The sequence below is a fragment of the Rossellomorea oryzaecorticis genome (assembly GCF_038405515.1).
GTDB classification, from domain to species: Bacteria; Bacillota; Bacilli; order Bacillales; family Bacillaceae_B; genus Rossellomorea; species Rossellomorea oryzaecorticis_A.
Genome location: NZ_JBBYAF010000013.1, coordinates 57,672 through 100,459 on the forward strand (window position 1 = coordinate 57,672; position 42,788 = coordinate 100,459).

The 42,788-nt window shown below is 43.7% G+C and carries 39 protein-coding genes (1 of these 39 only partly in view); 38 read left to right on the forward strand and 1 reads right to left on the reverse strand.

Features of this window, described 5'->3' with window-relative positions:
* The 11 genes from AAEO50_RS08640 to pyrE all read left to right on the forward strand — a co-directional run.
* Window positions 1-493 carry the 3' portion of an RluA family pseudouridine synthase gene (locus AAEO50_RS08640; RefSeq protein WP_341982535.1) on the forward strand. It extends 419 nt beyond the left edge of the window, so the window shows 493 of its 912 coding nt (coding positions 420-912); its start codon lies beyond the left edge, outside the window; the stop codon is at window positions 491-493.
* Between the two features lie 211 nt (window positions 494-704).
* Window positions 705-1,250: a bifunctional pyr operon transcriptional regulator/uracil phosphoribosyltransferase PyrR gene (gene pyrR / locus AAEO50_RS08645; RefSeq protein WP_341982540.1), complete on the forward strand. Its 546-nt coding sequence runs from the start codon at window positions 705-707 to the stop codon at window positions 1,248-1,250.
* A gap of 145 nt (window positions 1,251-1,395) precedes the next feature.
* A complete protein-coding gene (locus AAEO50_RS08650; RefSeq protein ID WP_341982542.1) occupies window positions 1,396-2,727 on the forward strand; it encodes a uracil-xanthine permease family protein in 1,332 nt (443 codons plus the stop codon).
* A 148-nt stretch (window positions 2,728-2,875) separates the two neighbouring features.
* Window positions 2,876-3,754 carry an aspartate carbamoyltransferase catalytic subunit gene (locus tag AAEO50_RS08655; RefSeq protein ID WP_341982544.1) on the forward strand — a complete coding sequence of 293 codons (879 nt, stop codon included), beginning with the start codon at window positions 2,876-2,878 and terminating at the stop codon, window positions 3,752-3,754.
* Between the two features lie 14 nt (window positions 3,755-3,768).
* Window positions 3,769-5,055 carry a dihydroorotase gene (locus AAEO50_RS08660; protein WP_341982546.1) on the forward strand — a complete coding sequence of 429 codons (1,287 nt, stop codon included), beginning with the start codon at window positions 3,769-3,771 and terminating at the stop codon, window positions 5,053-5,055.
* Window positions 5,052-6,143 (forward strand): carbamoyl phosphate synthase small subunit, encoded by a 1,092-nt coding sequence (locus tag AAEO50_RS08665; RefSeq protein ID WP_341982548.1) that lies wholly within the window; start codon window positions 5,052-5,054, stop codon window positions 6,141-6,143. Before AAEO50_RS08660 ends, AAEO50_RS08665 begins: the two co-directional genes overlap by 4 nt.
* Window positions 6,136-9,348, forward strand: a complete 3,213-nt coding sequence (gene carB / locus AAEO50_RS08670) for a carbamoyl-phosphate synthase large subunit (RefSeq protein ID WP_341982550.1) — start codon at window positions 6,136-6,138, stop codon at window positions 9,346-9,348. The genes AAEO50_RS08665 and carB overlap by 8 nt, the downstream gene beginning before the upstream one ends.
* Window positions 9,345-10,121, forward strand: a complete 777-nt coding sequence (locus AAEO50_RS08675) for a dihydroorotate dehydrogenase electron transfer subunit (protein ID WP_341982552.1) — start codon at window positions 9,345-9,347, stop codon at window positions 10,119-10,121. The genes carB and AAEO50_RS08675 overlap by 4 nt, the downstream gene beginning before the upstream one ends.
* Complete coding sequence (locus AAEO50_RS08680; protein WP_341982554.1) at window positions 10,118-11,059, forward strand: dihydroorotate dehydrogenase; 942 nt, start codon at window positions 10,118-10,120, stop codon at window positions 11,057-11,059. Before AAEO50_RS08675 ends, AAEO50_RS08680 begins: the two co-directional genes overlap by 4 nt.
* Window positions 11,031-11,741, forward strand: coding sequence for an orotidine-5'-phosphate decarboxylase (gene pyrF / locus AAEO50_RS08685; protein WP_341982556.1), 711 nt, complete (start codon window positions 11,031-11,033; stop codon window positions 11,739-11,741). The genes AAEO50_RS08680 and pyrF overlap by 29 nt, the downstream gene beginning before the upstream one ends.
* Entirely contained in the window at window positions 11,738-12,361 is a 624-nt protein-coding gene (gene pyrE, locus AAEO50_RS08690) for an orotate phosphoribosyltransferase (RefSeq protein WP_341982558.1), read from the forward strand. Before pyrF ends, pyrE begins: the two co-directional genes overlap by 4 nt.
* A 131-nt stretch (window positions 12,362-12,492) precedes the next feature.
* Here pyrE and AAEO50_RS08695 read toward each other — a convergent pair whose 3' ends face one another.
* Window positions 12,493-14,196 carry an Rqc2 family fibronectin-binding protein gene (locus tag AAEO50_RS08695; protein ID WP_341982560.1) on the reverse strand — a complete coding sequence of 568 codons (1,704 nt, stop codon included), beginning with the start codon at window positions 14,194-14,196 and terminating at the stop codon, window positions 12,493-12,495.
* A 388-nt stretch (window positions 14,197-14,584) separates the two neighbouring features.
* On the opposite strand from AAEO50_RS08695, the gene AAEO50_RS08700 reads away from it, so the two are divergent.
* From AAEO50_RS08700 to acpP, 27 genes are all read left to right on the forward strand, one after another.
* A complete protein-coding gene (locus tag AAEO50_RS08700; protein ID WP_341982562.1) occupies window positions 14,585-17,263 on the forward strand; it encodes a cation-translocating P-type ATPase in 2,679 nt (892 codons plus the stop codon).
* A gap of 183 nt (window positions 17,264-17,446) precedes the next feature.
* On the forward strand, window positions 17,447-18,322 hold the full coding sequence (locus AAEO50_RS08705; RefSeq protein WP_341982608.1) for a YicC/YloC family endoribonuclease: 876 nt from the start codon (window positions 17,447-17,449) through the stop codon (window positions 18,320-18,322).
* A gap of 56 nt (window positions 18,323-18,378) precedes the next feature.
* Entirely contained in the window at window positions 18,379-18,651 is a 273-nt protein-coding gene (gene remA, locus AAEO50_RS08710; protein ID WP_172248446.1) for an extracellular matrix/biofilm regulator RemA, read from the forward strand.
* Window positions 18,652-19,266 (forward strand): guanylate kinase, encoded by a 615-nt coding sequence (gmk, locus tag AAEO50_RS08715; RefSeq protein ID WP_341982566.1) that lies wholly within the window; start codon window positions 18,652-18,654, stop codon window positions 19,264-19,266.
* Window positions 19,267-19,488, forward strand: a complete 222-nt coding sequence (gene rpoZ, locus AAEO50_RS08720; protein ID WP_341982568.1) for a DNA-directed RNA polymerase subunit omega — start codon at window positions 19,267-19,269, stop codon at window positions 19,486-19,488.
* Window positions 19,489-19,627: 139 nt separating this feature from the next.
* Window positions 19,628-20,851: a bifunctional phosphopantothenoylcysteine decarboxylase/phosphopantothenate--cysteine ligase CoaBC gene (gene coaBC, locus AAEO50_RS08725; protein ID WP_341982569.1), complete on the forward strand. Its 1,224-nt coding sequence runs from the start codon at window positions 19,628-19,630 to the stop codon at window positions 20,849-20,851.
* On the forward strand, window positions 20,835-23,261 hold the full coding sequence (priA, locus tag AAEO50_RS08730; RefSeq protein WP_341982571.1) for a primosomal protein N': 2,427 nt from the start codon (window positions 20,835-20,837) through the stop codon (window positions 23,259-23,261). Before coaBC ends, priA begins: the two co-directional genes overlap by 17 nt.
* Window positions 23,262-23,287: 26 nt before the next feature.
* The gene (def, locus tag AAEO50_RS08735; RefSeq protein ID WP_341982573.1) at window positions 23,288-23,773 is read left to right on the forward strand and encodes a peptide deformylase; all 486 of its coding nucleotides are present in this window, start codon (window positions 23,288-23,290) and stop codon (window positions 23,771-23,773) included.
* Entirely contained in the window at window positions 23,770-24,711 is a 942-nt protein-coding gene (fmt, locus tag AAEO50_RS08740) for a methionyl-tRNA formyltransferase (protein ID WP_341982575.1), read from the forward strand. Before def ends, fmt begins: the two co-directional genes overlap by 4 nt.
* Before the next feature lies 1 nt (window position 24,712).
* The gene (gene rsmB / locus AAEO50_RS08745) at window positions 24,713-26,053 is read left to right on the forward strand and encodes a 16S rRNA (cytosine(967)-C(5))-methyltransferase RsmB (RefSeq protein ID WP_341982577.1); all 1,341 of its coding nucleotides are present in this window, start codon (window positions 24,713-24,715) and stop codon (window positions 26,051-26,053) included.
* Between the two features lie 244 nt (window positions 26,054-26,297).
* Window positions 26,298-27,047 (forward strand): Stp1/IreP family PP2C-type Ser/Thr phosphatase, encoded by a 750-nt coding sequence (locus AAEO50_RS08750; protein WP_341982579.1) that lies wholly within the window; start codon window positions 26,298-26,300, stop codon window positions 27,045-27,047.
* A gap of 6 nt (window positions 27,048-27,053) precedes the next feature.
* Window positions 27,054-29,057 (forward strand): Stk1 family PASTA domain-containing Ser/Thr kinase, encoded by a 2,004-nt coding sequence (pknB, locus tag AAEO50_RS08755; RefSeq protein ID WP_341982581.1) that lies wholly within the window; start codon window positions 27,054-27,056, stop codon window positions 29,055-29,057.
* A gap of 134 nt (window positions 29,058-29,191) precedes the next feature.
* Complete coding sequence (gene rsgA / locus AAEO50_RS08760) at window positions 29,192-30,073, forward strand: ribosome small subunit-dependent GTPase A (RefSeq protein ID WP_341982583.1); 882 nt, start codon at window positions 29,192-29,194, stop codon at window positions 30,071-30,073.
* A gap of 3 nt (window positions 30,074-30,076) precedes the next feature.
* The gene (gene rpe / locus AAEO50_RS08765; protein WP_341982585.1) at window positions 30,077-30,730 is read left to right on the forward strand and encodes a ribulose-phosphate 3-epimerase; all 654 of its coding nucleotides are present in this window, start codon (window positions 30,077-30,079) and stop codon (window positions 30,728-30,730) included.
* 60 nt (window positions 30,731-30,790) lie between these two features.
* Window positions 30,791-31,447, forward strand: a complete 657-nt coding sequence (locus tag AAEO50_RS08770) for a thiamine diphosphokinase (RefSeq protein ID WP_341982587.1) — start codon at window positions 30,791-30,793, stop codon at window positions 31,445-31,447.
* A 101-nt stretch (window positions 31,448-31,548) separates the two neighbouring features.
* A complete protein-coding gene (gene spoVM / locus AAEO50_RS08775; protein WP_032088878.1) occupies window positions 31,549-31,629 on the forward strand; it encodes a stage V sporulation protein SpoVM in 81 nt (26 codons plus the stop codon).
* 1,073 nt (window positions 31,630-32,702) lie between these two features.
* Window positions 32,703-32,891, forward strand: coding sequence for a 50S ribosomal protein L28 (gene rpmB, locus AAEO50_RS08780; RefSeq protein WP_341982589.1), 189 nt, complete (start codon window positions 32,703-32,705; stop codon window positions 32,889-32,891).
* A 194-nt stretch (window positions 32,892-33,085) separates the two neighbouring features.
* Window positions 33,086-33,448 (forward strand): Asp23/Gls24 family envelope stress response protein, encoded by a 363-nt coding sequence (locus tag AAEO50_RS08785; RefSeq protein ID WP_341982591.1) that lies wholly within the window; start codon window positions 33,086-33,088, stop codon window positions 33,446-33,448.
* Window positions 33,449-33,463: 15 nt separating this feature from the next.
* The gene (locus AAEO50_RS08790; protein WP_341982593.1) at window positions 33,464-35,128 is read left to right on the forward strand and encodes a DAK2 domain-containing protein; all 1,665 of its coding nucleotides are present in this window, start codon (window positions 33,464-33,466) and stop codon (window positions 35,126-35,128) included.
* A gap of 95 nt (window positions 35,129-35,223) precedes the next feature.
* On the forward strand, window positions 35,224-35,886 hold the full coding sequence (gene sdaAB, locus AAEO50_RS08795; RefSeq protein WP_341982595.1) for an L-serine ammonia-lyase, iron-sulfur-dependent subunit beta: 663 nt from the start codon (window positions 35,224-35,226) through the stop codon (window positions 35,884-35,886).
* Between the two features lie 50 nt (window positions 35,887-35,936).
* Complete coding sequence (sdaAA, locus tag AAEO50_RS08800; RefSeq protein WP_341982597.1) at window positions 35,937-36,830, forward strand: L-serine ammonia-lyase, iron-sulfur-dependent, subunit alpha; 894 nt, start codon at window positions 35,937-35,939, stop codon at window positions 36,828-36,830.
* Window positions 36,823-38,868, forward strand: a complete 2,046-nt coding sequence (gene recG, locus AAEO50_RS08805) for an ATP-dependent DNA helicase RecG (RefSeq protein ID WP_425383174.1) — start codon at window positions 36,823-36,825, stop codon at window positions 38,866-38,868. Before sdaAA ends, recG begins: the two co-directional genes overlap by 8 nt.
* A 93-nt stretch (window positions 38,869-38,961) precedes the next feature.
* A complete protein-coding gene (gene fapR, locus AAEO50_RS08810) occupies window positions 38,962-39,543 on the forward strand; it encodes a transcription factor FapR (RefSeq protein WP_341982621.1) in 582 nt (193 codons plus the stop codon).
* The gene (gene plsX, locus AAEO50_RS08815) at window positions 39,544-40,539 is read left to right on the forward strand and encodes a phosphate acyltransferase PlsX (RefSeq protein WP_341982599.1); all 996 of its coding nucleotides are present in this window, start codon (window positions 39,544-39,546) and stop codon (window positions 40,537-40,539) included. It abuts the gene before it with no gap.
* The gene (fabD, locus tag AAEO50_RS08820; protein WP_341982601.1) at window positions 40,532-41,476 is read left to right on the forward strand and encodes an ACP S-malonyltransferase; all 945 of its coding nucleotides are present in this window, start codon (window positions 40,532-40,534) and stop codon (window positions 41,474-41,476) included. The genes plsX and fabD overlap by 8 nt, the downstream gene beginning before the upstream one ends.
* Window positions 41,477-42,220, forward strand: coding sequence for a 3-oxoacyl-[acyl-carrier-protein] reductase (fabG, locus tag AAEO50_RS08825; RefSeq protein ID WP_341982603.1), 744 nt, complete (start codon window positions 41,477-41,479; stop codon window positions 42,218-42,220).
* Between the two features lie 106 nt (window positions 42,221-42,326).
* On the forward strand, window positions 42,327-42,560 hold the full coding sequence (acpP, locus tag AAEO50_RS08830; RefSeq protein ID WP_032088865.1) for an acyl carrier protein: 234 nt from the start codon (window positions 42,327-42,329) through the stop codon (window positions 42,558-42,560).
* Window positions 42,561-42,788: the final 228 nt, after the last annotated feature.

Below are 42,788 nucleotides of genomic sequence, written 5' to 3' on the forward strand. Positions count from 1 at the left end.
TACTTCAGGTTTATTGATGGTTGCAAAAAATGATCTGGCACATGAACATTTGGTCAATCAGCTTGTTGAAAAAACTGTTACCAGAAAATACACGGCTGTCGTTCACGGGTTGATCCCCCATGAATACGGCACGATCGATGCACCGATCGGACGTGACCCTAAAGACCGTCAAAGCATGACCGTTGTTGATAATGGGAAAAATGCAGTTACGCATTTTAAAGTACTTGAACGATTCAAGGATTTTACTTTAGTACAGTGCGAATTGGAAACAGGACGTACCCATCAAATACGTGTTCATATGAAGTATATCGGGTATCCGCTTGCAGGTGACCCTAAATACGGTCCCCGTAAAACATTGAGCCTCAATGGACAGGCCCTCCATGCAGGTGTATTGGGCTTCAATCACCCAAGAACGAATGAATATATGGAATTTCAGGCCGAGCTGCCAAAGGAATTCAAAGAGCTGTTAGCACAGTTGAAAAATAAGCATTGACAAACCATAGAACAACCTGTACCATTTAGTTAATTGAATAATACCTTTAATACGGTCCCGTGAGGCTGAGAAGGAGCAATGTACGACCATTCGCTTGGCGTGCAATGATTATTAACGATAAGTGTGCCCTCTCATCTCAGCGGTGAGAGGGATTTTTTATTGCTTGCGAAAGTATGACATAAATTCGAACGAATGTGAAAGAGGTGCAGAAATGACGAAGAAAGCTACGGTATTAGACCAGCCAGCCATCCGAAGAGCCCTGACGCGGATTGCTCACGAAATCATCGAGCGTAATAAAGGTATTCAAGATTGTGTCCTTGTCGGTATCAAAACGAGGGGAATCCATATTGCCAATCGATTGGCCGAACGCATTCATGATATCGAAGGAGAAAAAGTTCCTGTAGGTGAAATTGATATTACGCTGTACAGGGATGATCTCAGCAAAAAGACATCTGATAATGAGCCGGAAGTCAAAGGATCTGATTTGCCGGTTGATATTACAAATAAAAAAGTCATTCTGGTTGATGACGTATTATTTACAGGAAGAACAGTACGTGCAGGGTTGGATGCACTGATGGATATCGGGCGCCCAAGTCAAATTCAATTGGCAGTCCTGGTAGACAGGGGGCATCGTGAACTGCCGGTCCGGGCTGACTATGTCGGAAAGAACATCCCGACATCAAGCTCAGAGAAAATCATGGTCTCACTTACAGAAGTAGATGGTGAAGAACAGGTAACGATACACGAAAAAGAATAATAGAGATTCCTTTTAAGATTAGTCCCGTGAGGCTGGCAAAGGATGGGTGGCATAAACGTATGCCTTCGTATACCCTCTTTGTATCCTCATGGGCAAAGAGGGTATTTTTTTGTGAAAACCATGTGGTTTGAAGGAGGAAAAAGAGATGAATGAAAATCAAAACATCGTGTTGGATGTAGAAGAAAGACCGAATATTGGAAAATGGATCACATTGAGTATACAGCATCTTTTTGCGATGTTTGGAGCGACGGTACTGGTTCCGTTCCTGGTGGGATTGAGTCCCGGTGTCGCACTGATCTCAAGTGGATTGGGAACATTGGCATACCTGCTCATAACGAAAGGCAGAATCCCTGCATATCTAGGTTCATCTTTCGCTTTCATCGCTCCGATTCTGGCAGCGAAAAGTTTTGGAGGACCGGAAGCTGCAATGATGGGAAGCTTCCTTGCTGGACTTGTATACGGTATAGTTGCACTGCTTATTTCGAAGCTGGGATTAAAATGGTTAGGACGGATCCTGCCTCCGATCGTTGTCGGGCCTGTCATCATGGTGATCGGTCTGGGATTAGCGGGAACAGCAGTAAACATGGCGATGTATGAGAATCCAGGTGCGGAAAACCTGGTCTATAGTAACACTCACTTCTTGGTGGCACTGGCTACACTAGCGATTACCGTCATCTGTTCGATCTATTTCAAAGGCTTTCTCGGAATGGTGCCGATTCTTGCCGGAATAGTAGGCGGCTATATCATTGCGAGCTTTGCAGGACTTGTTGATTTCCAGAAAGTCCTTGATGCACCAGTCTTTCAGATGCCTGATTTCTTCATCCCCTTTGTAAACTATACACCGGCCTTCTCTTGGGAAATTGTCTCGATCATGGTGCCGGTTGCTCTTGTGACACTGGCAGAACACACGGGAGACCAGATGGTGTTAAGTAAAGTGGTTGGCCGTAATTTCATTGAAAAACCAGGTCTACACCGTTCAATTCTGGGAGACGGGGTTGCGACTGTGATTGCCTCTTTTCTCGGAGGACCTCCGAATACCACATACGGAGAAAATATCGGGGTATTGGCGATTACGCGGGTTTTCAGCGTATTCGTTATCGCTGGAGCGGCTGTACTTGCGATCGCTTTCGGTTTCATCGGGAAAATCACGGCTTTGATCAGCTCGATTCCCTCAGCGGTTATGGGGGGCGTCTCTATCCTCCTGTTTGGAATCATCGCTTCAAGCGGACTTCGCATGCTGATTGATAACAAAGTGGATCTTGGAAACAAGCGAAATCTGATCATCTCTTCAGTAATTCTTGTTATCGGTGTTGGCGGGGCATTCGTGAAAGTAAGCGATGAGGTGTCATTATCAGGAATGGCACTGGCTGCGATTGTAGGAGTAGTGCTCAACCTGGTCCTGCCCGGAAGAGAAGAAAGTGAAGGAAGCAATACACTATTTGAAGAAAATAATTCTCATGAAAATGAAGTTGCATAGTAACACCTTTTAAGTTAGTCCAGAGAGTCTACAAGGGTGAAATTGAACGGGGCAGTGGAGCACTAAACTCCAATGTCTGTAAAGTATGTTCAAAACCACCCTGTCGGACTTTAGGCAGGGTGGTTTTTATATAGGAGGGACTTCATACGTGAAGAACTTATTGACAATGAATGAATTAACGAGAGAAGAAATCATGGAAATCCTTGACCAGGCTGAACGATTTAAATCAGGAGAAGTGTGGGACAAAGGGGCAGATAAATATGTAGCGAACCTTTTCTTTGAAGCAAGTACACGGACCAAGTGCAGTTTTGAAATGGCAGAAAGGAAATTAGGTCTTCAGGTCATACCTTTTGAAGCAAATACTTCAAGTATCCAAAAAGGGGAAACGCTTTATGACACCGTAAGGACCCTTGAAGCGATCGGGGTTGAGACAGTCGTCATCCGACATACACTTGAGCGCTACTTTGATGATCTGAAAGGATTAAAAATAAGGGTGATCAATGGGGGCGACGGATGCGGGAATCATCCCACTCAATGTTTACTGGACCTATTGACTATACGTCAGGAATTTGGAGGGTTTGAAAATCTTCAAGTTGCGATTATCGGAGATATTGCTCACAGCAGGGTAGCACGATCAAATGCCGAAGCGCTGATGAAATTGGGGGCTGAAGTCGTTTTCTCGGGACCCCGTGAATGGTTCCCTCCCGACTATCAGAATAAGTATAAGACGGTTGATGAAAGTGTGGCGGAATCAGACGCGGTGATGCTTCTTAGGATTCAGCACGAACGGCACGGAAGTACTTCAAATCTGACGAAAGAAGAGTATCATGAAAATTTCGGACTGACTGAAAGCAGAAAAGAAAGAATGAAAGATAACAGTATCATCCTTCATCCAGCCCCTGTAAATCGCGGGGTGGAAATTGCAGATTCATTGGTGGAATGCGATAAATCGAGGATATTCAAGCAGATGGAAAATGGAGTTTATGTAAGGATGGCGGTTTTAAAAAGGGCACATGAAAACAACTAATAGGGGGAATTCAGATGAACTGGTTGATCAGAGACGCAAGTATCATAAATGAAAACGGTGAACTTGAGACAATTGACGTTAAGATTCAAGGAAATAAAATCACCGCAATGGGTGCAAAGCTTGATAACACCGATCATCGGGAATTCCAGGCGGAAGGACGATTGATTTCCCCGGGGTTTGTCGATCTGCATGTGCATTTGAGAGAACCTGGCGGAGAACATAAAGAAACGATTGAAACCGGAACGAAAGCGGCGGCAAGAGGCGGTTTCACGACAATTGCTGCGATGCCGAATACCAGACCGGTACCTGATTCTGCAGAAACACTGCAATCTTTGAATAATAGGATTGCTGAAACGGCCAGTATTAGGGTCTTACCATATGCAGCGATTACCGAAAGGCAAACTGGAAAACAGCTGAATGATTTATCTTCCTTAAAGGAAAATGGAGCATTCGCATTTACCGATGATGGAGTAGGTGTTCAATCCGCTGGCATGATGCTTGAAGCGATGAGGAAGGCAGCGGCGATCGGTGCATCCATTGTGGCTCACTGTGAAGAGAACACATTGATAAACAAGGGCTCGGTCCATGAAGGATCATTTTCGAAAAAGCACGGGATTGCAGGAATCCCCTCTGTTTGTGAAGCTGTACATATAGCAAGGGATGTGCTATTGGCTGAAGCGGCAGGCGTTCATTACCACGTATGTCATATATCGACGAAGGAATCAGTAAGAGTGGTCAGGGACGCAAAAAAGGCAGGAATCAATGTTACCGCTGAAGTAACACCTCATCATCTTATACTGTGTGAAGATGATATACCTGGACTTGATTCAAACTTCAAGATGAACCCGCCGCTCAGAGGTAAACAAGACAGAGAGGCATTGATAGAAGGATTGCTCGATGGAACGATTGATTTCATCGCAACAGACCATGCGCCTCATTCGGAAGCTGAAAAGTCTGAAGGAATGCAGTTAGCACCATTTGGGATTGTCGGGCTTGAAACGGCATTCCCGCTTCTCTATACACACTTTGTTGAAAAAGGGACTTTTACCTTGAAACAGTTAATCGACTGGATGACGAGTAAACCGGGTGAAGCATTTAACCTTCCATATGGACGATTGGAAGTAGGGGGATATGCAGATTTAACCCTGATTGATTTGACAAAGAAACAAGCGATTGAACCAATAGGATTTTTATCAAAAGGGAAGAACACCCCATTTAGAGGCTGGGAGTGCAAAGGCTGGCCGACAGCTACATTTTATCAAGGAACCCTTGTATGGAATGAAGGAGGAAATGAAGGATGAAAAGACAACTAATATTGGATGATGGGACAGTATTCATAGGTGAAGGTTTTGGTGCTAATGAGGAAACTGTCGGGGAAGTTGTATTTAACACAAGTATGACAGGCTATCAGGAAATTCTTTCGGATCCTTCCTATTGCGGTCAGCTGGTTACATTAACGTATCCTTTGGTAGGAAACTATGGCATAAACCGCGACGATTTCGAATCGATCACTCCGGCAATTAAAGCCTTCATCGTAAGGGAGGTCGCTGACTTCGCTTCCAACTGGAGAAACGAATCGACATTGGATGAATTATTGAAAGTCAAAGGGATTCCAGGGATTTCAGGAATCGATACAAGAAAATTAACACGCATCATAAGACAGCATGGAGCAATGAAAGGAATCATTTGTTCAGCCGAAATGGATTCGGCAGCTATGCTTGAAACGCTGCATGAAACATCATTAAGAAGAGATCAAGTCGATCAGGTCTCCACGAAAACAGCTTATGCCAGTCCTGGTAGAGGATTTAGAGTGGTCCTTATGGATTTTGGAATGAAACACGGCATACTAAGGGAGCTGAATAAACGAAATTGCGATGTCATCGTGGTTCCTTACGATACATCAGCAGAAGAAATCCGCAGGCTTCAGCCAGATGGCATCATGCTGTCGAATGGGCCTGGAGACCCAAAAGACGTACCTCAGGCTATAGAAACCATCAGGACATTGATTGGGGAAATCCCGCTATTCGGAATCTGTCTTGGACATCAATTATTCGCACTGGCATGCGGAGGGGATTCTTTCAAGATGAAGTTTGGCCACCGCGGAGGAAATCATCCCGTGAAAGACATGCAAACAGGGAAAGTGGCATTGACATCTCAAAATCACGGCTATGCAGTAGACGAGAGTTCCCTTGCCGGAACAAGGCTCAAAGTAACTCACATTGCAATTAATGACGATACAGTGGAAGGTTTGAAGCATCTTGACTATCCCGCTTTTACTGTTCAATACCATCCTGAAGCATCACCCGGGCCGGAGGATTCAAATTATTTATTCGATGATTTCCTGAAATTAATGGAAGATGAGAAAAGAAAGGAGCTTCAACATGCCTAAACGTACAGACATAAAAAGCATCTTAGTAATTGGAAGCGGACCGATCATCATTGGACAAGCAGCGGAATTTGATTATGCAGGGACCCAAGCCTGTATCGCTCTTAAAGAAGAGGGCTACCGCGTCATTCTGGTCAATTCCAATCCAGCAACAATCATGACAGACGCTGAAATGGCTGACAAAGTCTACATTGAACCGCTGACTCTCGAGTTTGTGAGCAGAATCATCCGTAAAGAGCGGCCGGATGCCCTTCTGCCGACATTGGGCGGACAAACCGGCTTGAATATGGCTGTTGAGCTTTCAAATTCAGGAGTATTGGAAGAATGCGGCGTAGAAATTCTCGGAACAAAACTATCTGCCATCGAAAAAGCGGAAGATCGTGATTTGTTTAGAAATCTGATGAATGAACTGAATGAGCCGGTACCAGAAAGCGAGATTATCCGCAATGTGGAAGAAGCTTTTCATTTCGTCGATGGGGTAGGATTCCCGGTCATTGTAAGACCAGCTTATACGCTTGGGGGGACAGGCGGAGGAATCTGTCACAATGAAGAAGAGCTGATTGAAATTGTAACCTCAGGATTGAAATACAGCCCGGTCACTCAATGTCTTCTTGAGAAGAGCATCGCAGGATTCAAGGAAATCGAGTACGAAGTCATGAGAGATGCAGCGGATAACGCGATCGTGGTGTGTAACATGGAAAACATCGATCCCGTTGGAATCCATACAGGCGATTCGATCGTAGTCGCTCCGAGCCAGACCTTAAGCGACAGAGAGTATCAAATGCTCCGAAACACAAGTTTAAAGATCATCCGTGAGCTGGGAATAGAAGGAGGATGTAACGTTCAGCTTGCGTTGGATCCCGACAGCTTCCAGTACTACATCATCGAAGTGAATCCGAGGGTCAGCCGCTCTTCCGCCCTTGCTTCTAAAGCAACGGGATATCCGATTGCCAAGCTTGCGGCGAAGATTGCTGTAGGATTGACCTTAGATGAAATGATGAATCCGGTAACCGGAAAAACGTACGCTGCTTTTGAACCAGCTCTTGATTATGTGGTAACGAAGATTCCGCGCTGGCCATTTGACAAGTTTGAAGCTGCCAAAAGAAACCTCGGCACTCAAATGAAAGCAACCGGTGAAGTGATGGCAATAGGCCGAACATTTGAGGAATCACTGCTAAAGGCAATCCGTTCTTTAGAAAGCAATACCTATCACATGGAATTAAGTGATGCCGAACAGATGACCGACCAGTGGATTGAGAAAAGAATACGAAAAGCAGGAGATGAGCGTCTCTTCTATGTCGGTGAAGCATTGAGAAGAGGTGTGACGATTGAAACGATTCATGATTGGAGTAAAATCGACCTCTTCTTCCTGTATAAAATGAATAGAATTATAGAGTTTGAAAATGAATTAAGGGATGATTCTTTCAATGTCGACTTGGGTCAAAAAGCTAAGCGTATGGGCTTCTCGGATATCACTCTTGCAAGGCTGTGGGGAAGTACAGAATTCGAAGTCTATCAGTGGAGAAAAGAAAATCGTCTGATCCCTGTGTATAAGATGGTCGATACATGTGCTGCCGAATTTGAGTCTGAAACACCATATTTTTATGGAACATACGAGGATGAGAACGAATCTAAAGTCACTGAGAGAGAAAGTGTCATCGTACTGGGTTCCGGCCCTATCCGGATCGGTCAGGGAGTGGAGTTTGATTACGCGACCGTTCATTCCGTCTGGGCAATCAAAGAAGCAGGATATGAAGCGATCATCGTGAATAACAACCCTGAAACTGTCTCAACGGACTTCAGTATATCAGACAAATTATACTTCGAACCACTTACTGTGGAAGATGTAATGCACATCATCGATTTGGAAAAACCAAAGGGAGTTGTCGTACAGTTCGGGGGACAGACGGCAATCAACCTGGCGGAAGAACTGGTGAAAAGGGGTGTCTCGATCCTTGGTACTTCGCTTGAAGATCTGGATCGTGCAGAAAATCGTGACAAATTTGAACATACTCTCAACGAATTGGGAATCCCTCAGCCAAAGGGGAAAACAGCGGTATCCGTTGAAGGGGCTCTCGAAATAGCGGAATCAATCGGTTATCCTGTCCTTGTAAGGCCGTCTTATGTACTTGGCGGAAGGGCGATGGAAATCGTTTATAGAAAAGAAGAACTTCTTCACTATATGGAGAACGCAGTGAAAGTCAATCCACAGCATCCTGTGCTGATCGATCGATATTTAATCGGGAAGGAAATTGAAGTGGATGCAATATCTGACGGTGTCGATGTCGTTGTGCCGGGGATAATGGAGCATATCGAACGGGCCGGTGTCCATTCCGGTGATTCCATTGCAGTGTATCCTCCTCAACAGCTGACAGAAGAACAGAAAGAAACCTTAGTGGATTACACGACCCGCCTGGCAAAAGGATTGAATATTATCGGACTGCTGAACATTCAATATGTCATCTCTAAAGGAGAGATCTATGTCCTGGAGGTGAATCCGCGTTCAAGCCGGACGGTTCCATTCATCAGTAAAATCACGAATGTTCCGATGGCGAATATGGCAACGAAATCGATCCTGGGTATTTCTCTTAAGGAACAAGGGTACGAATCGGGGTTAATACCCGAAAAGCAGGGAGTATATGTAAAGGTTCCGGTCTTCTCCTTCGCGAAGCTTAGAAGAGTCGACATCACTTTGGGACCAGAAATGAAATCCACAGGTGAGGTCATGGGGAAAGACCTTACGTTGGAGAAAGCCCTTTACAAAGGAATGGTTGCTGCCGGCATGGAAATGAAGGAACACGGTTCAGTCCTTATGACGGTTGCGGATAAGGATAAAGATGAAGCGGTATTACTGGCGAAGCGGTTCGTGAACATAGGCTATCAAATTCTCGCTACTAAAGGAACCGCAGAGCAATTAATGAGAGAAGGAATCGCAGTGCGGGAGGTAGATAAGATTGGTTCAGAAGGACCGACACTCCTTGATATCATTCAAAGCGGAGAGACTCAGCTTGTCATCAACACCTTGACAAAAGGAAAACAGCCTGCACGTGACGGTTTCAGGATCCGAAGAGAATCAGTCGAAAACGGAGTGCCGTGTCTCACATCGCTGGATACAGCCGAGGCGTTATTACGGGTGATTGAATCAATGACATTCTCTGCAGAGGCTCTTCCTGCTCAACCTGCGAAAAGAAAGGCGGTTCGGCAATGATCGTAAACGAAAGGATGAAGGTCATTTCACATGAACGAATCGCAAAGAATATCTTTGAATTGGTCCTGCAAGGGGAGTTAGTAAATGAAATCAAGGCTCCCGGACAATTTGTACATGTGAAAGTCGGCACCGGGATTGACCCTTTGTTAAGGCGGCCTATTTCCATCGCGGACCACGATCATGAAGAACAAACAATGACGTTGATTTACCGTGCTGAAGGGAAAGGTACGAAACTTCTTTCAACTGTTAATAACAAGGAAAGGGTTGACATACTCGGACCTCTCGGGAACGGATTTACTGTTGAGGATGGAAAAAATAAGACCGCTTTACTGGTAGGCGGGGGAATTGGTGTTCCTCCCCTCTACGGTCTTTCCAAACGTTTGATCGAACACGGCTGGACGGTGAAACACATTCTGGGTTTCCAAGATGGATCTGTAAGTTTTTATGAAGAACACTTTACAGAACTCGGTGGAACGTATCTGGCCACAGTGGATGGATCAAAGGGTACACACGGGTTTGTCACTGATGTCATCCAAAACGAAACGCTGCAGTTTGATGAGTATTTTTCATGCGGACCAACACCTATGCTGAAAGCATTACAGTCCAAATTAGATGAAAAAAAGGGCTTCATTTCCTTAGAGGAGCGTATGGGGTGCGGGATAGGTGCTTGCTTTGCCTGTGTATGTCACATGCAGGATGACCCTCAAGGAACAAGCTATGTAAAGATTTGCAGTGATGGACCGGTATTTCCGGCAGGGGTGGTGCAATTATGAAAAAATTACAAATTGAATTACCAGGATTATCATTGAAAAACCCAGTCATGCCAGCTTCAGGCTGTTTCGGTTTTGGGCGGGAGTACAGTCAATTCTATGATTTAAGTGAACTTGGTGCGATCATGATCAAAGCCACAACGGAAGAAGCCCGCTTTGGAAATCCGACGCCGCGGGTGGCAGAGACAAATGGCGGGATGTTGAATGCCATAGGTCTGCAAAATCCCGGACTCAAAGGGGTTATGGAAAAAGAACTGCCTTGGCTTTCCCGGTTCGATGTGCCGATCATTGCTAATGTGGCAGGATCCCAGGTGGAGGATTATGTGGAAGTGGCAAAAGAAATTTCTACCGCTTCTAATGTAAAAGCGCTGGAACTGAATATCTCCTGTCCAAATGTAAAAACGGGGGGAATCGCTTTCGGGACCATTCCGGAAGTCGCACAGGAATTAACGAAAAAAGTCAAAGAAGTTTCAGAGGTTCCGCTTTACGTGAAACTTTCTCCTAATGTATCCAATATTGTTGAAATGGCGAAGGCGGTTGAGGCAGGCGGCGCAGACGGCTTAACAATGATCAATACTCTTCTTGGAATGAGACTGGATATGAAAACAGGCAAGCCGGTGCTGGCCAATAAAACAGGCGGATTATCGGGACCCGCTATCAAACCGGTTGCCATCCGGATGATCTATGAAGTGAGCCAGGCGGTTGACCTCCCGATTATCGGAATGGGCGGTATTCAAACCGCTGAAGATGTCATTGAATATTTTCACGCAGGGGCGAGTGCAGTTGCTGTAGGCACAGCAAACTTCGTCGATCCTTTTGTATGTCAGCGAATCATTAACGAACTGCCCGTATTACTCGATGAACTTGGAGTAGACCATATCTCTAATCTTACTGGAAGGAGCTGGGGGAAGAGTGACACAAAAACCATTTATAGCACTTGATTTTCCCACGTGGGAAGATACCTCTTCCTTTCTGGAATTATTCAATGAAAGTTTGAACGTAAAAGTTGGTATGGAATTATATCTTCAAAATGGACCTGTCGTCATTGAAAAACTTTTGAAAAAAAATCACCGTATATTCCTGGATTTGAAACTCCATGATATCCCAAACACGGTTTACGGGGCAATGAAGGGACTTGCTCAATATGACCTCGAACTGCTCAATGTTCATGCCGCAGGTGGAAGGGTCATGATGGAAAAAGCTTTAGAAGGTCTTCAGGCGGGTTCTTCAGCAAACCTGAATCGTTCAAAATTGATTGCTGTCACTCAATTAACATCCACTACGGAAAAACAAATGCAGGAAGAGCAGCTGATCGCTAAATCAATTAATGATTCAGTCTTGCACTATGCCAAACTCACAAAAGAGGCTGGCCTCCACGGTGTGGTATGCTCACCTCACGAGGCTCCGCTGATCAGGGGACAATTCGGTGAAGATTTTATGAGAGTCACTCCTGGGATCAGACTATCGAATGATGAAAAAGGGGATCAGCAAAGAATAACAACCCCTGAAAAAGCAAAAGAGCTTGGATCCTCCGTAATCGTTGTAGGAAGAAGCATCACGAAATCAAAAGATCCGGTTCTTGCTTATGAGCAAGTCGTAAAGGAATGGGAGGGCCTGAAATGAAACAAGAATTTGCTGAAAAACTATTAGACATCGAAGCCGTCTTTTTAAATCCTGCAGAGCCTTTTACATGGTCCTCAGGAATGAAGTCGCCGATTTATTGTGATAACAGATTAACAATGTCTTATCCATCAGTGCGAAATGACATTGCGAACGGACTCTCAGGGATGATAAAAAAACACTTTCCAGAAGTAGAAGTGATTGCCGGTACAGCAACAGCAGGGATTCCGCATGCAGCCTGGGTAAGTGAAAAATTAAACCTTCCTATGTGTTATGTCCGTTCAAAAGCCAAAGCCCATGGGAAAGGCAATCAAATAGAAGGCAAAGTCGCAGCAGGACAAAAAGTAGTAGTGGTGGAAGACCTCATTTCAACAGGAGGCAGCTGTATCACTGCAGTCGAAGCCCTGCGGGAAGCAGGTTGTGAGGTACTGGGAGTCGCAGCGATCTTCACATATGAGTTGGAAAGAGGGAAGGCGATGCTGGAAGAGCATAAAATAAATGCATGTTCATTATCTGATTACTCCAGTTTACTGCAGGCAGCGCTTGATCACTCGATTATTAATGAAGATGAATTAGAGCAATTGAAGAAATGGAGAGAAAACCCCGAAGAATGGGGTTATTAACAAGAAGCAGCTGAAAAGAGCTGCTTCCTTGTTTTAGAGATTTATCGATTGATATCGGTTATTTTCAACGTTTACAAAAAGAGAGAAGCATACTTACCTAAGATTGAGGCATGTGTGCTTCAGCAATCGTTTCAATTTTTAAGCGAGCGAACCAGATCAAGGTCTGGGGTTACGTATACAGTCTGCTGCCCTTCATATATAACAAATCCCGGTTTTGCCCCCTTTGGCTTCTTAACCTGTTTGACGGGCGTGAAATCGACAGGGACTGAACTGGATTCTCTTGCTTTACTGAAATAGGCGGCGATGTTGGCTGCTTCTTTAATCGTTTGGTCAGATGGATCCTGGCTTTTAATCACTACATGAGAACCAGGTATATCTTTAGTGTGAAGCCATATTTCATCTTTGCCAGCTGCCTTACTTGTTAAATAATCATTTTGTTTATTGTTTTTGCCTACTAATATTTGTGTGCCATCACTTGAAGTGTAGCTTTCAAGTACAGGCTTTACATTCGATTTCTTCTTTTTTGTCTGCTTTCGGGCTCTGAGATAGCCTTCTTCCTCTAATTCTTCGCGTATTTCTTCAACGTCTTTAGTGGATGCCGATTCAAGCTGCTGGAGTAATTGCTCCAAATAGACGATTTCCTCTTCTGCTTTTTCAATTTGCTCATTTACAATTTCAATCGCATTTTTTGCTTTTTGATAGCGCGAGAAGTATCGTTGCGCATTTTCGGATGGGGACTTTTGCGGGTTAAGCGGGATCGTGATGCTTTCCCCGTTTTCATCATAATAGTTCACCACACTGATCTCTTTCATTCCTCTTTCAACAGCATACAAATTAGAAGTAAGAAGTTCACCCAGTAATTGAAAACGGTCAGCCTGCTGAGCATCTTCAAGGGTTTGTTTTAATTTGTCTATTTTGTTTACATTTTTATCCCGTTCATTCCGGATGAAGCGCTCCAGATCATTTCCCTGCTGCTTTACCCGGTCCCTTGCCGCTTTTTGATAAAAGAAGCGGTCCAGTAGTTCGCTCAAGGAAGAGAATGAAAGTTTTTCACCTTCTATATGCTCAAGTTCCAACCAGTAGAAAACTTCTTTTTCTCCAATGGTGAGGGTGGGCGATAGTTGATTCTCCTTAACAAGCCCGATGAGCCCCAGGAAGGAATCGGCAATTGCTGTTTGCTTTCCCAGCCCGGCTCGATGGAGGACTTCTTTGGCAAATAAGGGAGAAACGCCGGAGAATGACTGTACAATTTGTTTATCCAGTCTGCCGGAATTAAAATCCAGTGCCCTCAGGACATCTTCATCCGATGCTTCCAATGGATTTCTCTTATCCTGCTGTGGAGGCATGACATACTCATGACCGGGCAATACGGTACGATGGGTATTCATGCTCGGAGAAAGATGCTTGATGCTGTCCAGGATCATGTTTCTTTCTTTATCCACTAAAATGATATTGCTGTGCCTCCCCATCACTTCGATAATCAGCTGCTTATAAGATACATCACCTATTTCATTCCGGCCTTTTACCTCGAACACAATCATCCGGTCAAGATCCGATTGTCTGATATCTTCTATTATGTATCCTTCCAGATGCTTGCGGAGGAGCATGCAGAACATCGGAGGGACTGGAGGGTTCTCGTAATCTTCCTTCGTCAACTGCACTCTTGAATAACTCGGATGAGCGGATAACAGCAGCTTATGGTTCTTTCCGTTCGCCCGGATGACCATGATGATTTCATTCTTGTATGGCTGGTGGATCTTATTGATCCTTCCGTTCACTACCTCATTCTTCAATTCCTTCGTCATAGCTCTAGTAAATAATCCATCAAATGACATATCCAACATCCTCTTCAAAATTACGTATTTTTATAAAAAATATATTTGATGATTTTATATTCTTTAATAAGACCTGACCAATTTTATGCTTCATCTACTCTCCAGCTGTTGGTTGGAGTGCAAGACGTAGACTCCTGCGGGAAGAGTAGCATATGTGAGACCCCGCAGGCGAAGCCGAGGAGGCTCACGGGCTACCCACGGAAAGCGAAGTCTTGCACGGAAACCAACAGCGGCTTTCCAAAGGACATTTTAAGAATATCCAATGGTATTAATTCAGCCAAGCTTAAAATTCATATTTAAATCATATCATTTTTTAGGACGAGTCTGAATAAGAATGCTAAGAGAAGAACAACTTTTCGTTATTGTAGGAGGAGAGTGAATTGGTTGAATGAAATATCATGAGATGAGACAGGAAGATATAGAAAAGTCATTAAATACCGACTATACCAATGGTCTATCCGCAGAAGATGTCTCTAAGAGAAGGAAACAATTTGGATATAACCAGCTGGAAGAAGCAGAGAAACAATCAAACTTATTATTGTTCTTCAGCCAATTTAAAGATTTCATGGTGCTTGTACTGCTTTCAGCTACCCTCATTTCAGGATTGCTGGGAGAGTATATTGATGCAATTGCCATCATCGCGATTGTGCTCATCAACGGATTTCTCGGTTTCTTCCAGGAGAGGAAAGCGGAAAAGTCCCTTCAGGCCCTTAAAGAACTTTCAGCTCCCCAAGTTTCAGTGCTCCGGGATGGAAAATGGGTTAAGATTCTTTCTAAAGAAGTGATCGTAGGAGATATCATGCGGTTTGGAAGCGGAGATCGAATTGGAGCGGATATCCGGTTAATCGAAGCGAATAATTTAGAAATCGAAGAATCCGCGTTGACCGGTGAATCAGTTCCCGTGGCGAAGTCTACCACCCCTGTCGTTGGAGACCATATCAGTCTGGGGGATCTGGAGAACATGGCTTTCATGGGGACGATGGTCACGAGGGGGAACGGAGTCGGCGTCGTAACCGCCATCGGTATGAAGACGGCCATGGGGCAGATTGCCGACATGCTCCAAAAAGCAGAAACGATGACAACACCGCTTCAAAGAAGACTTGAAGAGTTAGGAAAGATCCTCATCACTGTGGCTTTAATCTTGACAGCATTGGTAGTGGGGGTAGGAGTGCTTCAGGGCCATGATATCTATACCATGTTCCTTGCGGGTGTGTCGCTGGCTGTAGCCGCCATTCCAGAAGGGCTTCCAGCCATAGTGACAGTCGCACTTTCACTAGGCGTCCAAAGAATGATCAAAAAGAAAGCTATCGTGAGAAAGCTTCCTGCTGTAGAAACACTTGGGTGTGCTTCCGTCATATGCTCGGATAAGACCGGCACTCTCACTCAAAATAAGATGACCGTCACCCATTTATGGAGCGGTGGCAGGGATTGGTCTGTTACCGGAACGGGATATGAACCCGACGGACAATTTTACAGCGGGGAAGAAAGGGTCTCTCCACACAGTCAAAAGGCACTCAATCAATTACTGACATTCGGCATGCTGTGTAACCATGCTGAACTTGTCACCCGGGAAAACAGCTTTGTGGTAGATGGTGACCCAACTGAAGGTGCTCTTCTGGTGGCAGGTTTAAAAGCCGGCCTGAACAGAGAAGCATTAATGCAGAAATTTCAAATTGTAAAAGAGTTTCCCTTCGATTCTACGAGAAAGATGATGAGTGTCATCGTGGTGGATCAAAACGGTAAACAATTTTCCGTGACGAAAGGTGCCCCGGATGTACTGGCTGCCAACAGTGAATCCATACTTTGGGATGATAAGCTGCAATTTAAAACAAGTGAATTTTCTCATAGCATAGAGAATGCGATCAGGGAAATGTCATCAAATGCACTGCGCAATATCGCAATCGCCTACAAACCCTTAAATGGGGTCAAAGCTGAATCATTGAGTGAAAAAGATGTGGAAGAAGGAATCACTTTCATCGGGCTTCAAGGAATGATCGATCCGCCAAGGCCTGAAGTAAAACAAGCTGTCAGGGAATGTAAGGCAGCGGGCATCAAAACGGTCATGATCACTGGGGATCATGTTTTGACCGCAAAAGCCATTGCCTCTCAATTAGGCATTTTGAAAAGGAATGACAAAGTTCTTGATGGAAAAGCGTTAAATGAAATGGATGTCGAAGAACTGCAGGAAGTGGTAGAGGATGTGTCGGTGTTTGCACGTGTATCCCCGGAACATAAATTGAAAATCGTGAAAGCTTTACAAAACAGGGGTCATGTCGTGGCAATGACAGGTGATGGAGTAAATGATGCACCTGCAATCAAAACTGCGGACATCGGTGTGGCGATGGGGATCACCGGAACCGATGTCGCCAAGGAATCTTCTTCCCTCGTCCTTCTTGATGACAATTTTGCAACCATTAAATCCGCCATACAGGAAGGCCGTAATATTTACGAAAACATCCGAAAATTCATCAGGTACCTGCTTGCATCCAATGTCGGTGAGATCCTGGTCATGTTATTTGCGATGCTGCTGGCATTACCGCTGCCACTTGTTCCCATTCAGATCCTTTGGGTCAATCTGGTCACAGACGGGCTTCCTGCAATGGCACTGGGACTTGATAAGCCTGAAGATGATGTAATGAAAAGAAAGCCGAGAAATATGAACGAAGGTGTGTTTGCAAGAGGGTTGGGATGGAAAGTCGTTTCAAGGGGATTCCTGATCGGGATCGTCACCTTGCTCGCATTCATCCTTGCATACAAAGCACACCCGGATCATCTTGCTTATGCGCAGACAGTTGCCTTTGCTACGTTGGTCATGGCTCAATTGATTCATGTATTTGACTGCCGAAGTGAAGTGTCTGTATTCTCAAGAAATCCATTTGGGAATATATATTTGGTCTGGGCGGTCATTTCATCACTTGTTCTGATGCTCCTGGTCATTTACATTCCTTCCTTGCAGCCGATCTTCCACACGGTTTCAATCGAATTGAAGGATTGGATGTTGATCATCGGACTTAGCTCTGTGCCGACCTTTTTACTGGCAGGCTCATTTTTTGCAAGAAAAAAATAGTTAATTGTGGTATAATCCAAAAGGTAATAGAGTTTTGTGCTCTATTACCTTTTTTACATATATTCCGACTGTTCATCTTCTGAGATATTCCGATGATGTTCACCTTTCTGATAGAGGGAGCTTTTATACATTATTGAACAACATTACATACACTAATATACATACAGATTGGAAGTGATCGTAATGGTTGTCAGCATGACCGGCTTTGGAAGAAGTAAACTGGATTCTGATTTACATACGATAACAGTCGAAATGAAATCCGTGAATCATAGATTTCATGAATGTTATATCAGACTGCCGCGGCAGTTGATGAAACTTGAAGATAAAATTAAAAAGCAGGTCTCTGAACTTATTAAAAGAGGGAAAGTGGATATTTTCATCACCATTACCGGAGATGGCCTGGTTCATCGAAACCTGCATATTGACTGGAAGCTCATTCGAGATTATTATCAGTTAGTACATGAAGTTAAAGAAAACTTTTCACTGAGCGGAGAAGTCGAATTAAATCAACTATTATCAAGAGAAGAGTTCATCACGATTGAAGAAACGGAAGAAGAGAATGAAGAGCTCGAACAATTGGTATTGCAGGCTGTGATCCTGGCTTCCCGGGAATTGAAAGAAATGAGGATGAAGGAAGGGAATGCCCTTAAAGAGGACTTCCTCGCACATCTCACTCATTTCGAAGAAAAAGTTGCTGAGTTAAACAGTTGTGCCCCTCGCGTTGTCACTCAATACAGGGAAAAATTGAGAAAGAAAATGATGGAGTATAGCGACGGGACAGTCGATGAGACACGCTTATTGAATGAAGTGGCCATCATGGCTGATAAATCCGATATAACGGAAGAGTTAACCCGATTGAGCAGTCATGTTCATTATTTTCACTCAACATTGAGTATGAGTGAACCCATTGGCCGAAAGCTTGATTTTATGATTCAGGAGATGAACCGGGAAGTAAATACAATCGGTTCGAAAGCGAATGATTCAAACATCACGGCTTTGGTGGTAGAGTTGAAGTCTACGCTTGAAAAGCTGAGGGAACAAGTACAAAATGTCGAATAAGAAGTTTAGTTTATTCAGAATACGGAGAAACTAAGCTATTGATTAGGAGGAGCGTCATGTCTATTAAGCTCATCAATATAGGTTTTGGAAACATTGTATCAGCGAACCGGATCATTTCAATTGTCAGTCCCGAATCTGCGCCGATTAAACGTTTGATTCAAGATGCAAGGGACCGCGGGACTTTAGTGGATGCTACATACGGAAGAAGAACACGTGCAGTCATCATTACGGATAGTGATCATGTGATCTTATCAGCTGTTCAACCAGAAACCGTTGCTCATCGATTAACGGATAAAGAGGATTTGCAAGAAGAAGGGCAGGGTAAATAAATGGATGAAAAAGGGTTGCTGATCGTACTTTCCGGACCTTCCGGAGTAGGGAAAGGAACAGTGCGTAAAGCGATTTTTTCACAAGAAGATACAAGATTTGAATATTCCATTTCAATGACCACCCGCAAACCGCGGGAGGGGGAAGTAGATGGAGTTGATTATTTCTTTAAATCAAGAGAAGAATTTGAGGCATTGATCGAACAGGGGAAACTGCTGGAATATGCCGAATTTGTAGGGAACTATTACGGAACACCGGTTGACTATGTCCGTGAAACGATTAACAACGGGAAAGATGTCTTCTTGGAAATTGAAGTTCAAGGCGCTCAGCAGGTACGCGATAAATTCCCGGAAGGATTATTTATCTTCCTGGCACCTCCCAGCCTATCCGAACTACAGAACCGTCTTATCACAAGGGGAACCGAGACGGATGAAGTCATCCAGGGAAGACTGAACACTGCAAGAAAAGAAATTGAAATGATGAATCTTTACGATTATATTGTGGAGAATGACAAAATTGAAAATGCTGTAGATAAAATCAACTCGATTGTGCAGGCTGAACATTGCAAAAGAGAAAGAGTTCAACAACGATATATTAAAATGCTGGAGGTTGAATAGATGTTATACCCATCCATTGACTCATTGATGAAAAAGATTGATTCTAAATATTCTTTAGTAAGTGTCGCTGCAAAGCGTGCAAGAAATCTTCAGGATACTGGTGATTTCCGTTTGAATAAATATTCTTCACAAAAATTTGTAGGGAAAGCGCTTGAAGAAATTCATGCCGGTCAATTATCCATGAAAGAAAGAGACGAAAAAGCTGTATACTCAGACGAGTAAAAAAAGCATTTCAACTTTATGAAGAAACAGAGGGTTGACTCAGGAGATTATTATTAATCTTTTCGGGACAGCCCTATTTTCTTTTTAGGTTAAAATCCTTCATAATATAAGGAAGTATAAAGGTACTGGGGGAAGATCGATGAATCAGGGGAAAAAAATTCTATTATGTGTTGCAGGTGGAATTGCTGTATATAAAGCTGCTGCTCTCACGAGTAAGCTTGTTCAAAGCGGAGCAGAAGTAAAAGTCATCATGACAGAGTCTGCACAGAAATTTGTAGCACCGCTGACGTTTCAAGCCCTTTCGAGACAGGATGTATATTGGGATACGTTTGACGAAAAGGATTCTGCAAAAATAGCACATATTGATTTAGCTGATTGGCCGGACCTTATTCTGGTTGCGCCGGCAACAGCAAATATTATCGGAAAGCTTGCCAATGGAATTGCCGATGATATGATTTCGACCACATTACTGGCAGCGAAAGCCCCTGTATGGGTTGCTCCTGCAATGAATGTACATATGTATGACCATCCTGCTGTCCAAAGGAACATTCAGACCTTATTTGAAGACGGCTGCCGATTCATCGAACCGAGTGAAGGATACTTAGCCTGTGGGTATGTTGGGAAAGGCAGGTTGGAGGAACCTGAAAAAATCGTAGAAATCATTCAGGACTACTTTAATGATTCAATGAATGATAAAACACTTCTTAAAGGTAAACGAATCGTCATTACAGCAGGACCGACCAGAGAAATGGTTGACCCGGTCCGTTTCTTTACAAACCGTTCGACAGGGAAAATGGGTTATGCGTTAGCAGAAGCGGCTCTGCAGCTTGGTGCAGAGGTGACGTTGATCTCGGGCCCTACAAACTTAATCCCGCCGGCAGGAGCACATATGGTTGAAGTGAATTCTGCTGAAGAAATGTATAATGCCGTTCACTCTTTATTCAAGCAAGCAGATATTGTCGTGAAAAGCGCCGCTGTTGCAGATTATCGCCCGAGGGAGATCCTTGATCAGAAATTAAAGAAAAAAGACGGTAATCTGGTACTTGAATTTGAACGGACAAAGGATATCCTGAAAAGTCTTGGTGAAATGAAAGACAGACAATTCTTAATCGGATTTGCAGCAGAAACAACGAATGTCGAAGAGTACGCCAAAGCGAAGCTTCACAAGAAAAATGCGGATATGATTGTAGCGAATAATGTAAAGGAAACGGGTTCGGGCTTTGGAACGGATACAAACAAAGTATCGATCATTACAAGAGATGCTATACGCCATTTACCAATGCTTTCTAAACAGGAAGCCGCAAAGGAAATATTTAAAGAAGCAATAAAGCAAATGGGGACTAGACATGAAGAACGTAGCTAGTGTAATCGTTGATGTTCCTGCGATGCAGACCGACCGCACGTACGATTATCTAGTTCCAGATGAATGGATGGGCAGTATTTCACCCGGAATGAGAGTCGTAGTCCCTTTTGGTCCAAGAAAAATACAGGGCTTTGTGATGGAACTAAAAGAAAAAGGTGAAGTCTCAAAGCTGAAGGAGATTTCTGAACCTATGGATTTAGTCCCGGTTCTGAATGAAGAACTCTTATCTTTGGGAAGCTGGCTGACAGACAAAACCTTATGCTTTAAAATATCAGCATTCCAAGCCATGCTGCCGGCAGCCATGAAAGCGAAATATGAGAAGTTTTTTCGCCTGGAAGGAACTGTAGAAATTGAAGGATTACCCGACCCATTAAGACCCTTTTTCAATAAAGGCAGCGAGGTTTCCTGGAAAGCAGTTGAGGAAGCCGGCTTTCTCCCAATCATTCAAAAGCAGGTAAAAAAAGGGTACGTTGATGTCATTTATAAAGTTAAAGCAAAAGGGAAGAAAAAGACGGTCAAGAAAATCCTCCCAAATTTCTCTGAGAATCAGCTTGAAGAGATAATCGGGAATCTCCCGCCTCAAGCGAAAAAACAAAAAGAAGTCATCAACTATATTAGTAGTGAAGTACAAGCGGGAAACGGGCTGCTACTAAATGAAATCCTTGAAGGAGCCGGAACGACAGCATCTACGATCAAATCATTAGTTAATAAAGGGTTGCTGATTGAAAAATATATAGAGGTATACCGCGATCCTTTTGAAAACAGGGCGTTTGAAAAGACTTCGCCGCTGCCGTTGACCCAGCAGCAGTCAGAAGTAATAGGGCCGATTCTTGAAAAAATAGATCAATCCCTTCACCAGACGTTTCTTCTATATGGTGTTACAGGAAGCGGAAAAACAGAAATTTATCTTCAATCCATCCAGCGGGTATTGGAGGAAGGTAAAGAAGCAATCGTGCTGGTGCCGGAGATTTCCCTCACCCCGCAAATGGTCCATCGTTTCAAAGGCAGGTTTGGAGACGACGTTGCCGTGCTGCACAGCGGTTTATCGGTTGGGGAAAAGTATGATGAATGGAGAAAGATCCAGCGGAAAGAAGTAAAAGTGGTCGTGGGGGCAAGGTCTGCTATTTTTGCTCCATTTGAAAATATCGGGATCATCATCATCGACGAAGAACACGAGACAAGCTATAAGCAAGAGGAAAATCCACGCTATCATGCAAGGGATGTAGCTGTTCGCAGGGCAGAAACCCACAATTGCCCCGTCATACTGGGGAGTGCAACTCCATCTTTGGAATCGTTCGCGCGTGCATCAAAAGGAGTCTTTGAGCTGCTTACATTAAGTAAGCGGATGAATGATGGAGACCTGCCTTCGGTATCCATAGTCGATATGAGGGAAGAATTAAGAAGCGGAAATCGTTCAATGTTCTCACAGGAACTGTTTGAAAAGATTCAAAACCGACTGGAGAAAGGCGAACAGACAGTTCTATTCTTAAACAGGAGAGGGCATTCCTCTTTTATCATGTGCCGGGATTGCGGTTTCGTCGTACAATGCCCCCATTGTGATATATCATTGACGTACCACCGCTTTTCGAATGGAATGAAGTGCCATTATTGCGGTTACGAAGAAAGTGTACCCGATACTTGTCCTGAATGTACCAGTGAGCATATACGCTATTTTGGAACCGGTACCCAGAAGGTGGAAGAGGAACTGAATAAGCTTTTGCCGGGTGCAAGAATCATCCGGATGGATGTCGATACCACCAGCAGAAAGGGATCCCATGAAAAGTTGCTGACAGCATTCGGGGGAGGAAAAGCCGATATCCTGCTGGGGACGCAAATGATTGCTAAAGGACTCGATTTTCCCAATATCACGCTGGTCGGTGTATTAAGTGCCGATACCATGCTGCATTTGCCGGATTTCCGGGCAGCGGAAAAGACCTTTCAGCTATTGACCCAGGTAAGCGGACGAGCCGGCAGGCATAAACTGCCGGGTGAAGTGGTCATTCAAACATATACACCAGAGCATTACTCAATAGAATTAGCGTCAGAGCATGATTATGACAGATTCTATTTGCAGGAAATGATGATGAGGAAAATGGGGTCATATCCACCTTATTATTTCATTACCTTGATAACGCTGAGTCATGAGGATCTGTTGAAAGTCGTCGAAATCGCGGAGAAACTATCAGGGTTTGTACGTTCACGGCTGTCGGGTTCAACTATTATTCTTGGACCGGCTGCTTCACCTATTCCCCGGATAAAAAATAGATATCGTTACCAATGTTTGATAAAATACAAGCGGGAACCAAATCTTACAGCAACACTTAAAACGGTGCTGGATCAATTTCAACAACAATATGCATCTCAGGGATTATCAATCTCGATTGATGTGAATCCTTATATGATGATGTAAAGTGATATAGAAAGTCGAGGATATAAATGGCCATTCTTCCAATTGTAATGCATCCTGATTCCATTTTGGAAAAAGAATGTGAACAGGTAACTGCATTTGATAAAAAATTAAAAAAACTATTGAACAACATGTATGACACGATGATAGAAGCCGATGGGGTAGGTTTGGCAGCCCCGCAGGTGGGTGTGGATTTGCAAGTAGCGATTGTCGACATAGGTGATGAAACCGGCACGATTGAATTGATTAACCCTGAAATCATCGAGACTTCTGGAACACAGACAGATCTTGAAGGATGCCTTAGTTTTCCCGGCTTATATGGAGAGGTCACCAGACCATCTTCGATAAAAGTGCGGACTTACAACAGAAAAGGCAAAACCAAAGAATTTCAAGCCAAGGATTTCTTGGCGCGTGCGATACAGCATGAAATAGATCACCTGCATGGAATTCTTTTTACATCGAAAATAGATAAATATATAACTGAAGAAGAACTAGAAGGGTATGAAGTGGAATGACAAAAATCGTTTTTATGGGAACACCAGATTTTTCAGTACCGGTTTTACAATCTTTGCTGCAAGCAGACTATGATGTGATTGCAGTGGTCACACAGCCGGACCGTCCTGTAGGGCGTAAACGTGTACTGACACCGCCTCCTGTTAAAGCAGAGGCGATGAATCACGGAATTCCAGTGTATCAGCCTGAAAAAATAAGAAACCAACAGGAATTGGATGAAATCCTTGCCCTGAACCCTGACCTTATCGTAACAGCTGCGTTTGGTCAGATCCTGCCGAAGGAATTACTGGAAGCACCAACCCACGGTTGTATAAATGTTCATGCCTCCCTCCTTCCAGAGCTTAGAGGGGGAGCCCCAATTCACTACTCTATTATTCAAGGGAAGAAAAAAACAGGGGTAACCATCATGTACATGGTTGAAAAGCTTGATGCAGGTGATATGATCAGCCAGGTTGAAGTGGAAATCGAAGAACAAGACCATGTGGGAACATTGCACGACAAACTGAGTGCTGCGGGATCGAAGCTGTTGATAGAAACATTGCCGGACTTGTTGAAAGGTAAATTGACTCCTGCAAAACAAGACGACTCAAAAGCGACGTTCGCCAGAAATATCAAGAGAGAACAAGAAAAGATCGACTGGACGAAGTCAGGTGAAGAAATTTATAACCATATCAGGGGTATGCACCCTTGGCCCGTTGCCTATACCACATTGGACGGAGCAGTCATGAAGATATGGTGGGGAGAAAAAGTCAACCGTCATTCATCAAAACCGGGTGAAATCATCGAAGTTCAAAAGGATGGGTTCGTCGTAGCGACCGGAAACGAAACGGCAATTAAAATAAGAGACTTGCAGCCTTCAGGTAAGAAACGCATGAGCGCCGTAGATTATCTGCGTGGAGCTGGTGCGCATCTAGAAGAAGGAATAAAGTTAGGAGAATAATATGGGTAAAAATCAGAAAAGCGTGAGGGAAGCAGCACTGGATGTCATTGCTGCAGTTGAGAAGAATCAATCGTATAGTAATCTATTGTTGAATTCGGTGATTGAAAAAAATGAGCTTCCCTCAAAGGATATAGGTCTCCTGACGGAACTCACCTATGGAACCATACAGAGGAAGCTGACATTGGACTATTATCTTGCCCCATTCATAAAGGGAAAGCTGGATGAATGGGTGCGCCATTTATTGAGATTGTCTCTTTACCAGATCGTTTATCTGGACCGGATCCCTGACAGGGCCGTATTGCATGAGGCGGTGGAAATAGCCAAAAAAAGAGGGCATAAAGGAATCTCAGGCTTGGTGAATGGTGTGCTTCGCTCCATTCAGAGAAAAGGCATCCCTTCCTTGGAAGAGATTAAAGATCCAATTGAAAGAGTATCAATAGAAACAAGTCATCCCTTCTGGCTGGTGAAACGCTGGGAAGAGCAGTTCGGGTTGGATAAGACTCGTGAGATGTGCGAGATGAACCAGGTCGCTCCGAAACAAACAGCACGTGTGAATACAACCAAGTTGACGAGAGAGGAACTTATACATAACTTAAGCGGCATAGGCGTAGAAGTGAAGGCAAGTCCTGTGACGGAAGAAGCGGTTCAAACCCTGAGAGGGAATCTGGTGAAGACGGACGCTTATCGCAATGGTGAATTGACCATTCAGGACGAAAGCTCCATGCTGGTTGCACATGCTCTCGAATTAGAAAAGAACATGAAAGTCTTGGATGCGTGTGCAGCCCCTGGAGGTAAAACGACTCATATCGCTGAACTGCTCGGTGGAACAGGCGAGGTACATGCTTTGGATTTACATAAGCATAAAGTCAGGATGATTGATGAAAACGCCTCCCGTCTGGATCTTTCAAATATATTTACGGCCACCCTGGACAGCAGGAAAGCCGGAGAGAAATTCGAGAGGGAAAGCTTCGATCGAATACTCGTAGATGCCCCCTGCTCGGGATTGGGTGTTCTAAGGAGAAAGCCGGACATCAAATACGCGAAAAAAGAAGCCGATCTGCATTCTCTTCAAAAAATACAGCTCGACATTTTATCATCAGTTGCACCGCTCCTCCAAAAAGGCGGAATTTTAGTATACAGCACCTGTACAGTTGATAAGAATGAAAATGAAGGCACAGTGCGTTCTTTCTTAAGTGACCATCCTGAATTTGAACCTTATCATTTGAAAAATCTCCCGGAGACAGTGCATCCGTTCATCGAAGGAAATGAATTGCAAGTGTTTCCACAGGATTTTGGGGGAGATGGTTTTTACATTTCCTGTTTCATCAAAAAAGGGTTATGATTCAATCTGCATAAGGAAAATATCGTAAAATGAATGATTTTGTACTTTGCTAGCAGGAAAATGCTCGATTCAAGTCGTAAATGTACTAGGAGGCACACAGCAATTTTATAGGAAGAATGTTTATTTGCTGGGTCCTTTTTCCGCTGCTGCTTACTTCGGGTCTTCTGAACCATGGCCGATAGAGTTGGCGGTTTGAGGGTGGTGGAACTTCTACATAGGGGAATGGAAAGAAGAGGTGATCTGAGTGAAAACGGTTTATTATACGGATAAAGGGAAAGTGCGTCAACATAACGAAGACAGCGTCGATGTATTCAAGAATTCTCATGGAGACTATCTCGCAGTTGTAGCTGATGGTATGGGCGGACATCGTGCTGGCGATGTGGCGAGTCAAATGGTCATTTCCACTTTAAAGGGCATGTGGGAAAATACGGAGAAATTTAAGACTGCAGACCAGGCAGAAAATTGGTTAAAAACGACTATTAACGAAGTGAACCAAGAAGTTTATAGTTATTCTCAGTCCCATACAGAATGTGAAGGAATGGGTACAACCCTGGTCGGTGCGATATGCACCTCCTTGTTTGCGACGATTGTAAATATCGGGGACAGCAGGGGTTATATACTAAATGAAAACGGATTTCACCAACTGACAGAGGACCATACATTAGTGAACGAACTTGTCAGAAGCGGGGAAATTTCCAAAGAAGATGCAGAGCATCATCCAAGAAAAAATGTGATTTTAAGAGCAATCGGGACAGAAACAACGATCACGATGGACATTAAGACCATCATGTTTGAAGATGATGATGTTTTGCTATTATGCTCGGATGGTTTATCAAATAAAGTTTCAGAACAAGAAATGAAAGAGATCTTATCAAATGATGACTCTCTCGAGAAAAAAGGCGAGAAGCTCGTTCATTTGGCTAATGATTATGGCGGGGAAGATAATATCACTGTCCTGATCGTTGAGTATGCCGCTGAAACGGAAAGCGGGTGATAGTACATGATGAATGGAAAGCGCATCAGTGGCCGATACAGAATCATTAAATTGATCGGCGGCGGAGGAATGGCCAACGTTTATCTTGCCCACGACATGATACTTGATCGTGAAGTGGCCATTAAAATGCTCCGAATGGATTTTGCGAATGAAGAAGAATTTATTAAACGATTTCAACGTGAGGCACAATCCGCCACCAGCCTTGTTCACCCGAATATCGTCAGCATTTATGATGTAGGGGAAGAGGATGACCTTTATTATATCGTAATGGAATATGTACAAGGCATGACGTTGAAACAATACATACAGCAGCATTCACCCGTAGGTGTCGATCAAGCGCTGGAGATTATGAAGCAGCTGACCTTAGCGATTTCACATGCCCATCAGAATCATATCGTGCATCGGGATATCAAACCTCATAACATATTAGTTGACGAGGAAGGAACGGTGAAGATCACCGATTTCGGAATTGCCATGGCACTTAGCGCGACCTCCATCACACAGACAAATTCCGTTCTGGGGTCTGTCCATTATTTGTCGCCTGAACAGGCAAGAGGCGGCATGGCGACTAAGAAATCAGATATTTATTCACTTGGGATCGTGATGTTTGAATTATTGACCGGCCGACTCCCGTTTTCAGGTGAGTCAGCCGTTTCAATCGCGTTGAAGCACTTGCAGTCAGAAACACCCTCACTTAGAAGGTGGAATTCCGATATACCGCAAAGTGTGGAAAATATTGTCCTGAAAGCCACTGCTAAAGATCCCTTCAGGAGGTATGAGAACCTTGAAGAAATGGATGATGATTTGGCAACGGCACTCGAGCCCGAACGGATGGATGAACCTAAATTTTCTGTACCTATGGATGATGAAGCCACAAAGGCAATTCCTGTCATAACGGATGACAATGGTTCCTCGAATCTGGATGATACCATCGTTCACACCCAATCCAGCCCTGAGACAAAACCGGCGAAACCGGTCAAGGCTGCAGATGGCGCAAAGCCTGTGAAAGGGAAGAAGCAAAAAACCAAAAAGAAAAGCAAGAGAAAATGGCCGGTGATGATCATCAGCCTGTTCTTTTTACTTATCTTATTGGGTGTTGCTGCAGTGACGGTGGTTCCGGAGCTGCTGGGGCCTAAGGAGATTGAGGTTCCTGAGGTTGAAGGTAAGAAGCCTACCGAGGCTGTTTCCATTATCGTCTCCGCTGGATTTGTAGTCGGAGAAACGAAAGAAATGTCTCATGATTCTATACCAGAGGGTATCGTGATCAAGACGAACCCGAAGGAAGGACGTATGGCAAATGAAGGGTCACCAGTGGATATATATGTAAGTACGGGTAAGGAAAAGGTAGAGGTAGAAGATTTCAAAGGAAAGAACTTTGAAGAGGTTGCTTCAAGGCTTGAAGAACAGGGCTATACTGTAAAGAAACAAGAAGAACCATCAAATGAAGAAGAAGAGGGAACGATTATCGAGCAAGATCCCTCCCCTGGAGATGAAGTCGTAGCAAGTGAAACAACGGTTACCCTTACTGTCAGTACAGGACCATCATCTTTTGAATTGCTTGATTTAACTGACATGAGTCAAAAAGTACTTGATGATTACGCAAATTCACGGGGTATTTCCATTGTAACCTCGGGAGAACAATATTCAGATGATATTTCTGAAGGACATGTAATTTCGCAAAGTACAAAACCAGGTACACCAACATATCCAGGCGATGAGGTTTTTGTAGTGATGTCTAAGGGTCCTGAACCTATACAAGATAAAGAAGTTCCTTTAGAGATCACCGTTCCTTATGAAGGAGATGGAACCAAGCCGCAAATCGTCGAAATCTTCATAGAAGATAAAGACAGTACGTATGAGGATAGCGAAGAAAAAACAGGTATAACGGAAGAGACGAAATTTACATTAAACTTCTTATTGGAAGATGGAAAACAAGGTAAATACAAAATAGAAGTCGACGGAAAAGAGTATAAATCAGGTACCGTTGAGTATCCTAAAGACGAAGAATAATGTATGAGAGGGACTGTACCTCGGGTTTCAGGTAACCTAAGGGACAGTCCTCTTATTTTGCTTTTTAATAAACATATGCTATAAAATGAGAGTATACATACGTGAATAATTATAGATTGATAAGGAGGTTCCGAATGGCAGAAGGGAAAATTATCAAAGCATTAAGTGGTTTTTATTATGTACTTTCCGATGGTGTGATCACTCAATGCCGCGGAAGAGGGGTCTTCCGCAAGAATAAAGTGACCCCTCTTGTAGGCGATTATGTGGAATTCCAGGCGGATAACGAAACAGAAGGGTATATCCTGAAGGTATTTGAACGGAAGAATGAATTGGTGCGTCCGCCCATTGCAAATGTGGATCAGGCCATTTTAGTATTTTCAGCCCGTGAACCAGATTTCAGCACCACGTTATTGGACCGTTTCCTTGTTTTGGTTGAAAGCAAAGACATAGACCCGCTCATATGCATTACAAAAATGGACTTGCTACAGAAGGATGAAATAAAAGAAATTGAAGGATATGCAGAGCATTACCGCTCTTTTGGCTATGAAGTGGTCGTGACTTCATCCAAGACTGAACAGGGTATAGAAGAATTGTCGCCATACATGAGAGATAAGACGTCGGTATTTGCCGGACAATCGGGAGTGGGCAAGTCGACCTTATTGAATGTGATTAAACCTGAACTCGATTTAAAAACAGCCATGATTTCCTCTCATTTAGGGAGGGGGAAGCATACCACCCGCCATGTAGAACTGATTCATATCGGTGATGGATTAGTGGCTGATACGCCCGGGTTCAGTTCTTTGGAATTTACAGATATTGAGGTTGAAGACCTGCCCCAATATTTTCCCGAGATGGTGGAAGCCTCGGAACAATGTAAATTCAGGGGCTGTCTTCACATCAACGAACCGAAATGCGCTGTGAAGAATGCAGTGGACACAGGTGATATCCCTAGTTACAGATATGATCATTACCTGACATTCCATCAAGAAATAAAAGACAGAAAGCCGAGGTATTAAGAAATGAAGATAGCTCCATCTATTCTATCTGCCAATTTTGCAGAACTGGGAAAAGAAATTAAGGACGTTGAAAACGGAGGGGCGGATTACATCCATATCGATGTAATGGATGGCCATTTTGTGCCGAATATCACAATGGGCCCTATGGTGGTGAAAGCTATCCGCCCCCTCACCCAACTTCCATTGGATGTCCATCTTATGATCGAGAACGCTGACCAGTATATCGAAGCATTTGCCGATGCAGGTGCTGATTACATCACTGTGCATGTGGAGGCCGCTCCTCACCTGCACAGAACCATTCAACTAATAAAGAGTAAAGGCGTGAAAGCGGGAATCGTCTTAAATCCGGCTACGCCTGCAGACTGGATAAAACCAATCCTCCAGGATATCGATATGGTCTTATTGATGACCGTGAATCCAGGATTTGGCGGCCAGTCCTTCATTCCATCGGTCGTTCCAAAAATCAAGCAAATCCGAAGCTGGGCGGATGAAGTGAATCCTTCACTTGAGATTGAAGTGGACGGCGGAATCAATCCCGAAACGGCAGCGATTTGTGCCGAGGCGGGAGCAGATGTATTTGTAGCAGGTTCGGCGATTTATAATCAAGCCGACAGAGGCGAAGCGATTGAAGCCTTAAGAAAGTCGCTGCCAAAATAGGTTCGGAGACTGATCCAATATTATTGGATCAGTCTATTTTATATAGAAGAGGTGAAATCAATGGAGTATTGTATCGTAGCCGGCGGACCAGAAAGATATTTGCCTGATTTAAAAGCATTCCATTCCGACAATGCGAAATGGGTGGGAGTGGACCGGGGAGTATTCACCATCCTGCAAAACGAACTGGAACCTCATGGAGCATTCGGGGATTTTGATTCAGTAAGCGATCACGAATGGTCTCTGATTAAGGAAAGAGTGCAAACAGTAAACACATATCTTCCGGAAAAAGATGAAACGGATTTAGAGCTTGCCCTGAATTGGGTTCTTACCCAGAAACCCGAATCAATAAAGATATTCGGGGCAACAGGAGGCCGGCTGGATCACTTTATGGGAAATGTACAATTATTGATGCAGCCGGACCTGCTGGAGTCCGGAATAAAGAGTGAATTGATCGATGTCCAAAATCATCTCTGGATTGCAAAAGCAGGGGAACATATGGTAATTGAATACGATACCCGCAAGTATATTTCGTTCGTGCCCGTGACTGGTTCTGTGGAGAATCTGACACTAACAGGATTCAAATACCCGCTAAAAAACCGGAATATTTTCCGCGGTTCCACACTATGTATTAGTAATGAACTTATACAATCATCTGGTACTTTTTCTTTTACAAAAGGCATATTAATGGTGATAAGAAGCAGCGATGGAGCTTCTTGACCCAATTAGGAAAGAAGACGTACTTAACTGCAACTGCTTGAATAGACTGAAACGATGTCAAGCGAAACATTACGTTCTTTAGATTGCGGGGAGGGACTGAAATGAGATTTTATACAATTAAATTACCAAAGTTCTTGGGTGGGCTGGTTCGAGCGATGTTGGGAACATTTAAGAAGGAATAATGAAGGGATTGAAGGCAGCATGGGGCTGTCTTCTTTTTTTTTGGCGGGAATTTTAATTAGGCACAGCGATGTCTGGTCTTAATATATGCAATTTCATTGATCCTGAAGTGTTTTTGAGTGCAAGTTATGTAAAAATCTGCCCGAAAAGTTGTCATAATAAATGATAATAGATTTTCAGAACGAAAAGCAAGCGTTGGCTTCCCCTGAAACGACTGGATATGATCCTCTTTCTGAAATTATGATCCTCTTCAGAAAAATACGATCCCGTTTACAGATTTATGATCTTTTCTGGAGATATATGATCTTAATGTCGAAAAATCTTCAGGTGGGTGGAAGATCGTTCGGATGCGAAGCTTACGTTTGATAGATAAACGATTAACTGCTCTTCTGATTGTTCGTTTGGGCAAAACCCTTCCGCTTTTCTACTTGTCCAGCTCCGGCGGCTAGAGACTCGAGACATAAGCCATGCCATCCCAAAAGGCAAAGAACGCCTTTCCGGATGCCCTGTCTTATGCTTGTCGTCTCTGAGCGAGCCGCCTCCGCTTTTCTTCCTGTCCAGCTCCAGTGGTCTGCTCCCGTTTGAAAATTAACCTTCGGCTTTTGAGGCAAAAAGCGCCTCTAAAGCCGAAGAACATTTTTCAAAGGGAGCAAAACGCCCACTTCCGCTTTTCTAGTTGTCCAGCTCCAGGGCTTAGAGGCACATGTCATAAGCCAAACCGACCAAGAAGGCAAAGAGCGCCTTCCCGGCCAGTTCGTCTTATGCCACCCGCCTCTGGGCAAAGCCCTTCCGCTTTTCTACTTGTCCAGCTCCGGCGGCTAGAGACTCGAGACATAAGCCATGCCATCCCAAAAGGCAAAGAACGCCTTTCCGGCTGCCCTGTCTTATGCTTGTCGTCTCTGAACGAGCCGCCTCTGCTTTTCTTCCTGTAAAGTATTTTTTCTTGAAAGGTTTAAATTGTAGTATTGCATTCTGTATGCTTGTGTGATAAATTATTAAAGTATCTTTATGATAAAAGCGAAATGTAGAACTGAAATGGAACTTCAGCTTCTTGTTAGTGAGGAGGGAATAGATTATGGCAAAACAATGCGTAGTAACAGGCCGTAAAGCCAGCGCTGGTAACACTCGCTCTCACGCGATGAATGCGAATAAGCGTACGTGGGGTGCTAACCTGCAAAAAGTTCGTATTCTTGTGGACGGTAAACCTAAGAAAGTTTGGGTTTCTGCAAGAGCGTTGAAATCAGGTAAAGTTGAGCGTGTATAATACTTAAAAATGAGGAGACGTCTTTCTAGAAGGGCGTCTTTTTTCTATTTATAAGTGTAAAGGTCATTAATTTGGAAAAAATGTAAGATAACGAGACATAAATAAAGCATTGCATATACTTTAGCTTTCAAAAAGAGCATAGTTATAGTAAAATGTTTTTAGCCAAGCATGTATTTAAAGGGGGAGAACATTCCATGTCCATCGAATTGAAAACGCAGTACGGACAAATTGATATTACAAATGATGTCATTGCAATGATTGCTGGAGGTGCAGCGGTGGATTGCTACGGAATCGTTGGAATGGCTTCAAAGAATCAAATTAAAGACGGTTTTACAGATATCTTACGTAAAGAAAATTTCACTCGCGGAGTGATTGTTCGTCAAGAGGAAGAGGAAGTACATATTGATATGTATATTATTGTGAGCTATGGTACAAAAATTTCTGAGATTGCTCATAACGTACAATCCAAGGTTAAATATACCCTTGATAAGACCGTCGGCTTGGCGGTAGATTCAGTAAATATTTTTGTGCAGGGGGTTCGAGTAACGAACCCGTAGTGAGGAGGAAGATTTGTGTCGATTACATCTTTGGAAGGAAAACGTTTTGCTGAAATGGTCATCCAGGGCGCTGCCAAGCTTTCTGCTAATGCGCAGCTTGTGGATGCGCTGAACGTCTTTCCTGTTCCTGATGGTGATACTGGAACAAACATGAATTTATCAATGACTTCAGGTGCTAAGGAAGTCGGGCAGAATAAAAATGAACATATTGGAAATGTTGCTTCTGCACTTTCGAAAGGGTTATTGATGGGAGCGAGAGGCAACTCTGGCGTTATCCTTTCCCAGTTATTTAGAGGATTCGGTAAAGCAATTGAAGGGAAAAGCTCTTTGACAAGCAAGCAATTTGCCGATGCGCTGCAATCTGGAGTGGAAACTGCCTATAAGGCGGTAATGAAGCCCGTCGAAGGAACGATCTTGACGGTAGCGAAAGATGCTGCCAAAAAAGGTGTGAGCACTGCACAAAAAGAGAGCGATTTTGTAAAACTGATGCAGGCGATCGTAGATGAAGCAAAGGCTTCTTTGGAGCGTACACCTGAGCTGCTTCCTGTCTTAAAGGAAGTTGGCGTTGTGGATAGCGGAGGTCAAGGCTTATTATTCGTCTATGAAGGATTCTTAGCGGAATTGAAAGGTGAAAAAGTGTCTGATCAGGCATCACTGCCGTCTATGAATGATCTTGTGAGTGCAGAACACCACAAGGCAGCGCAGGATTTCATGAGCACCGAAGATATTGAATTCGGTTATTGTACAGAATTCATGGTCAAATTCGAGGAAGATAAGCAGGCATTTGACGAAGAGGACTTCCGTAATGATTTGAGTGAATTTGGTGATTCGCTGCTTGTGATCAGTGACGATGAACTTGCGAAAGTACATATTCACTCGGAACAACCCGGTAATGTATTATCGTATGGCCATAAATACGGCAGTCTCATCAATATAAAGATTGAGAATATGAGACAGCAGCATAGCAGTATCGTAGGTGAATCCCATATGGTAAAGCCAGAAGCAGCTCCAGTTAAGAAGGAAGTTGACTTTGCGATCGTGACGGTTGCCATGGGTGAGGGGATTTCTGAACTCTTCAAGAGTATCGGTGCCACAGCAGTAATTGAAGGCGGGCAGACGATGAACCCAAGCACTGAAGATATTGTGAAGGCAGTGGAAGAAGTGAACGCCAAGAAAGTCATCATCATGCCAAATAATAAAAATATTATCATGGCAGCTGAACAGGCAGCGGAAGTACTGGATGCAGAAGTTGCTGTCGTCCCTACTAAAACTGTCCCTCAGGGTATGGCTGCCTTATTGGCCTTCAATCCTACCGCTTCTGTGGAAGAAAATAAGAAGACGATGAGTGAATCCTCCCAGCAAGTAAAGACAGGTCAGATCACGTACGCTGTAAGAGATACGAACATCGACGGTATGACGATATCCAAGGATGATTTCATGGGGATCGCTGAAGGCAAGATTGTGATTGCAGAAAAAGATCGCAGTCAAACCGCGAAGCGTCTATTGGATGAGATGCTTGATGAGGATTCCGAAATCCTAACGATTCTTTACGGTGAAGATGTAACCGAAGAGGATGTAAATTCAATACAGGAATATGTAGAAGAAAATTATCAAGATGTGGAAGTGGAAGTTCATAACGGTAAACAGCCACTTTACTCCTATATATTCTCAATCGAATAAAGGAAAAAAAGGGGACGGCACTATAATAGCGCTTGTCCCCTTATATTATGTTAAAATGAAAGTAGTTTGCTTGTTTAGACAGGGGGAAATATACGATGAAATACAAAAGTGTATTTGATATTATCGGTCCTGTGATGATTGGACCATCAAGCTCTCACACTGCGGGTGCGGCACGTATCGGCAGGATAGCGCGAAATCTTTTCCGCCGTGAACCAAAGTGGGTGTCGATTTCGTTTTATGGTTCTTTCGCAAAGACATACAAGGGTCATGGGACTGACGTTGCCATTGTAGGGGGGATCCTTGATTACGATACGTATGATGAACGAATCATTCAGTCAATCGATCAAGCTAGAAAAAAAGGGATCAAAGTGAAATTTCACGAAGAAGATGCGATTACGGATCATCCGAATACAGCAAGAATCCACATGGGTGACGAGCAAGGAGAGTTGGAGCTTGTCGGTATCTCCATTGGGGGAGGAAAGGTGGAGGTCATCGAATTGAATGGTTTTGAATTGAAGCTGTCAGGCCACCATCCAGCCATCCTGGTCGTTCACGATGATCGATTTGGTGCGATTGCATCTGTATCAAATATACTGGCAAAACATCAATTGAATATCGGTCATATGGATGTTTCCAGAAAAGAAAAAGGTAAAATGGCGCTGATGACGATTGAAGTGGATCAACCGATTGACGAAGCTGTAATCGAAGAGATCACCTCACTTCCGCATATCACGCAAGTAACAAGGATTTCAGATTAAACTATTATTTTATGAGAACGTTTACATCACCATTGTAAGGGGGTTTCTATATGTTTAGAAATGTTGCCGAGTTAATTGAACTGGCTGAAAGTCAAGATAAAAAAATATCGGACATTATGATTGAGCAGGAGATAGAATTTACAGGTAAATCCCATGAAGAGGTTTATGCCCAGATGGAAAAGAACCTGGAAGTTATGGAGCAGGCAGTTGCAAGGGGCCTTGAAGGCGTGAAGTCTCATTCTGGTTTGACAGGCGGAGACGCTGTTCTCTTGCAGAAATATATTGCAAAAGGAAAATCATTATCAGGAGACACCATTTTGGATGCTGTCAGCAAAGCTGTAGCTACAAATGAGGTGAATGCAGCTATGGGGACTATTTGTGCAACACCGACAGCTGGTTCTGCAGGTGTTGTTCCTGGAACCTTATTTGCGGTCAAGAATAAATTGAATCCTTCAAAAGATGAAATGGTCAGATTCTTGTTTACGTCTGGTGCATTTGGATTTGTTGTTGCGAATAATGCGTCTATCTCAGGGGCAGCCGGTGGATGTCAGGCCGAAGTGGGCTCGGCGAGTGGAATGGCGGCGGCAGCCATTGTTGAAATGGCTGGCGGCAATCCAAGTCAATCAGCAGAAGCGATGGCCATTACACTGAAGAATATGCTTGGGTTAGTGTGTGATCCTGTCGCGGGACTGGTCGAAGTCCCTTGTGTCAAACGGAATGCGATGGGCGCTGCAAATGCAATGGTTGCAGCTGATATGGCCCTTGCCGGAATCACCAGCCGGATTCCTTGTGATGAAGTGATTGACGCTATGTATAAGATTGGTCAAACAATGCCTGTAGCTTTGAGGGAAACGGCTCAAGGCGGACTAGCGGCTACACCTACAGGCAGGGAATTAGAAGCGAAAATTTTCGGGGTTTCTCTGAATAAACGTGAAGATTCATAATGAAGAACTGACAATCCAGAACATAAATGGGATTGGCGGGGAAACTGCACATCAGCTGAATCAGATGGGGATTTACAGCGTAATGGATTTGCTGGAATATCTGCCTTATCGCTACAAGGATTACAGGCTGAGAGATTTAGAAGAAGTCGCACATGATGAGAGGGTCACTGTGGAAGGGAAAGTCCATTCAGAACCTTCTCTGATGTATTATGGAAGAAAGAAATCCCGTTTGACCGTCAGGATATTGGTTGGAAGATATTTGATTCAAGCCGTATTCTTTAATCAGCCTTATTTGAAGAAGAAAATAAATCTGCATGATACGGTTACAGTGACAGGTAAGTGGGATAAGAACAGGCAAGTAATTAACGTACAGCATTTTCAAAGTGGACCCCATAATAAAGAGGGGGATTTCGAACCCGTATATTCACTGAAAGGAAATGTGAAAAATAATAGTCTCAGAAAATTCATAAAGAAAGCTTTCTCAGACTACACTCACATCATTTCAGAGAATCTGCCTTCTATCCTTCTGGATAAATATAAGTTGATGAACCGGGAAGAAGCACTTTATCAATTGCATTTCCCAGCCTCTCCCTCTGGCATGAAACAGGCGAGGAGAAGATTTGTTTACGAAGAATTTTTATTATTTCAGCTGAAAATGCAAGCGCTAAGGAAATTCGAAAGAGAACACTCATCAGGCATACAGCAGAATTATGATGTGGAAAAAATAAAAGCATTCACAGAATCACTGCCTTTTCCTCTAACAGGGGCACAAAAAAGAGTGGTGAACGAAATTTCTGCAGATTTGAAGTCCCCTTATCGGATGAATCGTCTGCTGCAAGGTGATGTTGGATCGGGAAAGACCGTTGTTGCGGCTATCGCTTTATTTTCTTCTGTGACAGCAGGTTATCAGGGGGCTCTCATGGTACCGACAGAAATCTTAGCGGAACAGCATGCTGAATCAATGAGTGAACTTTTATCTCCTGCAGGTTTATCGGTCGCACTGCTTACCAGCTCAGTAAAAGGAAAAAGACGAAAACTTCTTCTGGAAAAGTTAAAAGAAGGAGAAATCGATATCTTGATCGGTACTCATGCACTGATTCAGGAAGATGTCGAATTTAAATCGTTGGGATTGGTCGTCACAGATGAACAGCACCGTTTCGGGGTCAATCAAAGAAGAGTATTAAGAGAAAAAGGAACAAGTCCCGACGTACTATTTATGACGGCGACGCCTATTCCAAGAACTCTTGCCATTACGGTTTTTGGTGAAATGGACGTCAGTATAATTGACGAAATGCCGGCAGGAAGAAAAGCGATTGAAACTTATTGGGCAAAAGCTGATATGCTTCCCCGCGTCCTGACCTTTATGGATAAAGAGCTTGATCAAGGAAGACAGGCGTATGTCATTTGCCCGTTAATAGAGGAATCTGATAAATTGGATGTCCAAAATGCAATTGATGTCTACAACCAACTTCTTGTTTATTTCGAAGGACGATATAAAGTTGGACTCATGCATGGACGGCTGCACCCTGATGAAAAAGATGATGTAATGAGGAAATTCAGTACAAATGACCTTCAAGTACTGGTCTCCACAACCGTGGTAGAAGTCGGGGTAAATGTACCAAACGCTACTTTTATGATGATTTATGATGCTGAAAGATTCGGTTTATCTCAGCTTCATCAATTACGCGGCAGGGTCGGCCGGGGCGAAAACCAGTCTTATTGCATTTTATTAGCTGAGCCCAAAACAGAGGTTGGTAAAGAGCGTATGAAAATCATGACTGAAACCAATGATGGCTTTGTTTTAAGTGAGAAAGACCTTGAACTCCGGGGACCCGGTGATTTTTTTGGGAAGAAACAAAGCGGCCTGCCCGAATTCAAGGTAGCAGACATGGTTCACGATTATCGTGCGTTGGAGGTTGCACGGGACGATGCCTCAGCATTGATAAACTCCGAAGGCTTCTGGAAAGACGCTGAATGGGAAGGGCTGCGTTCTTTCTTAGTGGAATCGGGTGTGATGGAAGGTGAAAAGCTCGACTAGAAAGGCAGATTGTGAGATTATTTCTTGCAATCTGCTTTTTTAGATTATATACTACTGTTAGTACCTAGTACTAATAGTGGACGGTGTTGAATGATGAGACTTTCAAAAAAAGAAAGACAGGCGAACCTATTAGAAACGATAAAGGAAAACCCCTTTATAACGGATGAAGAATTGGCAGAAAGATTCGGTGTAAGTGTACAGACGATACGCCTGGATCGGATGGAGCTATCAATTCCCGAGCTGCGTGAACGTATAAAAAACGTAGCTGAAAAGTCATTCGAAGATGAAGTTAAATCGCTGCCGATTGAAGAGGTCATAGGGGAAATTATTGATATAGAATTGGACGAAAGTGCGATCAGCATTTTTGATGTGAAAGCTGAACATGTTTTCGTGAGAAATAGAATAGCAAGGGGACATCATTTGTTCGCGCAGGCAAATTCGTTGGCTGTTGCTGTAATAAATGATGATTTGGCATTGACTGCCAAGTCCACGATCCGCTTTACCCGGCCTGTAAAAGAAGGCGAAAGAGTAGTGGCGAAGGCGAAGGTCATACATATTAAAGATGAAAAAGATCGAACAATGGTGGAGGTACAGAGTTTTGTCGGAGGAGAACTTGTGTTCAGAGGGGACTTCGAGATGTACCGCTCCAAAAAAAAAGAAAAGGATGAAGCATAGATGAAGTTAGCCGTTGATGCAATGGGCGGAGATCATGCTCCTAAAGATATTGTCCTTGGTGTGAAGAAAGCACTGGAAGAGTTTCATGATATTGAAGTTTTATTATACGGGGATGAAAATAAAATCAAAAAGTGGCTGCCTTCCCATGAACGATTAACCATCGTGCATACAGACGAAGTGATACAAGGAACAGATGAACCTGTGCGCGCTGTGAAGAGAAAGAAGAATTCTTCCATGGTAATGATGGCGCAGGCTGTGAAAAATGGGGAAGCCGATGCCTGTATTTCTGCAGGGAACACGGGAGCGTTAATGACCGCGGGGTTATTCATTGTCGGAAGAGTAGATGGCATTGAGCGCCCTGCTCTGGCTCCGACCCTTCCTACCCTCGACGGAAATGGTTTCTTGATGCTTGATTTAGGTGCAAATGTAGATGCAAAACCAGAGCACCTGGTCCAATACGCCATCATGGGCAGTATTTACGCAGAAAAAGTGAGAGGGATCAAACAGCCTCGAGTGGGATTGTTAAATATCGGCACCGAAGATAAAAAAGGAAATGAATTGACGAAGAGAACGTTTAGTCTCTTAAAAGACACATCAGTGAATTTTATCGGGAATGTGGAGTCCCGTGATTTGTTAAATGGTGTGGCAGATGTCGTCGTTACAGACGGTTTTACTGGTAACATGGTATTGAAAACAATCGAAGGCACGGCTCTTTCGATCTTCTCGCTATTGAAAAAGACCCTGACTTCTTCAGTGAAGAACAAGATCGCTGCAGGCCTTGTTAAAAATGACTTAAGAGAATTGAAAGGTATGCTCGATTACACTGAATACGGAGGGGCGGGGTTATTTGGTTTGAAAGCCCCTGTCATCAAGGCGCATGGCTCCTCCAATGACGTGGCTTTATTCAATGCGATGAGACAGGCAAGGGAAATGGTGAAGAATGACGTATCAAATACCATTAAGAAAGCTGTAAAAGGAGGAGATGCACATGAGTAAAATTGCATTTGTATTCCCGGGTCAAGGTTCTCAGACAGTTGGGATGGGAAAGGAACTGGCAGACAAACATGATGATGTTGCAAGCATTTTCAAAAAAGCAGATGAAAAACTTGGTGTTGAGTTATCCTCTATCATATTTGAAGGTCCTCAGGAAGATCTGACTCTTACGACGAATGCTCAGCCCGCCTTATTGACGACGAGCGTGGCGATACTGGAACGTTTGAAAGCGGAAGGAATTCAAGCTGATTACACAGCCGGTCATAGTTTAGGTGAATATTCCGCATTGGTGGCAGCAGGCTCTTTATCTTTCGAGGATGCTGTCTATGCAGTGAGAAAAAGAGGGGAATTCATGGAAGAAGCCGTACCGAGCGGTGAAGGGACAATGGCTGCTGTCCTTGGTATGGATAGGGAATCCCTTAAAGCGGTTACGGATCGAGTATCTGAAGAGGGTCATACAGTAGGACTAGCCAATCTGAATTGCCCAGGTCAAATCGTGATTTCAGGCACTGTAAAGGGTGTCGAAGCTGCTTCGGAACAAGCAAAAGAAGCAGGCGCAAAAAGAGTCATCCCTCTGCAGGTAAGCGGCCCTTTTCATTCACAATTAATGAAACCTGCTGCTGAGAAATTCGTCTCGGTTCTTGATTCAATGGAAATTGAAGATGCTGTTGTACCGGTCATTGCAAATGTGACTGCTTCACCTGTCACAGATGCAGAGGAAATCAAACGCCTGTTGATCGAGCAGTTGTACTCCCCTGTTTTGTGGGAAGATACAGTGGAGAAACTATTAGACCTCGGAGTAGATACATTTGTTGAAATAGGATCGGGTAAAGTACTATCAGGTCTCATCAAAAAAGTGAACCGTCGAGTAAAAACTTTTGCAGTCCAAGATGAGGCTTCCTTGACTGAAGTGATCGAAAAGTTAAAGGAGGAAGCGTAAATGAATGTAAATGGAAAAGTGGCACTTGTAACTGGAGCATCCAGGGGCATCGGCAGAGAGATTGCCCTGGAACTTGCCCGTGAAGGAGCCAATGTAGTCGTTAATTATTCAGGCAGTGAAGCAAGAGCAAACGAAGTGGTTGATGAAATCAAAAGTATGGGAAGAGAAGCGGTCGCTATTCAATGTAATGTAGCGGATAGTGACTCTGTACAATCGATGGTAAAAGAAACAATCAGTCAGTTTGGCGCATTGGACATACTAGTTAATAATGCGGGTATCACGAAGGACAATTTATTAATGCGCATGAAGGAAAATGAATGGGATGATGTCATCAATATCAATCTCAAAGGTGTATTCCTGTGTACCAAAGCCGTAACCCGTCAGATGATGAAACAAAGAAGCGGGCGTATCATTAATATTTCATCTATCGTAGCTGTAAGCGGTAATCCAGGTCAGGCGAATTATGTTGCTGCCAAATCAGGTGTCATCGGTTTAACGAAGACTGCGGCGAGAGAGCTTGCTCCCCGCGGAATAACCGTAAATGCAATTGCGCCGGGATTCATTTCCACTGATATGACAGATCAGCTGCCAGAAGATGTACGAAATGAAATGTTAAAGCAAATTCCTTTGAATCGTTTCGGAGATCCAAAGGATATTGCAAAAGTGGTAAGCTTCATGGCTTCTGAATCTTCATCATATATGACAGGCCAGACCCTTCATATTGATGGCGGCATGGTGATGTAACAAGCTGTTCTGAGTGAGTCAGGACAGGGAATTTCTAAAAAATCGCCGGATATGCTTTTCATTCCTGGTGGATATACACTATAATACTTGAGGGGAGGTGACAAAAATGGCAGAAGTTTTAGATCGTGTAACAAAAATCATTGTGGATCGTCTAGGTGTAGATGAATCTCAAGTAACTCTTGAAGCTTCTTTCAAAGAAGACTTAGGAGCTGACTCCCTTGATGTAGTTGAGCTGGTAATGGAACTTGAAGATGAATTCGACATGGAAATTTCTGACGATGATGCTGAGAAAATTGGCACAGTGGGTGATGCTGTGAACTACATAAAAGCAAACGCATAATCGTTCGTTTGAATGCAGGCAGGAGTTTGCATCTCAACCATTTCAAACTTGGCAGAAACCCTCTGCCAAGTTTTTTGTCTTTAATCAGATCTTATTTTGACACCAGCGATAATGTTTTTTGTAATAAAGTGTATCCAGCGGTTGATTGGAGTGCAAGACGAAGACTCCTGCGGGAAGAGTAGCTAATGTGAGACGTGTCCAGCTCTGGGGCTTAGAGGCACATGTCAT

Bases quoted from the DNA above. Each gene is read 5' to 3' on its own strand.
- spoVM (WP_032088878.1), top strand. From the start codon at position 31,549: ATGAGATTTTATACAATTAAATTACCAAAGTTCTTGGGTGGGCTGGTT.
- priA (WP_341982571.1), top strand. From the start codon at position 20,835: ATGAAGAACGTAGCTAGTGTAATCGTTGATGTTCCTGCGATGCAGACC.
- AAEO50_RS08680 (WP_341982554.1), top strand. From the start codon at position 10,118: ATGAAAAAATTACAAATTGAATTACCAGGATTATCATTGAAAAACCCA.
- plsX (WP_341982599.1), top strand. From the start codon at position 39,544: ATGAAGTTAGCCGTTGATGCAATGGGCGGAGATCATGCTCCTAAAGAT.
- fmt (WP_341982575.1), top strand. From the start codon at position 23,770: ATGACAAAAATCGTTTTTATGGGAACACCAGATTTTTCAGTACCGGTT.
- pyrE (WP_341982558.1), top strand. From the start codon at position 11,738: ATGAAACAAGAATTTGCTGAAAAACTATTAGACATCGAAGCCGTCTTT.
- def (WP_341982573.1), top strand. From the start codon at position 23,288: ATGGCCATTCTTCCAATTGTAATGCATCCTGATTCCATTTTGGAAAAA.
- rsmB (WP_341982577.1), top strand. From the start codon at position 24,713: ATGGGTAAAAATCAGAAAAGCGTGAGGGAAGCAGCACTGGATGTCATT.
- acpP (WP_032088865.1), top strand. From the start codon at position 42,327: ATGGCAGAAGTTTTAGATCGTGTAACAAAAATCATTGTGGATCGTCTA.
- pknB (WP_341982581.1), top strand. From the start codon at position 27,054: ATGATGAATGGAAAGCGCATCAGTGGCCGATACAGAATCATTAAATTG.
- gmk (WP_341982566.1), top strand. From the start codon at position 18,652: ATGGATGAAAAAGGGTTGCTGATCGTACTTTCCGGACCTTCCGGAGTA.
- rpoZ (WP_341982568.1), top strand. From the start codon at position 19,267: ATGTTATACCCATCCATTGACTCATTGATGAAAAAGATTGATTCTAAA.
- pyrR (WP_341982540.1), top strand. From the start codon at position 705: ATGACGAAGAAAGCTACGGTATTAGACCAGCCAGCCATCCGAAGAGCC.
- rpmB (WP_341982589.1), top strand. From the start codon at position 32,703: ATGGCAAAACAATGCGTAGTAACAGGCCGTAAAGCCAGCGCTGGTAAC.
- sdaAB (WP_341982595.1), top strand. From the start codon at position 35,224: ATGAAATACAAAAGTGTATTTGATATTATCGGTCCTGTGATGATTGGA.
- AAEO50_RS08650 (WP_341982542.1), top strand. From the start codon at position 1,396: ATGAATGAAAATCAAAACATCGTGTTGGATGTAGAAGAAAGACCGAAT.
- rpe (WP_341982585.1), top strand. From the start codon at position 30,077: ATGAAGATAGCTCCATCTATTCTATCTGCCAATTTTGCAGAACTGGGA.
- AAEO50_RS08675 (WP_341982552.1), top strand. From the start codon at position 9,345: ATGATCGTAAACGAAAGGATGAAGGTCATTTCACATGAACGAATCGCA.
- remA (WP_172248446.1), top strand. From the start codon at position 18,379: ATGTCTATTAAGCTCATCAATATAGGTTTTGGAAACATTGTATCAGCG.
- rsgA (WP_341982583.1), top strand. From the start codon at position 29,192: ATGGCAGAAGGGAAAATTATCAAAGCATTAAGTGGTTTTTATTATGTA.
- fabG (WP_341982603.1), top strand. From the start codon at position 41,477: ATGAATGTAAATGGAAAAGTGGCACTTGTAACTGGAGCATCCAGGGGC.
- AAEO50_RS08705 (WP_341982608.1), top strand. From the start codon at position 17,447: ATGGTTGTCAGCATGACCGGCTTTGGAAGAAGTAAACTGGATTCTGAT.
- fapR (WP_341982621.1), top strand. From the start codon at position 38,962: ATGAGACTTTCAAAAAAAGAAAGACAGGCGAACCTATTAGAAACGATA.
- carB (WP_341982550.1), top strand. From the start codon at position 6,136: ATGCCTAAACGTACAGACATAAAAAGCATCTTAGTAATTGGAAGCGGA.
- AAEO50_RS08770 (WP_341982587.1), top strand. From the start codon at position 30,791: ATGGAGTATTGTATCGTAGCCGGCGGACCAGAAAGATATTTGCCTGAT.
- fabD (WP_341982601.1), top strand. From the start codon at position 40,532: ATGAGTAAAATTGCATTTGTATTCCCGGGTCAAGGTTCTCAGACAGTT.
- AAEO50_RS08785 (WP_341982591.1), top strand. From the start codon at position 33,086: ATGTCCATCGAATTGAAAACGCAGTACGGACAAATTGATATTACAAAT.
- coaBC (WP_341982569.1), top strand. From the start codon at position 19,628: ATGAATCAGGGGAAAAAAATTCTATTATGTGTTGCAGGTGGAATTGCT.
- AAEO50_RS08665 (WP_341982548.1), top strand. From the start codon at position 5,052: ATGAAAAGACAACTAATATTGGATGATGGGACAGTATTCATAGGTGAA.
- AAEO50_RS08695 (WP_341982560.1), bottom strand. From the start codon at position 14,196: ATGTCATTTGATGGATTATTTACTAGAGCTATGACGAAGGAATTGAAG.
- AAEO50_RS08700 (WP_341982562.1), top strand. From the start codon at position 14,585: ATGAAATATCATGAGATGAGACAGGAAGATATAGAAAAGTCATTAAAT.
- AAEO50_RS08660 (WP_341982546.1), top strand. From the start codon at position 3,769: ATGAACTGGTTGATCAGAGACGCAAGTATCATAAATGAAAACGGTGAA.
- sdaAA (WP_341982597.1), top strand. From the start codon at position 35,937: ATGTTTAGAAATGTTGCCGAGTTAATTGAACTGGCTGAAAGTCAAGAT.